At 69.2% G+C, this 44,489-nt stretch carries 33 protein-coding genes, 1 tRNA gene and 4 pseudogenes; 10 read left to right on the top strand and 28 right to left on the bottom strand.

All coding sequences use genetic code 11. The features are described 5' to 3' along the window. On the top strand, positions 1 to 276 hold a 276-nt coding region (locus ABTZ94_RS13055), incomplete at its 5' end, for an ATP-binding protein (protein ID WP_351200461.1). A 141-nt stretch (positions 277 to 417) separates the two neighbouring features. Here the strand turns inward: ABTZ94_RS13055 and ABTZ94_RS13060 are convergent. Continuing rightward, on the bottom strand, positions 418 to 987 hold the full coding sequence (locus ABTZ94_RS13060; RefSeq protein WP_351200463.1) for a TetR/AcrR family transcriptional regulator: 570 nt from the start codon (positions 985 to 987) through the stop codon (positions 418 to 420). 98 nt (positions 988 to 1,085) lie between these two features. Here ABTZ94_RS13060 and ABTZ94_RS13065 point away from each other — a divergent pair, with 98 nt between their 5' ends. Together ABTZ94_RS13065 and ABTZ94_RS13070 are read left to right on the top strand one after the other, a co-directional pair. Continuing rightward, complete coding sequence (locus ABTZ94_RS13065) at positions 1,086 to 1,373, top strand: antibiotic biosynthesis monooxygenase (RefSeq protein ID WP_351200465.1); 288 nt, start codon at positions 1,086 to 1,088, stop codon at positions 1,371 to 1,373. Between the two features lie 537 nt (positions 1,374 to 1,910). Further along, the gene (locus ABTZ94_RS13070; RefSeq protein WP_351200467.1) at positions 1,911 to 3,509 is read left to right on the top strand and encodes a serine/threonine-protein kinase; all 1,599 of its coding nucleotides are present in this window, start codon (positions 1,911 to 1,913) and stop codon (positions 3,507 to 3,509) included. 173 nt (positions 3,510 to 3,682) lie between these two features. On the opposite strand, the gene ABTZ94_RS13075 is transcribed toward ABTZ94_RS13070, so the two are convergent. From ABTZ94_RS13075 to ABTZ94_RS13090, 4 genes are all read right to left on the bottom strand, one after another. Next, a complete protein-coding gene (locus tag ABTZ94_RS13075) occupies positions 3,683 to 4,324 on the bottom strand; it encodes an SMI1/KNR4 family protein (RefSeq protein WP_351200469.1) in 642 nt (213 codons plus the stop codon). A 61-nt stretch (positions 4,325 to 4,385) separates the two neighbouring features. Continuing rightward, a complete protein-coding gene (locus tag ABTZ94_RS13080) occupies positions 4,386 to 5,321 on the bottom strand; it encodes an ATP-grasp domain-containing protein (protein WP_351200471.1) in 936 nt (311 codons plus the stop codon). Continuing rightward, positions 5,318 to 6,253, bottom strand: a complete 936-nt coding sequence (locus ABTZ94_RS13085; RefSeq protein WP_351200473.1) for an ATP-grasp domain-containing protein — start codon at positions 6,251 to 6,253, stop codon at positions 5,318 to 5,320. Before ABTZ94_RS13085 ends, ABTZ94_RS13080 begins: the two co-directional genes overlap by 4 nt. Before the next feature lie 457 nt (positions 6,254 to 6,710). Then, the gene (locus ABTZ94_RS13090; protein ID WP_351200475.1) at positions 6,711 to 8,384 is read right to left on the bottom strand and encodes an SWIM zinc finger family protein; all 1,674 of its coding nucleotides are present in this window, start codon (positions 8,382 to 8,384) and stop codon (positions 6,711 to 6,713) included. A gap of 747 nt (positions 8,385 to 9,131) precedes the next feature. Between ABTZ94_RS13090 and ABTZ94_RS13095 the strand changes: the two genes are divergently transcribed. The 4 genes from ABTZ94_RS13095 to ABTZ94_RS13110 all read left to right on the top strand — a co-directional run bounded on the left by ABTZ94_RS13095 (position 9,132) and on the right by ABTZ94_RS13110 (position 13,912). Continuing rightward, entirely contained in the window at positions 9,132 to 10,541 is a 1,410-nt protein-coding gene (locus tag ABTZ94_RS13095) for a gluzincin family metallopeptidase (RefSeq protein ID WP_351200524.1), read from the top strand. 22 nt (positions 10,542 to 10,563) lie between these two features. Next, a complete protein-coding gene (locus tag ABTZ94_RS13100) occupies positions 10,564 to 10,830 on the top strand; it encodes a hypothetical protein (protein WP_351200477.1) in 267 nt (88 codons plus the stop codon). A 639-nt stretch (positions 10,831 to 11,469) separates the two neighbouring features. Continuing rightward, on the top strand, positions 11,470 to 12,093 hold the full coding sequence (locus ABTZ94_RS13105) for a lasso peptide biosynthesis B2 protein (RefSeq protein ID WP_351200479.1): 624 nt from the start codon (positions 11,470 to 11,472) through the stop codon (positions 12,091 to 12,093). 1 nt (position 12,094) lies between these two features. Continuing rightward, complete coding sequence (locus ABTZ94_RS13110; RefSeq protein ID WP_351200481.1) at positions 12,095 to 13,912, top strand: asparagine synthase-related protein; 1,818 nt, start codon at positions 12,095 to 12,097, stop codon at positions 13,910 to 13,912. Here ABTZ94_RS13110 and ABTZ94_RS13115 read toward each other — a convergent pair. The 22 genes and pseudogenes from ABTZ94_RS13115 to ABTZ94_RS13220 form a co-directional block, all read right to left on the bottom strand. Further along, complete coding sequence (locus ABTZ94_RS13115) at positions 13,896 to 15,095, bottom strand: hypothetical protein (protein ID WP_351200483.1); 1,200 nt, start codon at positions 15,093 to 15,095, stop codon at positions 13,896 to 13,898. The two genes, ABTZ94_RS13110 and ABTZ94_RS13115, sit on opposite strands and share 17 nt — an antisense overlap. Before the next feature lie 608 nt (positions 15,096 to 15,703). Then, positions 15,704 to 16,071, bottom strand: a pseudogene (locus ABTZ94_RS13120) (transposase); the annotation flags it as partial. A 553-nt stretch (positions 16,072 to 16,624) separates the two neighbouring features. Then, positions 16,625 to 16,712, bottom strand: a tRNA-Leu gene (locus ABTZ94_RS13125). Between the two features lie 601 nt (positions 16,713 to 17,313). Beyond that, on the bottom strand, positions 17,314 to 18,465 hold the full coding sequence (locus ABTZ94_RS13130) for a sugar phosphate isomerase/epimerase family protein (protein WP_351200485.1): 1,152 nt from the start codon (positions 18,463 to 18,465) through the stop codon (positions 17,314 to 17,316). Positions 18,466 to 18,514: 49 nt separating this feature from the next. Beyond that, a complete protein-coding gene (locus ABTZ94_RS13135; RefSeq protein ID WP_351200486.1) occupies positions 18,515 to 19,921 on the bottom strand; it encodes an alkaline phosphatase family protein in 1,407 nt (468 codons plus the stop codon). Further along, positions 19,918 to 21,093, bottom strand: a complete 1,176-nt coding sequence (gene eboE, locus ABTZ94_RS13140) for a metabolite traffic protein EboE (RefSeq protein WP_351200520.1) — start codon at positions 21,091 to 21,093, stop codon at positions 19,918 to 19,920. The genes ABTZ94_RS13135 and eboE overlap by 4 nt, the downstream gene beginning before the upstream one ends. A gap of 4 nt (positions 21,094 to 21,097) precedes the next feature. Then, positions 21,098 to 21,946, bottom strand: a complete 849-nt coding sequence (locus ABTZ94_RS13145; protein ID WP_351200488.1) for a TatD family hydrolase — start codon at positions 21,944 to 21,946, stop codon at positions 21,098 to 21,100. Beyond that, positions 21,946 to 22,614, bottom strand: a complete 669-nt coding sequence (locus ABTZ94_RS13150) for an EboA domain-containing protein (RefSeq protein ID WP_351200490.1) — start codon at positions 22,612 to 22,614, stop codon at positions 21,946 to 21,948. The genes ABTZ94_RS13145 and ABTZ94_RS13150 overlap by 1 nt, the downstream gene beginning before the upstream one ends. A gap of 24 nt (positions 22,615 to 22,638) precedes the next feature. Next, complete coding sequence (locus tag ABTZ94_RS13155; protein ID WP_351200492.1) at positions 22,639 to 23,496, bottom strand: sugar phosphate isomerase/epimerase family protein; 858 nt, start codon at positions 23,494 to 23,496, stop codon at positions 22,639 to 22,641. After that, positions 23,493 to 24,512, bottom strand: coding sequence for an SCO3242 family prenyltransferase (locus ABTZ94_RS13160; RefSeq protein ID WP_351200494.1), 1,020 nt, complete (start codon positions 24,510 to 24,512; stop codon positions 23,493 to 23,495). Before ABTZ94_RS13160 ends, ABTZ94_RS13155 begins: the two co-directional genes overlap by 4 nt. Positions 24,513 to 24,547: 35 nt before the next feature. Continuing rightward, on the bottom strand, positions 24,548 to 25,627 hold the full coding sequence (locus ABTZ94_RS13165) for an inositol-3-phosphate synthase (protein ID WP_351200496.1): 1,080 nt from the start codon (positions 25,625 to 25,627) through the stop codon (positions 24,548 to 24,550). A 124-nt stretch (positions 25,628 to 25,751) separates the two neighbouring features. Then, a complete protein-coding gene (locus tag ABTZ94_RS13170; protein ID WP_351200498.1) occupies positions 25,752 to 29,474 on the bottom strand; it encodes a ThuA domain-containing protein in 3,723 nt (1,240 codons plus the stop codon). A gap of 319 nt (positions 29,475 to 29,793) precedes the next feature. Next, positions 29,794 to 30,798: a sugar phosphate isomerase/epimerase family protein gene (locus ABTZ94_RS13175; protein WP_351200500.1), complete on the bottom strand. Its 1,005-nt coding sequence runs from the start codon at positions 30,796 to 30,798 to the stop codon at positions 29,794 to 29,796. Positions 30,799 to 30,810: 12 nt separating this feature from the next. Next, a complete protein-coding gene (locus ABTZ94_RS13180; protein WP_351200502.1) occupies positions 30,811 to 32,049 on the bottom strand; it encodes a Gfo/Idh/MocA family protein in 1,239 nt (412 codons plus the stop codon). Between the two features lie 68 nt (positions 32,050 to 32,117). Further along, on the bottom strand, positions 32,118 to 33,155 hold the full coding sequence (locus tag ABTZ94_RS13185; RefSeq protein ID WP_351200504.1) for a substrate-binding domain-containing protein: 1,038 nt from the start codon (positions 33,153 to 33,155) through the stop codon (positions 32,118 to 32,120). A 99-nt stretch (positions 33,156 to 33,254) separates the two neighbouring features. Next, positions 33,255 to 34,289, bottom strand: coding sequence for an ABC transporter permease (locus tag ABTZ94_RS13190; RefSeq protein WP_502967234.1), 1,035 nt, complete (start codon positions 34,287 to 34,289; stop codon positions 33,255 to 33,257). Between the two features lie 103 nt (positions 34,290 to 34,392). Beyond that, complete coding sequence (locus ABTZ94_RS13195; protein ID WP_351200506.1) at positions 34,393 to 35,925, bottom strand: sugar ABC transporter ATP-binding protein; 1,533 nt, start codon at positions 35,923 to 35,925, stop codon at positions 34,393 to 34,395. Positions 35,926 to 36,102: 177 nt separating this feature from the next. Beyond that, on the bottom strand, positions 36,103 to 37,284 hold the full coding sequence (locus tag ABTZ94_RS13200; protein WP_351200508.1) for an ROK family transcriptional regulator: 1,182 nt from the start codon (positions 37,282 to 37,284) through the stop codon (positions 36,103 to 36,105). A gap of 208 nt (positions 37,285 to 37,492) precedes the next feature. After that, positions 37,493 to 38,152 (bottom strand): NUDIX domain-containing protein, encoded by a 660-nt coding sequence (locus tag ABTZ94_RS13205; RefSeq protein ID WP_351200510.1) that lies wholly within the window; start codon positions 38,150 to 38,152, stop codon positions 37,493 to 37,495. Between the two features lie 30 nt (positions 38,153 to 38,182). Beyond that, positions 38,183 to 38,968, bottom strand: coding sequence for a DeoR/GlpR family DNA-binding transcription regulator (locus tag ABTZ94_RS13210; protein ID WP_351200512.1), 786 nt, complete (start codon positions 38,966 to 38,968; stop codon positions 38,183 to 38,185). Between the two features lie 58 nt (positions 38,969 to 39,026). Then, a pseudogene (locus ABTZ94_RS13215) lies at positions 39,027 to 39,397 on the bottom strand (FCD domain-containing protein); the annotation flags it as partial. A gap of 62 nt (positions 39,398 to 39,459) precedes the next feature. Beyond that, positions 39,460 to 40,410 (bottom strand): beta-ketoacyl-ACP synthase III, encoded by a 951-nt coding sequence (locus ABTZ94_RS13220; RefSeq protein ID WP_351200514.1) that lies wholly within the window; start codon positions 40,408 to 40,410, stop codon positions 39,460 to 39,462. A gap of 182 nt (positions 40,411 to 40,592) precedes the next feature. On the opposite strand from ABTZ94_RS13220, the pseudogene ABTZ94_RS37830 reads away from it, so the two are divergent. Both ABTZ94_RS37830 and fdhD read left to right on the top strand, forming a co-directional pair. Further along, a pseudogene (locus tag ABTZ94_RS37830) lies at positions 40,593 to 41,261 on the top strand (2Fe-2S iron-sulfur cluster-binding protein); the annotation flags it as partial. An 11-nt stretch (positions 41,262 to 41,272) separates the two neighbouring features. After that, positions 41,273 to 42,121 (top strand): formate dehydrogenase accessory sulfurtransferase FdhD, encoded by an 849-nt coding sequence (gene fdhD, locus ABTZ94_RS13235; protein WP_351200516.1) that lies wholly within the window; start codon positions 41,273 to 41,275, stop codon positions 42,119 to 42,121. Positions 42,122 to 42,218: 97 nt separating this feature from the next. On the opposite strand, the pseudogene ABTZ94_RS37835 reads toward fdhD, so the two are convergent. Further along, a pseudogene (locus ABTZ94_RS37835) lies at positions 42,219 to 42,416 on the bottom strand (bile acid:sodium symporter); the annotation flags it as partial. Positions 42,417 to 42,669: 253 nt separating this feature from the next. Between ABTZ94_RS37835 and ABTZ94_RS13245 the strand changes: the two are divergent. Continuing rightward, positions 42,670 to 44,469 carry an AMP-dependent synthetase/ligase gene (locus tag ABTZ94_RS13245; RefSeq protein ID WP_351200518.1) on the top strand — a complete coding sequence of 600 codons (1,800 nt, stop codon included), beginning with the start codon at positions 42,670 to 42,672 and terminating at the stop codon, positions 44,467 to 44,469. Positions 44,470 to 44,489 lie beyond the last annotated feature (20 nt).

A 44,489-nucleotide genomic window follows, 5' to 3' on the forward strand; every position in this document is an offset into this window, starting at 1 on the left:
CCGGAGCACAGCGCGAACGCCGTGAGCCACGGCCACGTGCCCGGCCGCGACTTCCGCCTCCGCCTGTCCGCCGAAGGCACCGCCCTACGCGTGGAGGTCACCGACACCCGAGGCGAGAAGGTCCCCGCCCTCACCGAACCGTCGGACGACCTGGACGGAGACGGAGGCCGCGGCCTGCTTCTGGTCGCAGCTCTCACGGACCGCTGGGGCTGGTACCCCTGCACGGACGGCCCCGGAAAGACGGTCTGGGCCGTGCTGGAAATGGGAATGCCGTAGGCCCGGCGCGCAGCCGGCCGTTTCACTCAGCTAATACTCCAGTGTGACTTCGCGATTCGTTCCGTTGAGGCTTGCGCCGCGCGGAGCCTGGCCGGCATGCGCACAGCCTGTAAGGGGTCGTGGCTGGCGGCTGGGGAGTGATCACTGGGCGGGGTTGCTGGGCGGCCGGTTGAGGATGAGGTCGCTGGCGCGAGCGAGAACCTGGGCGCGGGTGCGGCCGGGGTGGTCGGCAGCAAGGAAGTGGCTGCCGATGGCCGCGCAGAACGCCAGCACGCTGCGGGCCTCGATCTCGTCCGGGTCGGCACAGACGGTGCCGATCGCCTCGCGCAGCAGGCCCATGCGCGCGTTGTCCACGCGGCGCAGGCGCTCGGCGACGGCCTGGTCGCGGCGGGCCCAGTCGCGGATGGCCAGATCGATGGGGCGCAGGCGGTCGGAGAAGGTGAACTGCCCGGCCAGGCAGGCCTTGTCCATGAGGTCTCCACCCTCGCGCTCAATCCGGTCGAGGACGTCGTCGGTGGCCTCCCGTTCCCAGGTGTCCAGCATTTCCTTCAGCAGCGCGTCGCGGTCGGCGAAGTAGCCGTAGAACCCGCCCTTGGTCACGCCGAGGGACTTGGCCAGGGCCTCGACACGTACGGCGTCCACGCCGCCTGATGCCAGCGCCCGCAGGCCCTCCTCGACCCAATTTTCGCGCGGTGTGCGCAACGAACCCATGGTGTGACCCGCCTCACTCTTCCGCCTGTTGTACGGGTCCGTACAACAGGTCTAGCCTCCTGTTATACGTAAGCGTATATCTCAAAGAGGGGATCGTCATGTCGTTCGGCTTCGTCGCCTTTCACTACCCAAGCCCCGAGCATGTCGAGGAGTTCGTCGACCGCTGCTATCAGGTCCGCGAGGTGCTGGCCTCGCAGCCGGGATTCCTGCGCGCCGAGCCCTGGGTCACCCCCGAGGGCGACGCCGTCGTTACCACCGGAGAGTTCGAGTCCCAGCAGGCATTCCAGGCGGCGTTCGCCGCTGTGGCCCGGGAGCTGGGCGCGGCCGTCGGCTTCGACGAGCGCGAGGTCAAGCCCCGCCAGATCCACACCCTGCTGTCGCGGTGACGGGGCAGGCTGTTATGACCGCCAGGTCGCGGACGCGCGCGCACGATCAGCCGCCCGGTGACCGCTCTGCCTTCTTGCGGCTGGCGAAAGCGGTGTATTGGGATATCTCGGCGACTTCGGCGTTGGAGATGAGTTCGCCGGTCTCCGGATCGGGCTCCGCTGCCGGGTAGCTGATCTGCTGCCATTCCTCGTCGGGACGACTTTGAACAACTGGGCTCAGCTTAAAAGCGGATGGAGGTTGAGGTGCTCGAACCTTCCGCATATCGATGCCGCGACGCGCACGACACCCTGACGCTGACGTCGCCGACCTCAGCAGGCCGTCGCAAGCATCGTGGGCTGCCGGGGCCGCCCCGGGCAGTTGCGCTCCAGCCTCTTGCGGTCGGAGCGCAACCGTCGTGACCGGAAAGAGGCCCCCGGACACCTCCACTCCGCCGCCGCTGGACTGAAGATCGCCCTACCAGGGACACTTGCCCTCCACCACGTCGAAAGCCGGTGCGGCAGCGCACACCGGCCAGCGCACGCACACACGGGGGCAATGTGCCGCAGCAGCAGCCGATCGCCGGTCGGTACGAGCTTCTGGAGCCGCTCGACAACGGCGGCATGGGGGACGTGTGGCGCGGCTACGACGCCGTGCTCGACCGGCCCGTCGCCGTGAAGCTGATCCGGCAGCAGGCCGTCGTCGGCTCGCCGCAGCTGGCGGAGGAGTTCGCCAAGCGGTTCCGCCGTGAGGCCCGGATCACCGCACGGATCCAGCACCCCGGCGTGCCGCAGGTGTACGACGCGGTGCTCGACGACACGTACGAGCGGCTGTTCCTGGTCATGGAGCTGGTGGACGGGGTGTCGCTGTCCTCGTACATTCACCCGGAGCGGCTGCTTCCGGTCAGCTGGGCGGTGGCTGTGGCGGCGCAGGTCGCCACCGTGCTGTCGTACGCGCACGAAGTGCCGGTGATCCACCGCGACCTCAAGCCCAGCAACGTCCTGGTCGCCCGCGACGGGACCGTGAAGGTCCTCGACTTCGGGATCGCGGCCATCCTTCGGACCGATGTCACCAAGCTGACCGCGACCGGCAGCCCCATCGGCACCTACCAGTACATGGCGCCCGAGCAGGTACGCGGCGGTCGGACCACCCCGCAGACCGACCTGTACGCGCTGGGCTGTGTGCTGCACGAACTGCTCGGCGGACGCCTGCTGTTCACGGCGGACAGCGAGTACATGGTGATGCACCAGCACGTCAACGCCGCCCCCACCCCGCTGCGGGTGCTGCGCCCCGACGTGCCGCAGGAGCTGGAGGACCTCGTCCTGCATCTGCTGCTCAAGGCGCCGGAGGCACGGCCCGCCGACGTGCAGGAGGTGTACGAGCGGCTGCGGCCGTTCCTGCCGCCGCCGGGCGTGAAGCCCGCGCCCGGGGAGGCGGGGCCTGCGGGGGCGCCGGATCCGACCGGGATCTTCCGCCACCCGTACGCGCCTCGCGCCCGCGCGGGGGCGGGCCGGTCCGCACCTGCGGCAGTCGACCTGAACGCCGGTCAGGCTGTTCCCGCGCCCTTTCCCGTACCCGCGCAGTTGCGTGCGGACATCGACGAGGCGTATGCGCACTCCGACGCGCTCCTGGACGAGGAGCGGTTCGCGCAGGCCGCCGAGGTGCTCGCGGAGATCATCGAACCGGCCGCACACGCGCTCGGCGCGGAAAGCCGGAAGGTCCTGGAGCTGCGGACCCGCCGGGCCGCGATCCAGTTGCTCGGCGGGGACTACCGGGCGGCGCTGCCCGAGTTCGATGCCCTGGCGGACGCATACGCGCGCACCGGCGGCCCCACCGGCGAGTCGGCGCGCGCCTGTCGCGCCCAGGCCGCGCGGTGCCGGGCCGAGCTCGGCCACGTCACCGACGCGCTCGCCGCGCTGCGCGGTCTCCTCGACGTCGTACGGACCGTCGACAGCGACCTCAGTGAGGAAGCCGTCGAGCTGCGCCGCGACATCGGGATGCTGCTGCTCGCCCAGGGGCAGGCGGCCGAGGCCCATCGGATTCTCCGGCCGCTGTACGACGACCTGTGTCTGGTCTTCGGGCCCGGCGACGAGATGACCACAGAGGTCGGCGATGCGTTGGCGCTGATCGGCCTCGATCTCGACGGTCCGGCCGCCTGACACCTGTCGCCACGCCACCGATCAGGACAGCTACACCGTGGACCCGGGTAACAGCTGGTTCACGGCGTGCGACCCGTCCAAGGCGGAACTCATCTGCACGATGGCGAAGCCCTGACCGACAGTTCACGGCCTGGTCCTTCGCCCCGAGTTCATGGGGGCGAGGGACCTGGTTTTCAGTGGAGCGGTGTCCAGTGCTCGAAGGCATCGAGCATGCCAGGACGCTCGGGATCATCCCAGATCAAACATCCCCACACGAGTCCGGGCACATCGTCGCCCATCAGGTCTGCGGGGCCGTCGGTCACGGTGCGGAGGGCGGCTTCGAGGTAGGCAGCGATAGACGGATAGACAGGCTTCGTCACCGGCTCGTCCACGATCGACCAGTCTCCGACGCCGACGGCGCCGGCATAGTGACCGTGCAAGGGCCCGGCTTCGTCCCGGGTAAGCCACGGGACCACCTGGGCTCCGCCCCACCCGTCGCGCTGCCCAAGCGTGGGGAGCCTCAGCCCCAGCGCCTCCGCTGGGGAAAAGATCACTCCGCCGGGCAGGAAAGCCCCGGAGCCGACCTCACCCTCCTCGTCATTCTCGATGTGCTGGTGCTCCGTACCACCGCACAGCCGCCACAGTGCGGCCAATTCCGTGGGCAGCCCGAACCCGAGGTACTGCCGCAGCCGGGAGTCGGCGGTGGCAATCTCCTCTTCCGTCGCGGGCGGCAGGAGGGAGGCGTACGAGAGGGGAGCATGCTCAGCAAGCCAGGCGGTCAGGGCCTGCCAAGCCGCTGTGACTCGCTCAGCTTCATCATGTGATTCAACAGACATTCGGTCACGCTACAAGGAGCCACGACCGTACGCTGAAATTCCATCCGGGCGAAGGGCTGGGCTATCGCCGGTGGCGTCCGTGAGCATCCCGGCAGCTGCGACCACCCGCGTCTGGATGCGCTTGGGCGGGCAGTCCCGCGACTCCGGCTGATCCGCTGCAGCTTCCGGCCCTCCTCCATGCTGGCCGAGGGCGTTGCAGCGCCAGGGCCGCCAGCGCCGCAGGCGCGCCCTTCGGTCCGCGGATGCCGGGGAAGGCGTTGACGTCGACGACGACGGGCGCCCCCTCACGGTCCAGCAGGTCGACACCGTAGACGTCCAGGCCGAAGACCTCGCCCGCGTGGAGGGCTGTTTCGGTCCAGGCCCGGGGCAGGTCACGGACCAGTGGCGCGGACCGGGCGCCGTCCGGCGGGGCGCCCACCGGTGCGGGGCGCACCCCCGCGAACACCTCTCCCGCGATCACCCACAGCTTGTGGTCCCAGCCGCTGTTCGCGGCGAACTCCTGTATGACGACAGGCTCGTCGGGCCATTTCGCGGCAAGGTCCCGGAGCCCGGCCGGGCCGTCCACGCGGGCGACAAGGTCTGCGCGCCGGTTGTGGCGGCTCTTGACCATGAGCGGAAAGCCGTTCTGCGACCGCTCCGCTCCAGTGAGGGCTTCGGACAATGTGTCCAAGGTCCTGGTCCGGGGCATCGGCAGACCGGCTCCTTCGGCCACGGCGGCGATCCGGCTCCTGTCCTGACACAGCTCCGTCGCAGCGGCGGAGTTCACCACCCGGGCACCGTGTGCTTCGAGGAAGCGGGCAAGCTCCAGTGCCCGGGCGCTGTGGGCCTTGAGGAGGTAGACGTCCGCGAGATCGTCCGGGGTCACCAGTTCCGACGGGGATCCGGTCCCGGTGTCCGGGTTCAGGAACGACACCTGGTGCTCCGCCTCGATCAGTGCGGAAGAGGCTGCGGCAAGCAGCGGATGATCCGGCTTGTCGGTCAGCAGACACACCCTCATATCTGGGCGACTCCCGGTACGGCCGTCAGCATGTCCGCTTCGGGGTGCGGGTGAGGCTGTCCGTGGGGGATCTGCGACTGGGAGACAATGCGCGGAGCCGGGGCGAGTACGCCCGTCCGGGCGCTGCCACCCGCCCTGGCCAGGTCGAGGACGGCTCCGGCCAACCGGGATACGGCGTCCGGGACCTGACGGAAGCTCGGGAAGTCATTGATGTCGACGATCACGGGGCCGTCGGGGCCGAGCACCACGTCGATGCCATACAGATCGAGGCCGAAGACCGATCCCACCTTCGCCGCCGCTGCGGCCACCTCGGCGGGCAGGGGGACGGCTCCCTCCTCGACCAGCCCGTCCGGGTGGAGCGGGGAGCGTCGCAAGGTCGCGTGGAACTCGCCCGCCAGACAGTAGACCTTCAGGTCGGAGCCCGCGTTGGGCACGTAGGGCTGTGCGATCAGTTGGCCCTCCCCGGCCTGCTCCGCCTCCGCCAGGCGCCCGGGGTCCGGCACGAGCCGCACCCCGCGCCCCGAGCTGCCATCGGCGGGCTTGACCACCAGGGGGAAGAGCTCGTCGGGGACATCTGCGAACAGCGTGGCCCTGGGTGCCGAATAGGTCACCGGAACCGGTAGCCCGTGCTGTCGCGCGATGACCGATGTGAGGACCTTGTCGCGCACCGCACGGATCGACCGCGCATCGTTCACCGTGGTCAGGCCCACGGCCGCCGCGGCCTCCAGCAGGGTGAGCCCGGGGCCGCCGGACACGGTCTTGAGTACCCAGGCGTCATGGGTCCCCGCCCGCACCTCTTCCGAAATCCGCAGCAGCGATCCGCCGGGGCGCACCACGTCCACCTGGTGTCCCCACGACGACAGTCGTCGGGCCACATCAAGCGGCATGCCGTCATGCCGGTACAGCTCTTCGACGAGGAAGCAGAGCTTCATCCCAATACCCCTCGGTGCCCCATGACTGATGAGGGCACAACGATGCCTTGCGGTGCTCTTCCGAACACCGCCAAAAGGGAAACGCTACGTCACGCTCACCCCAAAGCAACGCCAGCCGGATGTTACTGATGATGTGTTCCCTCATCCAAACAGATCTGCGTCGGGTGCGGCCACGGAGTGGATGGCCTTGCACCGGCCGAGCCCACCATCGGTACGGCCGCGCCTCCCCCGTCCGCATCACCGGACGGCACCCGTCGAGAGCGCCTTGGGCTCGTCGTGCGGAACGTGGGCGAGTCCCGGAAGGCGTCCAGGAGACGTGCGGCGTCCGGGTTGGCCTCCCGTACCTCGTGTGCTGCTGTCGCGCCCTCCACCACCAGTTCGTTCCGGCCGGCCCCCGAATCTTCGAGATCCGCGGAGATCATCCGCGCACCACTCGTGTGCGGACTCCGCATCGGCTTCACAGACCGCGCTGGTCGAGGAGCCGCATCAGGTTGCGCTTGCGCTTCTGACCGGCGCGCAGGGCGGCGAGGTACGCGGTGAAATCGTCCGTGGTGCCCAGGCGGTGGTGGCAGTCGCGCATGCTCAGGAGCAGGCTGGTCAGCCGCTCGTAGACGGCGTTGCCGGTCTGCTTCTCGAGGGGTTCGGCCAGGCGCCGGTAGACGCTCAGCGCGTCGGCGGGGCGGATGGCGCGGGCCTGGTCGGCGAGGGTAAGCCACTGCTGGTCGTGGGCGCCGGTCGCGGTGGCAGCCTGCCAGGCGGCGTCGATGTCCTTGTCGTCGAGCAGAGCGTCGATCAGGACCGGGCCGCTGTACCAGCCCCGCTCGCGCTGTGCCGTATCGGCACGCAGCACCGCCAGGGCCTCCCCGCGCTCGGCCTGCCAGCAGTCGGCTGCCTGTGCCGCCGCGCGCAGTTGCCGGTAGGCGGCGAGGGTGCGGTGGGCGGAGAAGCGGGCGCGGCGCAGGGCGACGGCATCGGGGAGCTGGTCCGAGTGTGTGTAGCGGTCGCAGAGGTAGTCGACCAGGCCGATGGCGAGGGTGCTGGTGTCGGACGCTTCCGTGATGCCGCGCTCTGCCCAGCTCAGCGCGTCGTCAGGGCGTCCGGCGGTGTCCAGTTCGTGGGCGATGACCAGGTGGGTGCTGCCGTCGGGGGCGAGGTCGGCCGCGTGCACGGCGATCACCGCGTCCACGTCGTTCGCCGCCTTGGCCAACCGCTCCATCAGGTACTTCTCCGCCCAGCCTGTGCGGTTGCCGCGCCAGGCTTCGAGCGCCAGCTGTCTTACGGTGGCCATGCCCCGTTCGCCGAGGACGTCCTCGTAATCGAGCGCATCGATGTCGGTCAGGTCGTCCAGGTCACCGAGCACATGGCCGACCAGCCACCGCGCGGTCTCGTCCGGGTCGGGGGGAGCCGCGCGGCACGCGTCGAGATGGACTTCGGCGAGAGCGGTCCCGACCTGGCCGAGGTGCCCGTCGGAGTCGTCGATCGTCTCCTGCACCTCGCTCAGCAGCCGCATCGCTTCCCGGGACAGAGAGATCGCGTCCGCGGCCCGCCCGGTGGCGGTCAGAGCGGCGACGGCGGACACCGCCTGCGCGGCCTGTTCGCCATAGGCGCGGGCATCGGCGTACTCGACATATCCGTACCGGGCGAAACGGCCGATGTCGAGGAGTTCACGCATCCGGGCGCGGACTTCGGCGAGGTCTCCGCGGGCGCTCGCCGCACGCAACTCCAAGCGGCGTCGCACCTGCCGGTCCTCGGTGACCTGCTCCCGTACGAGTGCGAGCAATTCGTCCCTGGAGAGCGTGGCCAGCCACGCGTCCAGGTCCTGAGCGCGCCTGCGGGCCCGGGTGCGCTGCCGCGGCAGACTCTCCGACCCGGCGAGCGCGGTCAGGCCGAGCGCGACCAGGTGCTTGCAGAAGTTGCCCTCCATGCCGTACGGGCAGTCGCACTCCCCGGTGAGCCCTTCAGCCCCGTCGAGTGACAACTCCACCTCGTAGGTGTCCGTCCCGTGGACCGTGGCGGTGATCGATCCGTCCTCGACCTCCAGGGCGGTCACCGCGTCCAGATAGCCCAGTCCCCGCTCGAAAGAACGCGGTCCGGCCAGTGCTCGCAGATCCGCCTTGGTGAACCCATCCATGATTTCCCGCCTCGGCCTTCCCACCTCGGTCCCTGAACCTACGCCCCTCATCCTGCCTGCTGGGCGTATGCCTTCGGGACTCGTCCCTGTCCTCGCCTTGGTTGATCAGCTCGGGTGGCCTGACCGCCCCGACACGACTCGGGCCCGCCCGTGATGGCCGCCCCGTCTCACCGCCCCAACCGGCGGACTGCAGGCATGGCTTCACCAGGTGGTTACGCGGCGCGGCCGGGTAATGCCCCTGCCCGTGGCAGAGGGGGCATGATGGCGCGTGAGGAACTGACCCGGCTCACCGGCAACGGGAACGGCGGGTGCGGAGGCGATGACTGCCCCAACGTCTATCGGACCGCCTCAGGTGCGGTCGTGGTTCAGGGAGGGCTGCGCTTCCGCGGGCTCGCGCCGAAGTCCGCACACATAGGCGCTGAGTGGCGACGGGTACAAGGCGGCGGGGATCCTGTTCCGCCAGCATTTGACAGGCCCTGCGCAGCGGCGCGTACTGGAAGAAGGCCTGGACAACAGCGCACCGGGCCTTCTACCCCCAAGGCCCGCCGACGGAGCGGACCGCTGGCAGGGCGTGCCAGCGGAATGAGGGACAGTCATGACGCCTCGGGCCGCAATCAGGCCGAAGCCTTCGGCGACCACCCCGGCCCCCGAATCACCCCTCCCGCATCGCCGAGAGCGGCACAACTCAAACCGGCGGGAAGCATCCAGGGCACCCGACGGCCGGAGGCACGGTCCGATGGAGTCACCATGAAATTGAAGACCAAATTGGCCAATGTCCAAACGTGGCAGGAAGATCCCGGCGAGCCGCCGATCGAGCGCACCCCGATCCAGCGGCAGACACCCGAGATGGGCCAGCCACCACTGCCCGTCGCCGTCGCAGGAGGAGTGCCCGCAGAGAGCGGGGACTACCCTGGCAGCACCGAGTTCCGCTACTGGGTAGCCGCGGACGCCATGAGCCGAGCCTCCGAATTCTGGGGCCCGCTGGTGCCGGCCGGCACCACCTGGAACCGCAACGTCAAAAAGGTTCTGACGGCACAGCTGGACAGTGGTGACGATCTCAACGCCTACTACGACGGGCAAGGCGTTCGCTTCTTCAAGCAAACCGTCGCGGGCGTGACCGTGTACTCCGGCGAGAGCCCCGACGTGGTCTGCCACGAAGTGGGCCACGCCGTCCTCGACGCGCTCCGACCGCAGTTCTGGGGCGTGCTGAGCGCGGAAGTCGGCGCGCTCCATGAGTCGTTCGGGGACATGAGCGCCGTCCTGGCCTCGCTCGGCGTGGGGGCCCTGGCGGACGAGGTGCTCATCGAGACCCAGGGCAACCCGACACGCTCCTCGCGGCTGTCGCGGCTGGCTGAACAGTTGGGATGGGCGATCCGCCAGATCGCTCCGACCGCCGTTGAGCCGGACTGCCTGCGCAACGCGGCCAACAACTACTTCTACCGCGATCCGGTCACCCTGCGGCCCAACGAACCCGCGAGCCTGCTGTCAAGCGAAGTGCACTCCTTCTCACGGGTGTTCACCGGAGCATTCCTCGAAGCGCTGGCAGGAATCTTCTTCCAGCAGCCGAGCCGCGACGGCAAAGCACTGGTGGAGGCTGGCCGCATCATGGGCAGGCTCCTCGTGGACGCCCTGCTCGCCACCCCCGTGGTACCCGCCATGTACGCGCAAGTAGCCGCTCACACACTCGCCGCCGACAAGGCCGACTACGACGGAGCCTACGGCATGGCACTGCGCTCGGCGTTCATCCACCACGGGATCCTCTCGCCCTCGGACGCGGTCGCTGCCGCCGAGGCGGCGCCGCAGCACATGGCAGCAATCACCGGCGCGGCCCCCGGGCACGGCGCACAACTCGCCACCATCACGGTGCCTGCCGAACGCTACGGACTCACCGAGTCCTTCGCGGTGAGCACACCGGCGGAGCAACCGCGGTTCGCCGTGGCCGGCGCCGATCCTGCCATCGGCCCACTGACCCCGGTGGATCCCGAGCGGGCCGCGGAGACCTTCGTCGAGGACCTTTTCCGGCAGGGCCGTGTGGCCGTGGCCGAAGAATTTCTCACCCCAAGTGCCGCCGTGGTCGACACCACCAGGACACGGACCCACGCGATCACCCGCGAATCCTCCGGCGCCCTGGTCCTCGACCGACTGCTCTTCATCTGACCGAAGCGGACAGGCTCCTGCGATGGCCACGGAAGAGCACGACGAGAAACCCACAGCCTCCAGCGACGACGAGGGCGCCCGCCAGAAGCCCCCCGGCACCGACGAGGCGGAGTACGCAAGGCAGGCCGAAGAGCACTTCATCGACGACCTCATCGCGTGCGGAGCGGCCGTTCCCGAAGGCGAGGAACTCCCACCCCGCGCCACACACGTCATCAGCTACGACGAGAAAGGCCGACGCACCGTACGCCGTGTGCGCTTCGCCGGGCACCACCCACCGAGCAAGCAGTGACACGCTGCGGTTCGGTGACGACGGTCAGGCTCGCCTGCGGAAGGGAACTCGCCCTGTGCTGCCCGGAGAGCGCGGCCCCATGCGGGCCTTCAACATGTTGGACGAAACGCCTCGGCCTGCTGATCGCGGTCTACCAGGTGTAGGTCTCTCCCGGCAGGTCGCCTTCCTGCTCGTGCAGTTCGCGACCACGGTGACGATCTGACAAGCAATCACCGCAGGGAAGGGACCGCCGGTCGACCGGCTGGTGAGCGGCCCGGGTTTCATAGCCGATCCCCCACAAGGATCGTTGGCGCCGCAGTCCCCTGCCCTCGGCCGGGGCGCTCCCTTGGCCTGCCTCAGTTGCCCACGACATCCGCCCATGTTTCGCGGCGCGGGTATTGGCAGTCCGGTTGCGGGGCATTCGGGGCGGAGTAGCCTGAAACTGACCGACGCTGCCTGATCCTGGAGGTAGGTAATGTTTCTCCGACTGCTGCGGCGCCGTACGCCGCATGGGCTTGTCCTTCTCGGCAACAGCCGTCTGATCCGGGGCTTCAGCGGCGGCCACTACGACGGTCACGGATACATGTCCTGACACCGTCCACACGTCGAACCGGGCCTGCCGCAGAGTCGCTGCGGCAGGCCGACCTTGGAGGATGCGCGATGGCAGAGGACGCCGATGCCCTGGTAGCCATGACGCGGATCCTGTCACCGCACTGCTGTGTCATCAGGATGTCCAGCGGAGCGCTGATTGCGGACTGGAGGCGGACGCGTTTCCTTGGAATGGCGACGGCAGACGTCCAGAAGTTCGCTGACGGAAGCTCCGAGGAACGCGCCGAACTCGTCACCGGTCTCATCCGTGCCGGGTGCGCGACAGCCCGCCGAAAGGAGCATTCGAACGTCGAGGTCGGGCTCTGGCTGCGCGCAGTGCACCTGCTCATCCGGACCATGGGATTCGGGCGTGTCCTGCGGCTCCTGTCCTTGGCAGCCCCGGATTACACCCGTGCAGACCCGCCTTCCGCGCAGGACGTCGCACGGCTTAAACGAGCAGTGCAATCACACAGCCGCAGAAGCTGGTTCGTCAACGACGACTGCAAGGCCGAGGCCGTGACGGCTTTCGTCTTGCTGCGACGGTGTGGCCTGGAGGCCGTGCTGCACGTCGGTGTGCGCGAGCATCCGTTCGCCTTGCACGCCTGGACGTCTTCCGCCGGCCTGTGCATCCCTGACGCCGATCCGCGCGGGCACGCGTTCGCGCCGGTTCTCTCGATCAACGGGGGAGGGCGGTGACGTGGAAGCACTCCGCCTCGAGTGGGCCGGGGGCGCACCGAAGCTCTCGGCGGCCGGGGCCATGGCGCAGCAGGGACTGGTGACGACAGTCTCCTCACGAGCCGGCATCGCGGCGGTCGTCGGCTGGGTCGGCTCGGTCCGTGACCGCGTGGCGGGCGCGCGCAGCCTGCTCGACGATTTCAGCCGACCGGGAGCCACACCGCGCCTGCCGACCGGCGACTATGCCGCTGTCCTGGTGTGCCGCGACCGCATCCTGCTGATGCGGGACGAGCATGCGCGCATCCCCCTGTTCTTCAGGGAGTCCGGTGGCCGTGTGAGCGCGGTGAGTACCTCGGCGCACCGCCTGGGCGGTGCAGCAGAGCTGGAACGTCGCTACTTCTGCCGGTATCTGACCGGGAACATGGCGCAACAGCACTCGGAACTCACCCCCTTCGCCGGGGTACACCGGATCGTTGGCGGCGAGGTGGTGGAACTTTCGATCACTGGGCAGATGCGCGGTCGGGTATCGCGACACGTCCGCCAGGCCCAAGACCCGTCGGTACCGGCTGCAGACGGCCTCCGCCTCAGCGGCGCCGCGAAGGACCTGCGCCTCGCACTGGAGAACGCTGTCGGTCGTCGTATGGGCAGGATGACGGCATGCCACGTCTCGGGCGGCACCGACTCCACCAGCGTCGCGCTGCTCGCGGCACTTCTGCTGGCCGCAGGACAGGGCCACCCGGGGGACCTTGTCCTCCTCGCCGGGCGCTTCAGCACAGGAGAACTGGCTGGAGAGCAGCCGTATCTCGACGAGGCGATGGAGGAGATCCGACGTCACGCACCCGCAGCCCGCCCGGTGATCGTCGATGTCGACGACGTGGACGACTTCGACGACTTCCAGCACCATGCGGGAGACGCGGACGAGCCTTATGCGCACGCCTTCCGCGCCCCGTTCTGGAGCAGGCTTCATGCCGCTGCGGCGGAACTGGGCTGTGACACCCTCATGACCGGCTGCGGGGCGGATCCGATCGCGGACGCCAACCCGTTTCACCTGCACAGGCTGGCGCGCACAGGACAGCTCCGGCAGATGACGAAGCAGGCGCGTGCCTGGGCCGCGGGCAGCGAGCGAGGCTTGTGGGACGTCATCTCCGCCTGCGTAGTGCGGCCGGCTCTTCCGCTGACAGCCGAACGGATCACAGCGCTCCGCCGCCGTAGAACGGTGCTCGGCGGCCTCGGCAACTTCGCCCGCCCCCGATGGCTGCGAATCGGATTCGCGCGGGCTCACGGCTACCGTGAGGCCGGCATCGAGGAGAGCCGCTTCATGTTCGGGCGGAGGCCGGAACAGTCCCTCTACGACGCGGCCAATTACATCGTCGCTCCCGACCCGCTGTCCTGGCGCCGCGCACGGCAGGACGGTTTCTTCCTCTCGCACCCCTTCCTCGCCCCGGAGGTCATCGCCACGATGCGCCGCCTCCCCGCCGAAACCACGTTCCATCCGGGGCGTCCGAAGGCCGTTCTGCGCGAGGCCATGGCAGATCTGCTCCCGTCCAGGATCCGCAGCCGAGCGGTCAAGATCCCCTTCAACCAGCTCTACGCCCGCGGCCTGCGGACACACGGCGACGAACTCATCGACCTCTGCCGCTCCGCGAGGCATCCGCTGATTGCGGAGATGTTCGACGTCGAGACGCTGTGCCGGGCGGTGAGGGAGGCGCAGCTCGGCATCGGGGACCCCTACTCCTGGGATCGTATGAACAGCTCTCTCGCCCTCGTGGTGTGGCTGGAGCAATTGGACCAGCGCTTCCGCCCGCTCGGTGCGGCCATGCCGGTCATCGCTGGCTCTTGACGTCCCACAGCGTCCGTTCGATCGGGCCCGTTACGGCGTCGACAAGACCGTACCGGCCCGTCGTGTCTGACGGGGTGTCTTCCTCGCCCCTTCGCGCAACGACTGCCGCCACGTTTGCGCCATGCGTGCCGAAGTTCCAATAGACAGTTACGTAGCGGGGGGCCCTCGTACGATCGTCGATCGCATTGTTTTCGTGCACCCTGGCACGGTAGATGAGGAAGTCGACGTCCTTCTGCTTCCATCGGGGCACCTTGCCGCCACCCCAGGAGTACCCATCAAATTTGAGCAACTCCAGGCCGAGCCGGTCCTTGCGCGCGAAGCTGGCCGTGGCGTAGAACGCTACCTGGTTGTACGGCGTGTCGATTGGCATTTGCACAACCACTCGGGTGGCGAAGGTGTCGTTTGCCTCGATCCACCCTCCGTATTGCATCCATGGTTGCGCCTCCACCAACTCGCCGGGCTGGTGGATCTCCCTGCGGGAGAGCGGGTTTGTCTCCCCGAACTTGGTCCACTGCTCGGCATCAGCACGCCACTGCTGGCGGAGCCGGTCCTTCGCGCTCAGCAGCACCTGTTCCCCCATGGCGTGGATCTCGGTGCCGAGCACGTAGAAACCCACATCGTTGTGGTTCTCGAGCCTGATGTCGACCGGAAGGGCGAATGCCTTACGGTCCTTACTCAGCACAGGCGTCCCCACGGTCAACTTGATGAGAGGCCTGGCCCCGCGATGGGACGGCTGATAGAGATTCTGGTAGCCGAAATTGGCTATCGCGATAACCGAGGAGACGATCAGTGCCGCGGCCACCCGCTTCGGAGCGGGGATCACGACCGATGTCCGCCACACCGCGAAGACAGCCCATGCCGAACCCGCCGTGAGCACGCCCAGCACCGTCGGGTAGAACGGGGAATCGCCGTTCTTCCATGTCTCGACCAGGAACATGGCGTTGGTCAACAATGCCGCGACCGCGCCGATCAGCGCGACCACGCCGGAGTAGGCGAAGCTGTTCCAGAACCAGTGGTCCAGGACCGCGGCAGCGCCCAACAACGTGCTGAGCGAGACCACGAGAAGAACGGCACCGGTGACGCGACCCGGGAAGGTCAGGGCCTTCCCGAAGTCTTCGATGCCGAACGAACCCAGCACCAACGTCGTCAGGAGAAAGACCAGCAGGATCAATACCACGGCCACCCGTGACCGTCTTGTTCTCGTTGGTATCCGTCGCGCCCGCGGGTGCAAGCCAACGCCCGACCTGGGTGGAGTCTTCACGTGATCACCTCTTGACGTCGTAAACCGTGCGCGATGTGCCAACGGTGACGGCGACCGGACACACCCGAAGCCGACCGGGAAGAGTCCCGCCGGTCGGCAGTTGCATCCCCCAACAGGACCTGACCCACAAGGTGTCTCCTTCGACCGTCACTGGGGCACTGCACGGGTGAAGCGCCGCCTGACGAACCCCTGTCGACCTCCTGCGGCACATACCTCGTGCTGGCGGCGCGGATCATCCGACCCCCGCAGCGGACCCAGGAGACCTGGCGCTGCGCCGGGGGCTCGAGCACCATCGTCCGTGGTGATCCGTCGGATCACCATCCGGATGCCTCCGGACGGCCTAGCCTCAATACCGGTAACCTAGTGCTTTGGTATGCGTTTGACTCGTTTCGGTTGCCCTGACGGGACGCTGATCGTCGTCAACTCGTGGGGAGTCGTGACGTTTTCGTCGTGTGGGCATGCCGGGGTGCCGACGCGGGGCCGGATTCTCCAAGGTCTTTCGGGTCGCGGGCGGTCAGGAGATGTGGCCGTCAGGAGACCGGGCGGGGTAGCGGGACGAGGCGGTGGAAGGCGGTGGCGAGTTCGTTCCGCCAGGGCCAGGTTTCGGCGATCCACAAGCGCAGGCGGCGGCCGCCGCGGGTGAGGCGGGCGGCGACGTGCAGGAGCCGGTAGCGGAGCTTCTTTGGTTCGGCGGTGGCCTGGTCACCGTCCAGCAGCAGGGTGCAGGTCCGGGCAAGCAGGTCGATCGCAGCCAGGGACAGCTCCGGCCAGGCCGCGTTCACCAGGAAGTGGCGGGAGGAAAAGCGGCCGAAGCCGGTGTCCTTGCCGCGGCGGATGTGGTCCTCGACGGTGGGTGTCCGCGGTGCCGGACCTCCAGATACTGGATGGATCCGCCGCCGTCGTCGAACGCCCCTGCCGATTACCGGCGGGGCGTTCTTTGGTTTGTTCGAGTGGTCAGAGCAGAGCGCGGAACGGGTTGTCAGTCAGAGCGGGAACGGGAGCGGCCGACCGCTTCACGGGGACCGGTTCCGGGGCCCGCTTCGGTGCCGGAATGCTGGCGGGTCGGTAGGCGTCGAGCTGGACGACCGCGGCCCGCTGCACCCATTCCAGGGTGGCCGGCTGGGGCCCTCGGAAGGGGAGACCGGTTCCTGAGCATGGTCGGAATGGTCACCGCGGATCGTGAAAACGGTGGCCGACCGACCGGTCTTCCCCGACCGTTCGACGGTGACGAAGATTCCGGACAGTGCCTTGACCTCTTCGGCAGTCGCCCCGACGTACGGAAGGATCTGGAAGGAAGTGGCCCGACCGCCGTGCATCTGTGGTGTGGGTGGCCAGGAAGCGGCCCAGGGACTTGTCCAGGACGTGAAGAGCGGCCCGGAGCGCGGTTCCCTTTGTTTGGTCACGCCACTGCCCAGAAAAGCAGAAAACCCCTGATCAACAGGGGTCTCAGCTGGTGTCCGAGGGGGGACTTGAACCCCCACGCCCGATAAAGGGCACTAGCACCTCAAGCTAGCGCGTCTGCCATTCCGCCACCCGGACCAGGTGGTCGGCCCCGGTTTCCCGCGGCGACATGGAAAACAATACCAGGGGTTCGGGGTGCCTCTCACCTGCGTTTGCGGTGGTCAGTGCGGTGCTCCGGACGGTCTCGGCGCAATCCGGCGCACTTCGCTTCGCCTTGCGTACAGTCCGTCGCCGCGTGCGTACGCTTGGTGCATCCCGGTGGTCATGGCATCAGGTGGTGGTCCGGAAAGTTCCCCGACAGCCTCTCCCCGGCCGGGACGTCCGCTGGTGCGGGACATCGCCCCGAATCCGCAGCCGATCAGCCGGGAAGTCGTCTGCCCCGGCACCGCAGGAGCTGATCTCCGGGCAGGTGGGCTCCGGTACGGGCAGCATGGTGGTGGGGGGCGTGGGCCTGCAAGGGCGCGGTCATCATCGCCGGACCGGGGAGAACGACCGGCGGATTCCCGGCCGGCCCCGGGGTTGGCCGCGCAGTTCGGGGTGCTGGTCAGGCGCCGCACGCTCCTGGTGACGGCCGTGGAGCGCACGGTGCCTGATCTCATCGGGCGGGCGTTTGCGCTGTTCCCTGGTCGTCAGGATTTCGGGGTGAGGCGCGGACCGCCCTTCCGGTGCCGGCGATGTCCTACTTGCGCAGCGCCGCCAAGTTGTCGTAGCCGGTCCGCGCATGGTTCAGGGACTGCGCGGGGACGGTCGAGCTCGGTGCGTTGTCCTGCTCGACCATCGGGTTGTGGTAGTTCTTCGCCCCGACGCGGCGGAAGAACGTCCGGTAGTCGATGACCCCGGTACCGAAGGGGACCATGTCGTAGCCTTGGCCGCTGGTTGTGTTGACGATGCCGTCCTTGGCGTGGAACAGCGGGTAGCGCTTGGTGTTGCAGCGGACCAGTGCCGCCGGGTCGAAGATGTTCTCCTGCTGCGATCCGTCGTGCGCGGTGTAGGTGTGGAACTTGTACTGAGCGACGTGCGCCCAGAAGATGTCCATCTCCAGCCATACGGACTTCGGGTCGGTGACCTGAAGGAAGTACTCGAGCTTGCGGATGCCGGAGCTGCGGGTGGGGCGGCCCTGTGCGTCCAGCGGGCCGCCGTCGAGCAGGAAGCCGTAGGCCGCGTCGTGGTTGTGGGTGTACAGCTTGATGCCCGCGTCCTGAGCGATCCGTCCCAGCGTGTTCCACTTGTCGGCGGCCACGTCCCAGTCGGCACGGTAGGCGCTGCCGGTGGGGTCACCACCGGTGCCCATGTGTTCCATGCCGAGGATGTTCGCTATTTCGAGGTGGCGCTTGAACTGGTCCAGGTCGCTTTGGTTCAGCGGCCAGGACGACGGGATGAAGCCGTGGTTGCCCTGGGCGCGCAGACCGTAGTCGTCCAGCCACGAGCGCAGCAGCTTCGCGCCTTCCACCGATTCGAGGTTGCTTCCGCCGGGTGCGTTGGCGTGCTGGCCGTACCCGGCGAACTCGACCTGCTGGTAGCCGTAGTGGGCCAGCTCCCTGAAGACCTCACGGAAGCCCGAGGGAAGGTCGGTGCTGAGTGGATCCCGGCCCGTGGCGTCGCGCACGGTGTAGAGGATGATTCCTCGTTTCGCCGCCGGGATCAGAGCCTGGCCGACGCCCCGCCCCTTGCCGGAAGCGGTCTGGGCGAGGGCCGGCGACGCGCCGAAGGCGGGCGCCGCGATCGCCGCTGCCGCAGCGGCCGTGCAGGTGCTCAGAAAGCGGCGGCGACTGACGCCGAGGCTGCGGCGCAGGGCGCCGTCCGTTCCGGATTCGTCGTTGTACGCGGTCACGGTCTCTCTCCTTCTCGAAGATGCTCGAAACGCTGTGCACGGACCGATCTCATGCGAGGCCGGCAAGCGTGAGGAGCAAGGACTTCACTTCGGTGGCCCGGACGGGGCCGGTGAACGCGTGGGGGGTGGAGCACAGGATGAGCGGACCGTCTTCGTCGCTCATGGGAAGGCGGCCATGGCTGCCGCGAACAGGTGACGGGTCCAGCGGTACGACCGCCATGCGGTAGCGCATGCCGAGTTTCTTGCGGGCGACGGCCGCGGCGGCCTTGACCCGGACGTACGGGTCCTGGGGGTCCAGGAAGAGTTCGACGGGGTCGTAGCCGGGCTTGCGGTGGATCTCGACGAGCTGCGCGAAGTCGGGCGCGTGGGCGTCGTCGAGCCAGTAGTAGTACGTGAACCAGGCGTCCGGGTCCGCGACGGCGACCAGCTCGCCGGAGCGTGGGTGGTCCAGGCCGTGTGCCTTCTTGCCCTCGTCGTCGAGGAGCTGATCGATGCCCGGCAGGTCCTGGAGGGCTTCGCGGGTCGCTTCGAGGTCTTCGGGGCGGCGTACGTAGATGTGGGCGAGCTGGTGGTCGGCGACGGCGAAGGCGCGGGAGGCCATCGGGTCGAGGTATTCCATGCCGTCCTGGGTGTGGACCTCCAGGAGGCCGGCGCGGCGCAGGGCCCGGTTGATGTCGATGGGCCGGTCGACGCGGGTGATGCCGTATTCGGAGAGGGCGACGACGGTGCGGCCTTCGCGGCGGGCGTCGTCCAGGAGGGGTGCCACGGCCCGGTCGAGATCGGCCGCGGCCCGGTACGAGCGGGGGTCGTCGGGGCCGTAGCGCTGCAGGTCGTAGTCGAGATGCGGGAGGTAGCACAGGGCCAGGTCGGGGTGGTGGGTGTCGAGGATGTGCCGGGTCGCGTCGATGATCCACTGGGAGGAGACGAGGTCGGCGCCGGGGCCCCAGAAGTGGAAGAGGGGGAATGTGCCAAGTTTTTCGGTGAGTTCGTCGTGCAGGGCGGGCGGCCGGGTGTAGCAGTCGGGTTCCTTGCGGCCGTCGGCGTAGTAGACGGGGCGCGGGGTGACGGTGATGTCGGTGTCGGCACCCATCGCGTACCACCAGCAGATGTTGGCGACGGTGTAGCCGGGATGGGCACGGCGGGCGGCGTCCCAGAGTTTGTCCCCGGCGACCAGTCCGTTGTGCTGGCGCCAGAGGAGGACGTCGCCGAGCTCGCGGAAGTACCAGCCGTTGGCGACGATGCCGTGCTCGGCGGGGGTGGTACCGGTGAGGAAGGTGGACTGGGCCGCGCAGGTGACGGCGGGGAGAACGGTGCCGAGAGGGGCGCGGGTGCCGGACTGCCCCAGGGCCTTGAGGTGCGGCATGTGGTCGAGGAGCTGTGGGGTGAGGCCGACGACATCGAGAACGAGAAGCGGGGTGGGTGTGGCGGGCGTGGTGGTCTGCTCGGCTGCGGTCATGGGAGCTCCTTGAGGCCGAGGTCGACCAGGAGGTCGCGGGCAAGGGTGAGTTCGGCGGCGATGCCGTCGGCGAGCTGGGTGCGGGTGCGGGGGCGCAGTGCGGCCGGGAGCGCCTGCCAGGTGTACGTCTCGACCTCCAGGTGCCTGGTGAGGGGTCGCGCGCCGCCGACCAGTCGGGTCAGTGTGGACCGGAGCACGGGAAGGGTGGAGGTGAGCGGTGGTGCGGGAGGTGCGTGCAGGGGGACGTGGAAGTGGGCGCGCCACGGGGCGCCGTCGGGCAGGGCCCGGCCGGTGACCGCCTCGTCGAGGTCGTCGGTGCCGCGCAGCCCGGCGGCGGTGCTGGTGCGGGTCTGGTGGAGGAAGCGGGGCTCGGCGAAGGCGGCGAGTGCGGTGCGCACCTCGGGAAGGTGGGGGTGTTCGGCGTGCAGTGCGGCGGAGAGCTGGGCCTTGGCGACCGGGATGCCCGCTGTGTCGAGCGCGTCGACGGCGGTGTCGGGGTCCTCGAAGGAGGTGGCCAGGTGGCAGGTGTCGATACAGATGCCGATGCGCTGGTGTCCGACGGCGGTGAGCGGTGCGATGGCGTCGGCGGTGGTCTCGACCGTGCAGCCCGGCTCGGGTTCGAGGCCGATGCGGATGGACTTGCCGGTGAGTTCGGCCAGCGCGTCGAGGCGCTGCGCGAGGGTGGTGAGCGCGATGTGGGCGAGACCGGCCGCCTCGGCGTCGGAGTCGAACGGGGTGCGCCAGGCGATCGGGAGGGTGGAGATGGTCCCTTCGGTGACGTCGTCGGGGAGCAGACCGGCCAGGAGACGGGCGAGGTCGGTGGTGTGGGCGAGCCGCTCCGGGTCCGTCCAGTCCGGCCTGTACACCCGGTACTTGACCTCGTCGGCGCCGAATCCCTCGTACGGGAAGCCGTTGAGGGTGACGACTTCCAGGCCGCGGCGGTCCAGTTCGGCGCGCAGGGAGCGCAGCTGGGACGGGTCGTTGATCAGGCTGCGGGCGGCGTCCCTGGCGAGCCAGAGGCCGATGCCGAGCCTGTCCCGGCCGAGGCGTTTGCGGACGGGTTCGCAGTGGTCGCGCAGTTGGGTGCGGACCCCGTCGAGCGTCTCGGCGGGGTGGACGTTGGTGCAGTACGAGAGGTGGACGGTGGAGCCGTCGGGGTGGCGGAAGCGCATCGCCTCACTCCCCTCCTCGCAGGATGGAGTTGCCTTCATGGAGTGGTTCCGGCGCGGCGATGTCGAGCTGGAGCCGGCCGCTCTGCCCGTAGAAGGCGACGGGGTTGCGCCAGAGCACCTGGTCGACGTCGTCCTCGCCGAACCCGGCGGCGAGCATCGCGTCGCCCACTTTGCGGGTCTTGAGGGGGTCGCTCCTGCCCCAGTCGGCGGCCGAGTTGACCAGGACCTTCTCGGTGCCGTGGGTCTTGAGGATCGCGATCATGCGGTCCTCGTCCATCTTGGTGTCGGGGTAGATGGAGAAGCCGGCCCAGCAGCCGCTGTCCCTGGCGTCCTTCACGGTCGTCTCGTTGAGGTGATCGAGCAGGACCCGCTCCGGGGGGAGGTGGGATTCGCGGATGACGTCGAGAGTGCGGTGCAGTCCGGCGAGCTTGTCGCGGTGCGGGGTGTGCACGAGGGCGGGCAGGCCGTGGTCGGCGGCAAGCTGGAGCTGTGCGGCCAGGGCGGTGTCCTCGGCCGGGGTCATGGAGTCGTAGCCGATCTCACCGACGGCGACGACGGAGTCCTTGACGAGATAGCGGGGCAGGGCGTCCAGGACGGGGGTGCAGCGGGGGTTGTTCGCCTCTTTGGGGTTGAGGGCGAGCGTGCAGTGGTGGGCGATGCCGTACTGGGCGGCGCGGAAGGGTTCCCAGCCGAGCAGGGCGTCGAAGTAGTCGAAGAAGCTGGCGGGTGAGGTGCGGGGCTGGCCGAGCCAGAAGGAGGGTTCCACGAGGGCGCGGACACCCGCGTCGTACATCGCCTGATAGTCGTCCGTGGTGCGGGAGGTCATATGGATGTGGGGGTCGAAGATGCGCATCAGGACTCCTCCGTGGGGGTGGCAGGGCCGGGGGTGGTGAGGTCGAGCACGCGGGTGAGACCGGCGGGGACGCTGCGGCCCGCGGCGAGCCGTTCGGCCGCGAAGTCGCCGAGCATGCGGGCGAGTTCCGCGTCGCCGCGCGAGCGCCGTGCCAGTTGGTCGACGGCATCTACGGGGACACCGGTGAACAGGCATTTGAGAATGGCGTGGCGCCAGTTGTGCGCGTCGAGATGGGCGGCGGCGTACGGGCCGACGGCCGCGGCGACCAGCCGGGTGTCATTGGTGCGCAGGGCGTCCTCGATGAGCGGAAGGGCGGTGGGGCCGAGGTCCAGCCGGTGCAGGGTGAGCAGGACGGCGCGTCGTTCGGCGGCGGTGCCCTGCTCGTAGAGCCTGGTCAGGGCGGGCAGTGCGGCGCGGGCCTCGATGAGCAGCAGGGCGCGTACGGAGTCGGCGTGTTCGAGTCCGCAGTGCCGGCCGGCGGCTGCGTACCGCAGCTCCCACGGCGGTACGGCGTACGGGCTGCCGGGCCGCTGTTCGGTGTCTCCGTGGGAAGCGGCGTGCTCCGCCTCGGCGAGGGCCTCGTCGAGCCAGGCGCGCGCGGCTCCGCCGAGCCGGGCGTCGAGTTCCTTGCGGGTCAGCAGCGGTGTGGTCGTCGGGTTCATCGGCATGGCGTCGTCGCTCCCTTCGCGGTTTCAGCGTCCTGACGGGCCGTGCTTGCGGAGGAACTCGATGGAGGTGCGGGCGAGTTCGGGTCCGGCGTGGGAGTGACGGGGCAGCTCGACGACGGTCAGACCGCGGTAGCCGGTGTCCGGGAGGGCGTCGAGCGCTTCGAGTACGGGCGGGAAGTCGATCTCGCCATCGCCGAACGGGAGGTGTTCGTGGACGCCTCTGCGCATGTCCTCGATCTGGACGTGCCGCAGCCAGGGGGCGGCGTCGCGGACGCAGTCGGCGGGCGGGGCGGGCTCCAGGCATTGGCAGTGGCCGATGTCGAGGGTGAGTCCGAGCGGTGGTGGATCGCCGCTGAGGACGCGCAGGTGGTGGAAGTCGGCGAGGCTGGCGAGGAGGTGTCCGGGCTCGGGCTCGATCGCCAGGGGGATGCCGGAGCGGTCGGCGGCATCCAGGACGGGGGCGAGGGAGTCGGTGAGCCGCTGCCAGGCGGTGTCGGGGGCGGTGTCCGGTGGGGTGATGCCGCTGAAGCAGTGCACGGCGTGGGCGCCGAGGTCGGCGGCGATGCCAACGGCCCGGACGAGCAGCCGGGTGCGGGATGCGCGGGCCTCGGGGTCCGGGTCGAGGAGGGACGGGCCGTGCTTGCGGCGGGGGTCCAGGACGTAACGGGCGCCGGTCTCCACGGTGACGCCGAGGCCCAGTTCCTGGAGCCTGGACGCCACGTGGCGCGTGCGCGCGGCGACGTCGGGGGCGAGGGGGTCGAGGTGCATGTGGTCGAGAGTCAGTCCGACCCCGTCGTACCCGAGATCGGCGAGGAGTCCGAGGGCGTCGTCCAGGCGGAGGTCGGTGAGTCCGTTGGTGCCGTAGCCGAGGCGGATCGTCATGTGAGGCTCACCTTCCGGGCGAGGGTGCGGGCGAGCGGGACGAGTCCCATGACGGCGAGCCCCGTACCTGCTGCTCCCGCGCGGGCGGCGAGGGCGGCCTGGAGCGGGATCATCGCCCGGATGCCGCCGCCGACGGCGCGCTGGGTGAGCGGCGCGGACGGGTTGAGGGCTGCGTGGAGGAGGGGCCCGGCGGCGGTACGGAAGTAGCTGCCGGTGAGCGCGGTCAGGAGGAGGCGGGGAGTGGTGGAGGCCGGGGTGACCCAGGGCCCGTGCGCCTCCCGCGTCCGGCCGTGACCCGCGTGCGGGGGCGAGTCCTCTGGCCTCCCCGGTTCCGGGAGTGCGCCCCCGGGCTTGCGCAGGGCCGCGGCGCCCAGTGCGGTGATGGCAGCGAGCGCGGCGAGGGGAACGGTGGTGGATCCGCCCTGCGCCTCGTGCCGGGAGACGGCAGTGACGGCGTAGGTGTGCGCGCCGAGCAGTCCTGCGGCCGGAAGGGCACTGCGCAGGCCGCCGCGCGCAGCCGCACCAGGAGCCGGGCCCGAACCCGAACCCCAACGCGTCGGTCTCTTCGCCGCACCGGTGGCGGTGGCCCCGAGCAGCAGATCCAGTCCTCGCGCCGCCGCCATCGCCGCCGGTCCCGCCGGGGTGTGTTTGAGACGGAGGTCGTACGCCCAGACCGTCGCCGCCAGCCCCGTGGCGACGGCGAGGGCCGGGCGGCCGGCCCGGGCGGCGAGGCCCAGGCCCGCGGCCGTCAGCGCGCCCGCCGCCGCGAGAGCCGCGCCAGGAGCGATGCGGCCCGAGGGGATCGGCCGGTGCGGGCGGTCGATGGCGTCCTCGTCGCGGTCGGCCCAGTCGTTGAGCGCCATGCCTGCCTCGTACAGGCAGAGCGAGGCGCCGATGGCGAGCGCGGTGCCCCGGTCGGGGCGCCGGCCCCTCGCCGCCGCTCCGGCGAGTGCGTCGCCGGGGACGGTGAACAGCGCCGACACCCGCAGCAGTTCCGCCCAGGCCCGTACCGTCACTTCTCCCCCCGCAGCGTGTCGGCGAAGGCCAGCAGCTACCCGTACTGCTCGAAGAGTGCGGCCGGGCCGCCGTCCGGGTCCTTGAAGTAGAAGCCGAGCTGGGGCAAAGGGCCGGTCAGCCCCTTCTCGTGGGCGCGGGCCACCAGTCTGGCCAGGTCCAGGACCAGAGGTGCGGCCAGTGCGGAGTCGCACCCCTGCCAGGTCGTCTGGAGCACCATGCGCGCCCCGAGAAATCCGTCGAACGCGATGTGGTCCCACGCCGTCTTCCAGTCGCCGAGGGCCGGTACGTCGTCGATGTGGACCTCGCCCTCGGGCGCGGTTCCCAGCGTGTCGGCGAGGACGCGTTCCTTGCCCGCGTTCTTGGCCGCGGCCGCGCCCGGGTCGGCCAGCGCCGCTCCGTCCCCGCCGCCCAGCAGGTTGGTGCCCGACCAGGCCCGTACGGGCAGGGCGCGTTGTACGAACATCGGGGCGAGTACGGAGCGGAGCAGCGTCTGGCCGGTCTTGCCGTCGCGGCCCGCGTGAGGAAGTCCGCAGCCCGCGACAGTGTCCTGGAGGGCGGGGGCGCGCAACCCGGTCGAAGGGGTGAAGTTGATGTACGGGCAGCCGGCCCGGAGCGCTGCCGCGGCATAGAGCGAGCTGGTGGGCAGCCGCCGCTCGCCGGGGGCCGGGACCGGTTCCGTGGAGGCGACGTTGACCACGACCGTCCTGGCCAGGTCGTTGCGGTGCCCGAAGTCCGCGAGGTCGGCGGCGAAGGCGGTGATGAGCTCCTCGTCGCTGCGGGTGTCGCCGGGCAGTGGCCCGCCGGGCCGTATCTCCGCGTCGGCTGCGGCGAGTTCGGAGCGTACCGCCGAGGGCAGGCCGTGCGGCAGCACTCCCCCGGTGGCCAGTGCCTCGGCGCGTTTGGGCAGGGGACAGCCGACGGTGTCGTGTCCGCCGAAGACCAGTGAGGTGAGGGTGGGCAGCCCGCTGTCGGCGAACGGCGGGGTCTCGGTGACCATGCCTGCCGCCGGGTGGAGCCCCGCCGCCACCGCCGCGCATCCCGCCGTGGCGGTGGTGGCGACGGAGCCGCGTGCTCCGATGAACCAGACTCCGGTACGAACGGCGGGTGCTGACATGGGCTGCCTCCCTGGCTGGGGGTGCTGGCTGGGCAGAGCGAGTGGCACTGTGCGACGGGGGGAACAGGAGCGGAGACGGCGGGCGGGGGAATGTCCCCGCCCGCCGTCGGCCGGAGCGAGCGCCCTACGCCGAGGGCAGTGCCTTCAGCTGGATGTTGCGGAAGGACACATGGTCATTGGCACCGTGGTTCTGGATGCCGATGTAGCCGTCCTTCAGGCTCCGTACCGGATCGGTGTTGGTGAAATCGTTGATCTTCACTCCGTTGAGGAAGACCTGGAGACGTTCGCCCTGGACCTTGATCTCGTAACTGTTCCACTGGCCGGGCGGCCGCAGGGCCTGATCGCGGGCCTTGATGTCCGCCGCCTTGAAGGTGTAGACCGAGCCCGTGGTGCGGTCGGGCGCGTCGGTGGCGTCGATCTGGACCTCGTAGCCGTTGTTCACCGCGGACCAGGGGTCGTCGGACTCCGGGAAGCCGACGAAGACACCGGAGTTGTCGTCGCCCTCCATCTTCCAGTCGAGCTTGAGCGAGTACGACCCGAGCTCCTTGGCCTGGTAGGTGAGCAGACCCATGCCGCCCTCGGAGCGCAGTTCACCGTCGACGATGTCGAACTTTCCGGGGCCGGCCTGCTTCCACCCTTCGAGGGTCTTGCCGTTGAAGATCGACTGGTACCCGGTGCCGGGCTTGCAGTCGGCCTTCACCTGACCGGCCGCGTACCGCATGCCGCCGAGGAGGAGTCCCCGGAGGGCCGGTTCGGCGTACGACTCCTTGGTGTGGCCGAGACCGGTGTAGAAGGAGCGGCCGCCCTGGTAGGCCTGGCACCAGGTGATCGGGTGGTCGCCCTTCATGGTGCCGCCGGTGTAGGTCGTCTCGTCGAGTGTGGCGAGGACCTTGGCCTGACCGCGCGGGTTGGTGCGGTAGTTGTACCACTCGTCGGTGCGGTTCCACTCGTCGTCGAGGTGGGCGGTGGCCGGGTGCTTGTGGTCCTCGACGCGAACGGTGGCGGGCTGGATGGCGGGGTGCGAGGAGAAGTACGCCCCGACGAGTCCGCCGTAGAACGGCCAGTCGTACTCCGTGTCCGCCGCCGCGTGGACGCCCATGTAGCCACCGCCGGTGGCCACGTAGTTCTCGAATGCCTTCTGCTGGTCGGCGTTGAGCACATCACCGGTCGTCGACAGGAAGACGACGGCGTCGTACCGCGCCAGGTTGCCCGTGGTGAACTGGCGGGCCTCCTCCGTCGCGTCGACGGTGATGTCGCTGCTCTTGCCGAGCTCCTTCAGCGCGGCGATGCCGTCGGGAATCGCGTCGTGGCGGAAGCCGGCCGTCTTCGAGAAGACCAGGACCCGCTTGGCGGTCTTGCCTGCGGTGCTGTGGGTGAGCTCGAAGTCGTCGACGTCGTACAGCGCTCCGTCGCCTCCCTTGAAGACGAGGAAGAGCTCGGTGGCCTTCTTGGGGACGTTGCGCAAGGTGACGTCGACGTCCTGGAAGGTCTCCCAGCCGCCGGTCACCGGTACCGGGGTCGAGCCCAGGAGCGTACCGGTCGCCGAGCCTGCCCGTATCTCCAGGATTCCTCCGCTGCCACCGGACGCGATGCGGGCGGTGAGCTTGTTCGAGTCGCCGAGGATGTACGGCTTGAAGGAGATCCAGTCGCCGTTGTGGATGTCGCCGACGGTCTTGCCGCCGTTGGCGGTCGCCTTGTCGTAGACCTTGATCCCGGACGAGGCGCTGAAGTGCTCGGCCTGGCGGTGCCTCGGCTGGAGCTGCGCCTGGTCGTGACCGGACAGGGACGCCTGGCCGCCGCCTCCGCCGTCCGTGTAGGAGGCGTCGATGACCCCGAAGATGTTGGCGTTCGGGTCGTGTCCGCCGTCGACGGTTGTCTTGATCGTGCCGGAGCACCCGTTGACGGTGGTGATGGGGTGGCCATGGCTGTCGTGGCCGAGGACAAAGCGGACCTCGACCTTGGAGCAGTCGATCGTGCCGTCCTCGGGATCGGTGACGGTCACCTTGAACGGGACCTCGTCACCGAAACTGAACAGCTGGCCGTCACCGGGGAGTTTCAGTTCCACCTTCGGTGCCGTGTTACCGACCGTGACATGGACACTCGCGGACGCGCTCCGGCCGGTCGGGTCCTTGGCGGTGACGGTCGCCGTGTAGGTGCCGTTCTTCTTGTACGTGTACGTGGGGTTGGCCGCCGTCGAGGTGCCGCCGTCACCGAAGTCCCAGGCGTACGTCAGCGGGTCGCCGTCCGGGTCCACGGTGCCCTCCGAGGAGAAGCTCACCTTGAGCGGCGTCGTGCCCGAGGTCTTGTCGGAAGACGCGACGGCGTTGGGCGAGCGGCCGCCGGTGGCGTTCTCGATGCGGTAGAGGGCGGAGTTCGCGTCGCCGCCGAACCAGCTGGTGCCGTAGTCGAGGACGTACAGCGCCCCGTCGGGTCCAAAGGCCATGTCCATCACCTGGGTCCCGGTCCACGGGACGGGGTTGATGGACTGGACGGTGCCGTCGGCGTCGTGCTTGATGGCCTTGATCCAGCGCCGGCCGAACTCTCCGGCGAAGAACTGCCCGTCGTAGGCCTCGGGGAACTTCACGGGCGAGTCGAGGTTGGCGTCGTAGTGGTAGACGGGTCCGCCCGTCGGCGACTCGGAGCCGGTGCCGAACTCGGGCACCGATCCGCCGTCGTAGGGAATCCAGGCGGGCTGGGCGGGCGGCAGGTCCACGAGGCCGGTGTTGTGCGGCGAGGTGTTCTTCGGGGCGTTGCAGTCGAAGGACGCGCCGGACGTCTTCGTCGCGAAGTCGTAGTCGACGTACGCGTCGTTCTTACCGGTGCAGAACGGCCAGCCGAAGTTGCCCGGCTCGGTCACCCGGGCGAACTCGACCTGACCGGCCGGTCCGCGCTTGGCGTCGGCCGCGCCCGCGTCGGGCCCGTAGTCGCCGACGTAGAGGATGCCGGTGGCCTTGTCGACGGAGAACCGGAACGGGTTGCGGAAGCCCATCGCGTAGATCTCGGGGCGGGTCTTGTCCGTACCCGGTGCGAAGAGGTTCCCGTCGGGGATGGTGTACGAGCCGTCCTCGGCGACCTTGATCCGGATAATCTTGCCGCGCAGGTCGTTGGTGTTGCCGGCGCTGCGCCTGGCGTCGAACGCCGGGTTGCGGTCGGGGCGCTGGTCGATCGGGGTGTAACCGTCGGAGGCGAACGGGTTGGAGTCGTCGCCGGTCGACAGATACAGGTTGCCCTGGGCGTCGAAGTCGATGTCGCCGCCGACGTGGCAGCAGATGCCGCGCGAGGCCGGGATGTCGAGGATCTTCTTCTCGCTGGCGTTGTCGAGGGTGCCGTCGGCCTTCAGGACGAAGCGCGAGAGGCGGTTCACCCCGTCGAACTTGGCGAAGTCGGCGGCGGTGCCGCTCTCCGGCGCGTCTCCGGAGGGGGTGTCCAGCGGGGGCGCGTAGTAGAGGTAGATGGCCCGGTTCCTGCTGAAGTCGGGGTCGATGGCGACGCCCTGGAGGCCCTCTTCGTCGTGCGAGTACACGGGGACGGACCCCACGACCCGAGTGTTCCCGCCGCTGTCCGTGAGGCGCAGCTCGCCGGTGCGCGAGGTGTGCAGCACGCTGCGGTCGGGGAGGACGGCGAGGGTCATGGGCTCGCCGGTCTCGGCCGCGCCCTTGGCGAGGGTGACCTGCTGGAATGCCTCGGCCGCGGCGTCGGTGGCGGCCGGCGACGACGGTCCTTCCACGGCCGCTCCGGGCGAGGCGCCGAGGGCGAGAGTGGCCGCGGTGAGCAGACCGCCGGTGAGTAGTGCGAGGGACGTACGGACGCGGAGCCGGGTTCTGCTCCTGTATCTGGTTATGTGCACGAGTGTCCTCCGGAGAGTGCCGGTTGTACGGGCGGGTGCTGCCGTGCCGTTCTGCGCGGGGACTGCCGCGCAGGTCGTACGGGGCCTGTGGGGCGCCCGCGACCCGAGTTATGTCATGTACACGTGGTGGACGGTAGACCTGTTCGTCCTGGACGGAAAGCCCATACGCGGCGGTCTTGTTGAACTTTTTCCTGGGCCAGGACAAAGCGGGGTGAGGGCAGGGGCGAGCACGGGATGGCGGCGGTCTCCGGCCCCCACCCCGCTCGGCCCGCCCCTTCCCGGACCGGGGCCGGCGGGGGCAACCCCCGGGAAGAACCGGTCAGTCGCCACCCCCGAACGCCGCGTCGAACGACGCGGACGGCGGGTCGAAGTCGTACCGCTTCAGCGTGGCAAGCGCTTCCGGTGCCCCCGTCAGCCGGTCCATGCCCGCGTCCTCCCACTCGACCGAGATCGGCCCCTCGTACTCGATGGACCGGAGCATCCGGAAGACGTCCTCCCAGGGCACATCACCATGCCCGGCGGAGACGAAGTCCCATCCGCGCCGCGGGTCGCCCCACGCCAGATGGGAGCCGAGGCGACCGTTACGACCGTCCAGGCGCCTGCGGGCCTCCTTGCAGTCCACGTGGTAGATCCGGTCCCGGAAGTCGTAAAGGAAGTTGACCGGGTCGAGGTCCTGCCAGACGAAGTGGCTGGGGTCGAAGTTCAGCCCGAACGCGGCCCGGTGACCGACGGCCTCCAGTGCGCGGTGCGTGGTCCAGTAGTCGTACGCGATCTCGCTGGGGTGCACCTCATGGGCGAACCGCACGCCCTCTGCGTCGAAGACGTCCAGGATCGGGTTCCAGCGCTCGGCGAAGTCCTCGTACCCCCGCTCGATCATGTGCGGCGGGACCGGCGGGAACATCGCGACCAGGTGCCAGATCGAGGAGCCGGTGAAGCCGATGACCGTACGCACCCCGAAGGCAGCGGCCGCGCGGGCGGTGTTCTTGATCTCCTCGGCGGCCCGGCGGCGCACCCCTTCGGGTTCACCGTCGCCCCAGATCCGTGCCGGCAGGATCCCCTGGTGCCGTTCGTCGATCGGGTTGTCACAGACGGCCTGGCCGACGAGGTGGTTGGAGATCGCCCAGCACTTCAGTCCGTACTTGTCGAGCAGCTGCCGCCGACCGTCCAGATAGCCGGGGTCGGCCAGAGCCTTGTCGACCTCGAAGTGGTCGCCCCAGCAGGCGAGTTCGAGACCGTCGTAGCCGAAGTCCCGGGCGAGCCGGCAGACCTCCTCCAGCGGCAGGTCGGCCCACTGGCCGGTGAAGAGCGTGAAGGGACGGGGCATGCGCAGGACCTCCTAGAGAACTACGGGGGTGTGTACGGAGTTCTTCTCGGCGCTCTCCTCCACCGCTGCGAGCACCCGCTGCACCTGCAGTCCGTCGGCGAACGACGGTACGGGGGCGGTCCCTTCGGCGATCGTCCGCACCAGGTCGCGGGCCTGGTGGATGAAGGTGTGCTCGTAGCCCAGGGCGTGGCCCGGCGGCCACCACGCCTCCAGGTAGGGGTGTTGAGGTTCGGTGACGAGGATGCGCCGGAATCCTGCCGTGGTGGCGGGTTCGGTGTGGTCGTGGAAGGACAGTTCGTTGAGCCGTTCGAGATCGAAGGCGAGCGAGCCGCGCTCCCCGTTGATCTCCAGCCGCAGCGCGTTCTTCCGTCCGGCCGCCATCCGGGTCGCCTCGAACGAGGCCAGCGCCCCGGAGGCGAGCCGGCCGGTGAAAAGGGCCGCGTCGTCCACGGTCACCGCTCCTCGTGCTCCCGAGTCCGCGGCGCCGAGGAGCCCGGCCGGCGGACCGGCGAGCAGCGGTCGTTCCGTCACGAACGTCTCGCTGACCGCCGACACCCCGACCAGCAGCTCCCCCGCCAGGTACTGTGCCAGGTCCACGATGTGCGCCCCCAGGTCGCCGAGCGCTCCCGAGCCGGCGTGTTCCCGCTTCAGCCGCCAAGTGAGCGGTGATTCGGGGTCCACCAGCCAGTCCTGGAGGTAGGTGGCGCGGACATGCCGCAGGGTGCCGATCCGTCCCTCGGCGATCAGCTGCCGTGCGTACGTGATCGCGGGCACCTTGCGGTAGTTGAAGCCCACCACTGCCACCTGACCGCGGGCTGCCGCGCGCTGGGCGGCCTCGGTCATGGCCTCGGCCTCGGCGACCGTGTTGGCGAGCGGCTTCTCGCACAGCACGTGTTTGCCCGCTTCCAGGGCCGCGATGGCGATCTCGGCATGGCTGTCGCCGGGGGTGCAGATGTCGACGAGCTGCACATCGTCCCGGGCGATGAGGGCCCGCCAGTCGGTCTCCGCCGCCGCCCAGCCGTGACGGGCCGCCGCAGCGTCGACCGCTGCCCGGTCGCGTCCGCAGATCGCGGCGAGAGCCGGTTTCATCGGGAGCTCGAAGACGTGTCCCGCGGTGCGCCACCCCTGGGAGTGGGCGGCGCCCATGAACGCGTATCCGACCATGCCGACTCCGAGCGTCGGCGCACTCGTCATCGGCCGATACGCCGGCGGCGCTGCGGCCTCCTGATCCGTCTCTTCCCTACGGGCCATCCGGGCTTCCTCCTCGTCGGTCGTTCGATGGGTGCGACAGGAGGGTCAGCACCCTCCTGCGGGGCGGATCAGCTGAAGCCCGTCGGCAGGTACTGGTCGACGTTCTCCTTGGTGACCACGGCCGAGTAGAGGGTGAGACTGGTCGGGATCTCCAGTTCGGCCAGGCCGCCGACACCCTTGCCCTGTCCGAGGGCGCGGGCCAGGTCGATGGCGGATGCGGCCATCGTCGGCGGGTAGAGAACGGTGGCCTTCAGCACACTGTTGTCGGCCTTGATCGCGTCCATCGCGGACTTGGCCCCGGCGCCGCCGACCATCAGGAACTCGTCGCGGCCCGCCTGCTGGATGGCGCGCAGAGCGCCCACGCCCTGGTCGTCGTCGTGGTTCCAAAGAGCGTCCAACTTCTTCTGCGCCTGCAGGAGTTGGGCCATCTTCGCCTGGCCCGACTCGACGGTGAAATCGGCTGCCTGACGGGCCACCAGTTTGATGTTGGGGTAGTTCTTCAGTGCGTCGGCGAAACCCTGGCTGCGCTGCTTGGTGAGCTCCAGGTTGTCGATCCCGGCCAGCTCGACGACCTTGGCGTTCGCCTTGCCCTTGAGCTGCTCGCCGATGTACGTACCGGCGTTGAGGCCCATGCCGTAGTTGTCGCCGCCGACCCAGCAGCGGTATGCCTGCGGCGAGGCGAAGATCCGGTCCAGGTTGACGACGGGGATGCCCGCCTTCATCGCTTCCAGACCGACCTGGGTGAGCGCCTTGCCGTCGGCCGGGAGGATGACGAGGACGTCGACCTTCTTATTGATGAGGGTCTTGACCTGGCCGATCTGGGCGGCGGTGTCGTTGGAGCCCTCGGTGATCTCCAGGGTCACCTCGGAGTACTTCGCCGCCCGCGACTTGGCGTTCTCGTTGATGGCGTTGAGCCAGCCGTGGTCGGCCTGCGGGCCCGCGAAGCCGATGGTGACGGGCTTGCCGGGCTTGTCGTCGGCGGCGGGCTGATTGCTCTGCGCGGTATCCGATTTCTTGGGCTCGTTGCTGGTGCAGGCGGTGAGGAGGGCGCCCGCGGAGACGGCTGCGGTGCCGAAGAGCAGTCGTCTGCGGCTGGTTTCTGGCATGGCTGTCAAACCCTTCATCCAGTGTGCGACATGTCACATATGGCGTGCGGGGCGGTGGGTGGGCCGGAGAAGCGAAGCTGCCGGAAGTGCGCCCGAGGCTCAGGTCTCCCCGTACGCCGATGTGCGGCGCTGCACCAGGACGGCGGCGACGATGATCGCGCCCTTGGCGATCTGCTGGACGTCGCTCTGCAGATTGTTGAGAGCGAAGATGTTGGTGATGGTGGTGAAGACGAGGACGCCGAGCACGGAGCCGACGATGGTGCCGCGTCCGCCGCTGAGCAGGGTGCCGCCGATGATCGCAGCGGCGATGGCATCGAGCTCGTACAGATTGCCGTTGGTGTTCTGTCCCGAGCCGGACAGGATGATCAGCATGAAGGCGGCGATGCCGCAGCACAGTCCGGATAGCAGATAGAGGCAGAGCCGCTGCCGTCGTACATCGATACCGGCCAGCCTGGCCGCTTCCGCGTTGCCGCCGACCGCGACGGTACGCCGTCCGAAGGTCGTACGGTTCAGCACCAGCCAGCCGATGACGGTCACCGCGGCAAACATCATGACCAGGGGCGGAATACCGAGGACGTACGAGTCGGGCAGGCCGAGGTCGAGGACCGACTTGACGGTGACGATCTGGGTCTTGCCGTCGGTGATCTGGAGGGCGAGCCCGCGGGCCGAGGCGAGCATGGCCAGCGTCGCGATGAACGGCACCATCCGGCCGTAGGCGATGAGCACCCCGTTCACCAGCCCGGCACCGAGTCCCACGATCACGGCGGTGAACAGAATCCCCGCGAAGCCGTACTCCTGAGTGGCGAGCGTGGTCGCCCAGACGGAGGCGAGCGCGACCATCGCACCGACCGACAGGTCGATTCCGCCGCTGGTGATGACGAAGGTCATCCCGACGGTGACGACGCCGATGACGGACGACTGGGTCAGGATCAGCTGAAGGTTCCCGGTGTCCAGGAAGGCATCGGGCTCGGTGAATCCGCCGACGACGATCAGTGCGGCGAGGACGCCGGCGAGGGAGACGTTGCGCACGTCCACGCGACCCATCAGCGAACGCCAGGTGCCGCCGACCGGCGGGTCATCTACGGGGGCGGACGGCTCGGCAGCCGGTCCGCTCGGGTGCAGCTTGCTCGGCACGGATAACTCCCGTCAAGTGATGATAAGTTTGTACGCCTGCCTTGAGGCAGCGGTCAGGGCTTGGCCGTCATGAGGCCGCCATGCGGCTGAGTGAGAAGCCCTCTCATTCCAGAGAGGGAGGAGTCACCACTAGGTCGAGTACGCGGTACTCGTCAATGCTGTGCGAAGGACCGGAATGCACAACCCGGCCCTCGCAAAGCACTACCACTCGGTCGGCCAGCCCCAGAACCTCCGGGATCTCGCTGGAGACGAGCAGCACGGCAAGGCCTTCGTCGGCCAGTCGGCGGATCACGGCGTAGAGCTCGGCGCGGGCGCCGACGTCGACACCACGGGTCGGTTCGTCGAGCAGCAGGACCCGGCAGCCGCGCAGCAGCCAGCGGGCCAGGACCGCTTTCTGCTGGTTGCCGCCGGAAAGCGTGCGGACGGGTGTGTCCGGGTTGTCGGGACGCAGTGAGAGCTCGCGGGTGGCGGCGCGCGCCGCCCGGCGTTCGGCCCCGTGGTCCATCCAGCCGGCCCGGGAGAAGCGGGACATCGAGGAGACGGACACATTACGGGTGACGGATTCGAGCATCAGCAAGGCCTGCGCCTTGCGTTCCTCGGGGGCGAGCCCGATGCCGGCGGCGACGGCCGCGCGGACGCTGCCGGGCCGGAGCTGTTTGCCTGCCACGGTGACCCGCCCGGCGCTCGGCTTGCGCGCACCGTAGACGGTCTCCAGGATCTCGGAGCGCCCCGAGCCGACGAGTCCGGCCAGACCGACGATCTCGCCGGGCCTCAGTTCCAGGTCCACCGGGTCGAATTCGCCCTTCCTGGCCAGTCCTTCGACCTTCAGTACCGGCTCTGCCACTGCCGCTTCCGCTCCCGCGCTGCCCGTGGAGCGTGGCGGGAAGACGTACTCGACATTGCGGCCGGTCATCATGGCAACGATGTCGGGTGTCGGTGTGGACTTGGCGGGCAGCCCCACGGCGACGGCGCGACCGTCCTTGAGCACGGTCACCCGGTCGCCGATCCGACGGATCTCCTCCAGGCGGTGCGAGATGTAGACGACGGCAACCCCGTCGGCGGTGAGAGCCGCGACGATACGGAAGAGGTTGTCGACCTCGTCGGGGTCGAGTGCGGCGGACGGCTCGTCCATCACAATGAGCCGTACGTCGTGGGAGAGCGCCCGCGCCATGGACACGACCTGCTGCTGGGCGGCGGACAGTTCACCGACCGCCCGGGCCGGGGCGATCTCCGGGTGGCCGAGACGCTTCAGCAGTGCGGCGGCCGCCGTGCGGCCCTCGCGGGTGCGGACGACGAAGCGAGCGGTGGTGGGTTCATGGCCGAGGAAGACGTTCTCGGCGACCGACAGGCCCTCGACCAGGTCGAGTTCCTGGTAGATGGTGGCGATGCCCAGGCGCATCGCGGCGATGGGCGACTTGAGCGCGGCCGGTTCGCCGCTCCAGGTGATCTCGCCGCCGTCGGGCTGATGGGCCCCGGCGAGCACCTTGATGAGGGTGGACTTGCCGGCGCCGTTCTGCCCGAGGAGACAGTGGACTTCGCCGGCCCGGACCTCCAGGTCCACGCCGTCGAGGGCGCGTACTCCGGGGAACGATTTGGTGATGCCGGACATGGTGAGCAGAGGTGGTTCTGGTGCCATGACAAATCCCCTCGGCGAATGGGGCCTCCCCTGCTCGAGCGCAGCCGAGAGCTTGGGGAAGGCCGGTGAGCGTGCAGGGCGGTACCAGGTGCGGTGGTGCGTGTGTTTCCGGTGTTTCCGGTGTTTCCGGTGTTTCCGGTGTTTCCGGTGTGTGCCGATCTGCTGCCGGCCCGAGGGTCAGGCCGGTGAGAACAGGTGGTCGCTGATGAGCCGGGCGGCGCCGATCACTCCGGCGGCCGGTCCCAACTCGCCCAGCACGATGGGAAGATTGCCGGTGGCCAGCGGCAGCGACTGCCGGTAGACCTGGGTCCGGACGCTGGCGAGCAGCGTGTGGCCGAGGCCGGTCACACCGCCGCCGATCACCACCAGTCCGGGATTGAAGAAGCTGACGAGTCCCGCGATGACCTGGCCGACCCGGTTGCCGCCTTCGCGGATCAGGCCGAGCGAGGTGGCGTCACCGGCAGCCGCGGCGGCGGCCACATCGGCGGCGGTGAGCTTTCCGGCCGCCTCCAGCCGGCCCGCGAGTTCCGCCGACTGCCCGGCACGCGCCGCGTCCTCGGCGTCGCGGGCGAGGGCGGCACCGCTGAAGTGGGCTTCCAGACAGCCCCGGTTGCCGCAGGCGCAGGCGCGTCCTTCGGGTTCGACCTGGATATGGCCGATGTCTCCGGCACTGCCCGTCGTACCGCGGTGGACGTTGCCGCCGACGACAATGCCGCAGCCGATACCGGTACCGATCTTGACGCAGAGGAAATCGCCCACGGAGCGTGCGACGCCCGCGTGCTGCTCCCCCATCGCCATCAGGTTCACATCGTTGTCGACCATGACGGGGCAGCCCAGTTCCTGGCTGAGCGCCTCGCGGACCGGGAAACCGTCCCAGCCGGGCATGATCGGCGGTGCGACCGGTACCCCTTCGGGGAAGCGGACCGGTCCGGGTACGCCGATGCCCGCACCGTCGAAGCCTTCGGCGAGCCCGGAGGCCCGGAGCTTGGCCGCCATGGACAGCACCTGCTCGAAGATGGCGACGGGCCCTTCGCGTACGTCCATGGGGTGGTTGAGGTGGCCCAGGACCTCCAACTCGGCGTTGGTGACGGCCACATCGACGGATGTGGCACCGATGTCGACGCCGAGGAAGCGCAGCTCTGGTGCGAGCCGGATGTTGTGCGAGCGACGCCCTCCGCGGGATGCGGCGAGTCCGTCGGCCACGACGAGTCCGGTCTCCAGCAGCCTGTCGACCTCGACGGCGAGCTTGGAGCGGGAGAGATCGACCTGATCCCCCAGCTGTGCCCGTGAGTTGGGCCCGTCGTCGCGCAACAGCCTGAGCAGTCGCGCCTGATGCGCATTTGCGGGTCGTGCCGTCATACGTCTCACGCGCCCCTCCCCGCCACATCGGCCTGTCCGTCGGGCTTTCGAGGGGAAAGTAGCAGCGGTTGCCGGGAGTGGGAAGAAGTTGCGCAGGAATCCGCTACAACTTTCTCCACACCGAGGACAAAGACGTTCGGCCGAGTCGTGGGGCGGCCACCGGCACAGGTGACGTTCGGAGCGCGTACGGTGCGGGTCGGGCCGTAAGTCAGCGGTGCCGAAACGGGCCGTCCAGGGCCGCCCATTGGAGCAGCATGATGGTCTTGGCGTCGGCGATGGCCCCGCTGCGGACCATGGAGAGGGCCTCCTCGAAGGGGAGTTCCACCGTCTCGATGTCCTCGCCCTCGGCCGCGATCCCGTGCACGCCGACGGTGTCAACCGTCGAACGGTAGGGGGCGGCGAAGAAATGCAGGCGTTCGGTGACCGAACCCGGGCTCATGTAGACCTCGAAGACGCGCTCGGGGGTGCCGACGAGGTGTCCGGTCTCCTCGGCCGCTTCCCTGCGGATGGCTTCCTCGGGGCTTTCGCCGTCGAGCAGCCCGGCGGCTGTCTCGATCAGCATCCCGTCATGGTGTCCGTTGACGTAGGCGGGCAGCCGGAACTGACGGGTCAGCAGCACGGTGCGGCGATCGGGGTGGTAGAGCAGAATCGTGGCACCGTCGCCCCGGTCGTAGGTCTCGCGCTGTTCACGGCTCCAATGGCCGTCGCTGTGCTGATAGTCGAAGGTCGTCCTGCGCAGGACGTACCAGTCGCAGGACAGCACGTCCACGTCACTGATACGCACCCGCGGATTGCCGGTCAGGTCGCGGCCGTGCCGGTCCAGTCCGGTGCGCCCGCGACGGTCGGGGGTGTCCAGGCCTGCAGTCATGATGTGCGCTCCTCGCGGTGGATCCGGTTCTCAGGTCAGGACGGTACGGACGCCCGCTTCGCGAAGGGCGGACAGCGTCAGCGGGCCGTTGGGGTGGGTGGCGGCATCCTCGGCCGCGCTGTCGGTGACGAACACGTCCACCGCACCCACGGCGGCGACCTGACTGAACGCGCGCACCCCGAGTTTGGTCGCGTCGGCAACGGCGATGGTCCGGTCCGATTGCGCGAGCGCGGCCTGCTTGACGGCCGCGTCGTCCAGCGAGAACTCCGACCAGCCGTACTCGGCGTGCACACCGCCGATGGACAGGACGAAGCAGTCGAAGGCCAGCGCCTCGATGGTACGCAGAGCCAGCGGGCCGACCAGCGACTGTTCACCGGGGCGGGACCGGCCGCCGACGATCAGCAGTTCGATCCCGGGCCGGTCCGCCAGGCGGACCGCGGCCTGAAGACTGAGCACCGCCACTGTCAGGGGCGCCCGTTCGGCCAGGTGCTCGGCGACGTGCACGGTGGTGGTGCCCGCGTCCAGAAGCACCCGCGATCCGGGCCGCACCATCGCAGCCACGGCCGCACCGAGCCGGTCCTTCGTCGCGGCCTGCCACGGCTCGCGGGCGGAGAAGCCCGCACCTTCCTCCCGTGCACGCGTGGCGACCGCACCGCCGTGCACCCTGCGCACCAGCCCCTGCCGCTCCAGCGCGTCGAGATCCCGGCGGACGGTCATTTCGGAGACCCCCAGGCGATGGGAGAGCTCCGACACGGAAACCCGGTCGGAGCCCTGCACCAATCGCAGGGTCAGGTCCAGACGATTGGCGACACCCATGACCCATTTCTAACACACCGATGTTCGATTGAACATCGGAGCGGGAGAAAATGTGCGGCATCAGGACGTCACTGAAGGCCGCATTGGTGGCGATGGCCAGGTCCACGTCGTCGGCGGCGACAGCCTGCTCGCCCTTGGCGCAGAGCTACTCAGGGCAGCGATCCCGGCGGTGACGGAGTTGGCCGCGGCAAGACGGGCGGCCTCGGCCACCAGGAGGGTGCGGACCGAGAGCAGCTGGTCCGCCTCGTCCTCCGTGGGCTCATGGACGAACGCGCCCTGGGCGGACCGCAGATCGACCCGGCCCTCGGTGTTCCGGGACGGAGCGCACGCGTCGTTATGAGCTCGAGCAGCGCCTCATACACGCGCTCGCGTAGCGGACCGGGCCGCTCCAGCTTCGGCACAGCCCCTTGGCAGTCCTGCGGACAACATCGCGGTCCCCCTCCGGGCGACGAGCAATTGCCTATCGTCCACGGTCTGCCGAGCGCTGCCCCTCAGGGGCAGCGGATCACCTGACCCGCATACGAAAGATTCCCGCCAAAGCCGAAAAGCAGCACCGGCGCTCCGCTGTGGACCTCACCGCGTTCCACCAGCTTGGAGAGGGCCATCGGAATAGAGGCCGCGGACGTATTGCCGGAATTCACCACATCCCGGGCGATGACCGCATTGACCGCGCCGATCTTCTTGGCGACCGGTTCAATGATCCTCAGATTGGCCTGATGCAGTACCACCGCGGCCAGGTCCTCGGGGGCGATGCCAGCCTTTTCGCACACCTTGCGGGCGATGGGCGGCAGCTGCGTGGTGGCCCATCGGTACACGGACTGACCCTCCTGCGCGAAACGCGGGGGCGTCCCCTCGATCCGTACCGCGTTCCCCATCTCCGGCACCGATCCCCACAGAACGGGGCCGATCCCGGGCCGGTCGCCGCCGTCCGGGTCCGCGACGACGACCGCCGCACCGGCTCCGTCACCGAGCAGGACACAGGTGCTGCGGTCGGTCCAGTCCGCGATGTCCGCCATCTTGTCGGCGCCGATGACAAGGACACGCTCGGCCGCGCCCGCCCTGATCGCATGGTCGGCGGTGGCGAGGGCGTGAGTGAAGCCGGAGCAGACGACGTTGATGTCCATCACCGCGGGCACGCCCATGCCGAGCCGGGCGGCGACCCGTGCCGACATGCTCGGTGAACGGTCGATCGCGGTGGAGGTCGCGACAAGAACCAGATCGACTTCGGCGGGCTGCAGCCCCGCCGCGGCGAGCGCCTTGGCCCCCGCGTGCGCGGCCATCTCGTCCACCGGCTCGTCAGGGCCTCCGACATGGCGAGTCTTGATGCCGACGCGACTGGTGATCCACTCGTCACTGGTGTCGACCATGGCCGCCAGATCGTCGTTGGTCAGCACCTTGGCGGGCTGATAGTGGCCGAGCGCCACGACACGTGAGCCGGTCATGTACAAGATCCCCTCGCTACATATGGCAGGAACCATCCAGTCTTGGTCGCTACTGCCCGGTACGGGGGCACGTGATCCCACAGGAATAGCACCCGGTCATTGGAGGCTGGACAACAGCCTTGACCAGCCAGAAGGCATACTGTAGACGCCATTGTGACCAGATGCGGGCCGCGGGCGCAGCCCCGGAGTACGCCTGCCGGGTGTGTGTGTCGTCGAGGTGGAGGGCCCGCACCCTCCTGGCGTGCTCGCGCCGTGCGGAGCCGAGCATGACGGTCCGGACGGACACTGAGCGCGCCCGGCACAGCCGCAAGGTCGCGCTGGAACTGCTCGCCTCGTCCATGGACCTGTCGACGACGCCGCGGGCCGACGAATGGATCAAGGAGTACGAGGCTAAGGGCTGTCCCGTAATCCCTGGCGGAGCAGCGCGCGGCGTCAGATGCGGTGCATCGCAAGGCGGAGGGGCGTCCACATACTGGATGTATGCGGACGTTCCGACAACGCGGCGAGGTGCCGTAGCTGTCGTCGCGCGCCCGCCAGGGATTACGGGACAGCTTCCTTAGGCCGGACCGCTTCGGCGCGAACGCGGCCCGCGGCGGCAACCGCCTCGAGGTGTGCCCACCGGATCGCACTCCTTCAAGACCGGACTCGATACGCGCGCGGCCGGGACCTGGGACGAACAGGCTCAGACGGAGACCACCACCATCTGCGCGTACTGCGGCGTCGGCTGCAATGTCACACTCCATGTGCAGGACAATGAGATCGCCAAGGTCACTTCGCCGCACGGCAATCCGGTGACCCACGGCAACCTCCGCATCAAGAGCCGGTTCGGCTTCCAACACGTACAGAATCGGGTTAAACCGCTATGGGACGGGTCACCGAGCGTCGCCGCACCATCCGTATCCGGGACGGCGCCGTCTCCACGCGCCCCGACACACTCGTCGCCGAAGAGCCCCTGGAAATCCGGCTGAACGGCAAGCCGCTCGCCATCACGATGCGCACGCCGGGCGACGACTTCGCACTGGCGGCGGGCTTCCTGGTGAGCGAGGGCGTGATCGGTGACGGCTCCGAGGTGCAGTCGATCGTCTACTGCGCCGGGGCCACGGCGGACGGCGTCAACACGTACAACGTCGTGGATGTGAAGCTCGCCCCCGGCGTCCCGGTCCCCGACATCACACTCGAACGCAATGTGTACACCACGTCGTCCTGCGGGCTGTGCGGCAAGGCGAGCCTCGACGCGGTACGCACCACGACCCGGCATCCGGTCGCCGACGCTCCCCCGGTCCGGGTCGAGCCCGCCCTGCTCGCCGCCCTGCCCGACCGGCTGCGCGCCGCGCAGCGTGTCTTCGACCGGACCGGGGGTCTGCACGCGGCGGCGCTGTTCTCCGAGACGGGTGAGCTGCTCGACATCCGCGAGGACGTCGGCCGGCACAACGCGGTCGACAAGCTGGTCGGCCGGGCTCTGACCGACCACCGGCTGCCGCTGTCCCGGGTGATTCTGCTGGTTTCGGGGCGGGCCTCGTTCGAGCTGGCCCAGAAGGCGGTGATGGCCGGGATCCCGATGCTCGCGGCGGTCTCGGCACCGTCGTCGCTGGCCGTCGATCTGGCGGCCGAGACCGGACTGACCCTTGTCGGCTTTCTGCGGGGTCCGTCCATGAACGTGTACGCGGGTGAGCACCGCATCGCCCTGGAGACGACGGTCGGCCAGGGCTGAGGCGCCGCCCGTCTGCACGGGTCAGGGATCCGGCCGACGGGGAGCGCCCCCTGCGCCGGCCGGATCCCACCCTTGTTGCGGGGCTCCGGGCGCCTCCTCAGCTCACCGTGACGGGCTCCCGTGACACCGTGTTGCTCTTCTTGCTCTCCTCCTCCGGATCGCGCGAGCGGCGCTTGGCGATCACCGCGCACACCATCAGCTGCATCTGGTGGACTGCAGCCGCAGGGCCTCCGCCTGCCCGGCCGACTCCGGCGTGTGCGGACCCGTCTGCGGACCTGTCTGCGGACCAATACCCCCGTATCCGCTCGGAACGGGAGTGACAGCGGCGTACAGATTCGGTGGAGATTCCGGCGCCGACCTCTTACGACGTCGTCGGAACCACGCCCGAGCCTTGCCCATCTGGCCGGATTTCGGCGGCTGACCTGTGCATATGCCACGTTGTCCGCCGTTACGGGGCCCTCCCGCCGCGCCGCCCGGTGGGGTAGCGTCACGGCGCTGTGCGAAGCGCCACAAGGAGCAGGTCATTGCGCGAGTTCACTGTCCCACCCATGGCGGCCGCGCCCCTCGTAGGCGGGCTGGCCGACGTGGTGTTCGACTACGCCGAGGAAGATCCACAGCGGGTCGCGCTCGGCCGAAAAGACGAGAGCGGACGCTGGCAGGATGTCACTGCGGCGACGTTCCGCGACGAGGTGCTGGCGCTCGCCAAGGGACTGATCGCGCACGGCGTCAGATTCGGCGACCGGGTGGCCCTGATGTCGCGTACGCGCTACGAATGGACGCTCTTCGACTTCGCGCTGTGGACGGTCGGCGCCCAGTCCGTACCGGTCTACCCGACGTCCTCGGCCGAACAGGTCTTCTGGATGCTGCACGACGCCGGGGTGTCCGCCGTCGTGGTCGAGCACGAGGACCATGCGATGACGGTCGCGTCGGTGATCGACCGGCTGCCGCAGCTCAAGCGGCTCTGGCAGTTGGACGCCGGTGCGGTGACCGAGCTTGTCGACGCGGGCACCCATGTCGAGGACGAGGTGGTGCACCGCCACCGGCGCGCGGTGATGCCCGAGTCGATGGCGACCGTCATCTACACCTCGGGGACGACGGGACGCCCCAAGGGCTGTGTGATCACGCATGCCAACTTCATGTTCGAGACGGACACCATGGCCTCCCGCTGGGAGTCGGTCTTCCGCTCCAAGCCGGGCGACGAGGCCGCCACTCTCCTCTTCCTGCCGCTGGCACATGTCTTCGGCAGGATGGTGGAACTCGCCGCGGTCCGCGGCCGGGTGAAACTGGGCCATCAGCCGGAGCTGTCGGCGAAGGCGCTGATGCCGGACCTGATGTCGTTCCGGCCGACGTTCATCCTGGCGGTGCCGTACATCTTCGAGAAGGTCTTCAACGCCGCCCGGCGCAAGGCCGAGGCGGAGGGCCGGGTCAGGCCGTTCGACAAGGCCGTGGACATCGCGGTGAAGTACGCCGAGGCGATGGAGGCGCGGGCGTTCGGGACCGGCCCGGGGCCGGCCGCCGGGCTGCGGATGCAGCACCAGTTCTTCGACAAGGTCGTGTACAAGAAGGTGCGCGAGGCGATGGGCGGCCGGATCCGGCACGCCATGTCCGGCGGTTCGGGGATGGAGCGGCAACTCGGGCTGTTCTTCGAAGGCGCGGGCGTCACGGTGTACGAGGGGTACGGACTGACCGAGTCGACCGCGGCGGCCACCGCCAATCCGCCGGAGCGCACCCGGTACGGCACGGTCGGGCAGCCGATCCCCGGCACCACCGTGCACATCGCCGAGGACGGCGAGGTGTGGGTGCACGGCGGCAATGTGTTCGCGGGCTATCTCGGCGACCCGAAGGCCACCGACGCGGTGCTGCGCGACGGCTGGCTGGCCACCGGGGATCTGGGGGCGCTCGACGAGGACGGCTATCTGACGATCATCGGGCGGAAGAAGGAGATCCTGGTGACATCGGGCGGCAAGAGTGTGTCGCCGGCCGGTCTGGAGGAGCGCGTGCGGGCGCATCCGCTGGTCGCGCAGTGCATCGTGGTCGGCAATGACCGGCCGTACGTCGCGGCGCTGGTGACCGTGGACCAGGAATCGGTGGACCACTGGCTGTCCATGCAGAGGCGGCCGCCGATGAGGCCGGAGGATCTGGTACGGGATCCGGACCTGGAGATGGAGGTCCGGCGGGCGGTGGTGGCCGCCAACACATCGGTGTCGCAGGCCGAGTCGATCCGTACGTTCCGGATCCTGGCGCATCCGTTCAGCGAGGAGCACGGTCTGCTCACACCGTCCCTGAAGCTGAAGCGCAAGGCGATCGAGACGGCGTACGCGGCGGAGGTCGACGCGCTGTACCGCTGAGGCACGGCCGTGCCTCAGCG

This window comes from Streptomyces sp. NPDC002785 (assembly GCF_040295565.1).
Taxonomy (GTDB): domain Bacteria; phylum Actinomycetota; class Actinomycetes; order Streptomycetales; family Streptomycetaceae; genus Streptomyces.

What these genes read in the sequence shown, in the direction of transcription:
- ABTZ94_RS13095 (WP_351200524.1), top strand. Translation starts at nt 9,132, where the DNA reads ATGAAATTGAAGACCAAATTGGCCAATGTCCAAACGTGGCAGGAAGAT.
- ABTZ94_RS13245 (WP_351200518.1), top strand. Translation starts at nt 42,670, where the DNA reads ATGGCGGCCGCGCCCCTCGTAGGCGGGCTGGCCGACGTGGTGTTCGAC.
- ABTZ94_RS13065 (WP_351200465.1), top strand. Translation starts at nt 1,086, where the DNA reads ATGTCGTTCGGCTTCGTCGCCTTTCACTACCCAAGCCCCGAGCATGTC.
- ABTZ94_RS13100 (WP_351200477.1), top strand. Translation starts at nt 10,564, where the DNA reads ATGGCCACGGAAGAGCACGACGAGAAACCCACAGCCTCCAGCGACGAC.
- ABTZ94_RS13210 (WP_351200512.1), bottom strand. Translation starts at nt 38,968, where the DNA reads ATGGGTGTCGCCAATCGTCTGGACCTGACCCTGCGATTGGTGCAGGGC.
- ABTZ94_RS13205 (WP_351200510.1), bottom strand. Translation starts at nt 38,152, where the DNA reads ATGACTGCAGGCCTGGACACCCCCGACCGTCGCGGGCGCACCGGACTG.
- ABTZ94_RS13145 (WP_351200488.1), bottom strand. Translation starts at nt 21,946, where the DNA reads ATGCGCATCTTCGACCCCCACATCCATATGACCTCCCGCACCACGGAC.
- ABTZ94_RS13195 (WP_351200506.1), bottom strand. Translation starts at nt 35,925, where the DNA reads ATGGCACCAGAACCACCTCTGCTCACCATGTCCGGCATCACCAAATCG.
- ABTZ94_RS13165 (WP_351200496.1), bottom strand. Translation starts at nt 25,627, where the DNA reads ATGTCAGCACCCGCCGTTCGTACCGGAGTCTGGTTCATCGGAGCACGC.
- ABTZ94_RS13135 (WP_351200486.1), bottom strand. Translation starts at nt 19,921, where the DNA reads ATGACCGCAGCCGAGCAGACCACCACGCCCGCCACACCCACCCCGCTT.
- ABTZ94_RS13185 (WP_351200504.1), bottom strand. Translation starts at nt 33,155, where the DNA reads ATGCCAGAAACCAGCCGCAGACGACTGCTCTTCGGCACCGCAGCCGTC.
- fdhD (WP_351200516.1), top strand. Translation starts at nt 41,273, where the DNA reads ATGGGACGGGTCACCGAGCGTCGCCGCACCATCCGTATCCGGGACGGC.
- ABTZ94_RS13200 (WP_351200508.1), bottom strand. Translation starts at nt 37,284, where the DNA reads ATGACGGCACGACCCGCAAATGCGCATCAGGCGCGACTGCTCAGGCTG.
- ABTZ94_RS13175 (WP_351200500.1), bottom strand. Translation starts at nt 30,798, where the DNA reads ATGCCCCGTCCCTTCACGCTCTTCACCGGCCAGTGGGCCGACCTGCCG.
- ABTZ94_RS13220 (WP_351200514.1), bottom strand. Translation starts at nt 40,410, where the DNA reads ATGACCGGCTCACGTGTCGTGGCGCTCGGCCACTATCAGCCCGCCAAG.
- eboE (WP_351200520.1), bottom strand. Translation starts at nt 21,093, where the DNA reads ATGCGCTTCCGCCACCCCGACGGCTCCACCGTCCACCTCTCGTACTGC.
- ABTZ94_RS13090 (WP_351200475.1), bottom strand. Translation starts at nt 8,384, where the DNA reads ATGGATGGGTTCACCAAGGCGGATCTGCGAGCACTGGCCGGACCGCGT.
- ABTZ94_RS13180 (WP_351200502.1), bottom strand. Translation starts at nt 32,049, where the DNA reads ATGGCCCGTAGGGAAGAGACGGATCAGGAGGCCGCAGCGCCGCCGGCG.
- ABTZ94_RS13150 (WP_351200490.1), bottom strand. Translation starts at nt 22,614, where the DNA reads ATGCCGATGAACCCGACGACCACACCGCTGCTGACCCGCAAGGAACTC.
- ABTZ94_RS13085 (WP_351200473.1), bottom strand. Translation starts at nt 6,253, where the DNA reads ATGAAGCTCTGCTTCCTCGTCGAAGAGCTGTACCGGCATGACGGCATG.
- ABTZ94_RS13105 (WP_351200479.1), top strand. Translation starts at nt 11,470, where the DNA reads ATGGCAGAGGACGCCGATGCCCTGGTAGCCATGACGCGGATCCTGTCA.
- ABTZ94_RS13075 (WP_351200469.1), bottom strand. Translation starts at nt 4,324, where the DNA reads ATGTCTGTTGAATCACATGATGAAGCTGAGCGAGTCACAGCGGCTTGG.
- ABTZ94_RS13060 (WP_351200463.1), bottom strand. Translation starts at nt 987, where the DNA reads ATGGGTTCGTTGCGCACACCGCGCGAAAATTGGGTCGAGGAGGGCCTG.
- ABTZ94_RS13080 (WP_351200471.1), bottom strand. Translation starts at nt 5,321, where the DNA reads ATGAGGGTGTGTCTGCTGACCGACAAGCCGGATCATCCGCTGCTTGCC.
- ABTZ94_RS13155 (WP_351200492.1), bottom strand. Translation starts at nt 23,496, where the DNA reads ATGACGATCCGCCTCGGCTACGGCACCAACGGACTCACCGACCTCCGC.